This window comes from Nocardia sp. NPDC059764 (assembly GCF_042732555.1).
In the GTDB taxonomy this organism is placed as follows: domain Bacteria; phylum Actinomycetota; class Actinomycetes; order Mycobacteriales; family Mycobacteriaceae; genus Nocardia.
In genome coordinates, this window is the sequence record NZ_JBHWHH010000040.1 from 1 (window position 1) to 49482 (window position 49482).

The 49482-nt window shown below is 68.0% G+C and carries 34 protein-coding genes, 1 tRNA gene and 1 pseudogene; 23 read left to right on the forward strand and 13 right to left on the reverse strand.

The features are described 5' to 3' along the window. The first annotated feature begins 169 nt into the window (after nucleotides 1-169). The 5 genes from ACFV4K_RS11700 to ACFV4K_RS11720 all read left to right on the forward strand — a co-directional run bounded on the left by ACFV4K_RS11700 (nucleotide 170) and on the right by ACFV4K_RS11720 (nucleotide 17909). Entirely contained in the window at nucleotides 170-880 is a 711-nt protein-coding gene (locus tag ACFV4K_RS11700) for a DUF6875 domain-containing protein (protein WP_379274149.1), read from the forward strand. A gap of 10 nt (nucleotides 881-890) precedes the next feature. Next, nucleotides 891-14417: an amino acid adenylation domain-containing protein gene (locus tag ACFV4K_RS11705; RefSeq protein WP_379274151.1), complete on the forward strand. Its 13527-nt coding sequence runs from the start codon at nucleotides 891-893 to the stop codon at nucleotides 14415-14417. Nucleotides 14418-14489: 72 nt separating this feature from the next. Next, a complete protein-coding gene (locus ACFV4K_RS11710) occupies nucleotides 14490-15932 on the forward strand; it encodes a molybdopterin-dependent oxidoreductase (RefSeq protein WP_379274153.1) in 1443 nt (480 codons plus the stop codon). A gap of 244 nt (nucleotides 15933-16176) precedes the next feature. After that, nucleotides 16177-17307, forward strand: coding sequence for a sensor histidine kinase (locus ACFV4K_RS11715; RefSeq protein ID WP_379274155.1), 1131 nt, complete (start codon nucleotides 16177-16179; stop codon nucleotides 17305-17307). Beyond that, on the forward strand, nucleotides 17304-17909 hold the full coding sequence (locus ACFV4K_RS11720) for a response regulator (protein ID WP_379274157.1): 606 nt from the start codon (nucleotides 17304-17306) through the stop codon (nucleotides 17907-17909). The genes ACFV4K_RS11715 and ACFV4K_RS11720 overlap by 4 nt, the downstream gene beginning before the upstream one ends. A 276-nt stretch (nucleotides 17910-18185) precedes the next feature. Here ACFV4K_RS11720 and ACFV4K_RS11725 read toward each other — a convergent pair whose 3' ends face one another. Beyond that, a complete protein-coding gene (locus tag ACFV4K_RS11725; RefSeq protein WP_379274159.1) occupies nucleotides 18186-20186 on the reverse strand; it encodes a TPM domain-containing protein in 2001 nt (666 codons plus the stop codon). A gap of 61 nt (nucleotides 20187-20247) precedes the next feature. Here ACFV4K_RS11725 and ACFV4K_RS11730 point away from each other — a divergent pair, with 61 nt between their 5' ends. The 4 genes from ACFV4K_RS11730 to ACFV4K_RS11745 are packed head-to-tail and all read left to right on the forward strand — an operon-like array spanning nucleotide 20248 to nucleotide 23652. Beyond that, on the forward strand, nucleotides 20248-20943 hold the full coding sequence (locus ACFV4K_RS11730) for an MBL fold metallo-hydrolase (RefSeq protein WP_379274160.1): 696 nt from the start codon (nucleotides 20248-20250) through the stop codon (nucleotides 20941-20943). A gap of 44 nt (nucleotides 20944-20987) precedes the next feature. Continuing rightward, nucleotides 20988-21644 (forward strand): YdcF family protein, encoded by a 657-nt coding sequence (locus tag ACFV4K_RS11735; RefSeq protein ID WP_379274162.1) that lies wholly within the window; start codon nucleotides 20988-20990, stop codon nucleotides 21642-21644. 3 nt (nucleotides 21645-21647) lie between these two features. After that, entirely contained in the window at nucleotides 21648-22916 is a 1269-nt protein-coding gene (locus ACFV4K_RS11740; protein WP_379274164.1) for a deoxyguanosinetriphosphate triphosphohydrolase, read from the forward strand. A 31-nt stretch (nucleotides 22917-22947) separates the two neighbouring features. Then, entirely contained in the window at nucleotides 22948-23652 is a 705-nt protein-coding gene (locus tag ACFV4K_RS11745; protein WP_357086195.1) for a hypothetical protein, read from the forward strand. A gap of 82 nt (nucleotides 23653-23734) precedes the next feature. Here the strand turns inward: ACFV4K_RS11745 and ACFV4K_RS11750 are convergent, their stop codons facing one another. The 3 genes from ACFV4K_RS11750 to ACFV4K_RS11760 are packed head-to-tail and all read right to left on the reverse strand — an operon-like array spanning nucleotide 23735 to nucleotide 25582. Next, on the reverse strand, nucleotides 23735-24412 hold the full coding sequence (locus tag ACFV4K_RS11750; RefSeq protein WP_379274166.1) for an energy-coupling factor ABC transporter ATP-binding protein: 678 nt from the start codon (nucleotides 24410-24412) through the stop codon (nucleotides 23735-23737). After that, entirely contained in the window at nucleotides 24409-24957 is a 549-nt protein-coding gene (locus tag ACFV4K_RS11755; RefSeq protein ID WP_379274168.1) for a biotin transporter BioY, read from the reverse strand. Before ACFV4K_RS11755 ends, ACFV4K_RS11750 begins: the two co-directional genes overlap by 4 nt. Before the next feature lie 34 nt (nucleotides 24958-24991). Beyond that, a complete protein-coding gene (locus ACFV4K_RS11760; protein ID WP_379274170.1) occupies nucleotides 24992-25582 on the reverse strand; it encodes an energy-coupling factor transporter transmembrane component T family protein in 591 nt (196 codons plus the stop codon). A 98-nt stretch (nucleotides 25583-25680) separates the two neighbouring features. Between ACFV4K_RS11760 and dnaG the strand changes: the two genes are divergently transcribed. Then, complete coding sequence (gene dnaG, locus ACFV4K_RS11765; protein WP_379274172.1) at nucleotides 25681-27594, forward strand: DNA primase; 1914 nt, start codon at nucleotides 25681-25683, stop codon at nucleotides 27592-27594. 110 nt (nucleotides 27595-27704) lie between these two features. Here dnaG and ACFV4K_RS11770 read toward each other — a convergent pair whose 3' ends face one another. After that, the gene (locus ACFV4K_RS11770) at nucleotides 27705-27950 is read right to left on the reverse strand and encodes a hypothetical protein (RefSeq protein ID WP_379274174.1); all 246 of its coding nucleotides are present in this window, start codon (nucleotides 27948-27950) and stop codon (nucleotides 27705-27707) included. Between the two features lie 187 nt (nucleotides 27951-28137). On the opposite strand from ACFV4K_RS11770, the gene ACFV4K_RS11775 reads away from it, so the two are divergent. The 5 genes from ACFV4K_RS11775 (at nucleotide 28138) to ACFV4K_RS11795 (ending at nucleotide 31332) form a co-directional block, all read left to right on the forward strand. After that, nucleotides 28138-28210: transfer RNA gene (locus ACFV4K_RS11775), tRNA-Asn, on the forward strand. Between the two features lie 257 nt (nucleotides 28211-28467). Next, a complete protein-coding gene (locus ACFV4K_RS11780; RefSeq protein ID WP_379274175.1) occupies nucleotides 28468-28842 on the forward strand; it encodes a hypothetical protein in 375 nt (124 codons plus the stop codon). Next, nucleotides 28839-29528 carry a helix-turn-helix domain-containing protein gene (locus tag ACFV4K_RS11785; RefSeq protein ID WP_379274177.1) on the forward strand — a complete coding sequence of 230 codons (690 nt, stop codon included), beginning with the start codon at nucleotides 28839-28841 and terminating at the stop codon, nucleotides 29526-29528. The genes ACFV4K_RS11780 and ACFV4K_RS11785 overlap by 4 nt, the downstream gene beginning before the upstream one ends. A 106-nt stretch (nucleotides 29529-29634) precedes the next feature. Then, nucleotides 29635-29997, forward strand: coding sequence for a trypco2 family protein (locus ACFV4K_RS11790; protein WP_379274179.1), 363 nt, complete (start codon nucleotides 29635-29637; stop codon nucleotides 29995-29997). A gap of 18 nt (nucleotides 29998-30015) precedes the next feature. After that, entirely contained in the window at nucleotides 30016-31332 is a 1317-nt protein-coding gene (locus ACFV4K_RS11795) for a bifunctional trypsin-like peptidase domain-containing/SEL1-like repeat protein (RefSeq protein ID WP_379274181.1), read from the forward strand. 52 nt (nucleotides 31333-31384) lie between these two features. Here the strand turns inward: ACFV4K_RS11795 and ACFV4K_RS11800 are convergent, their stop codons facing one another. The 3 genes from ACFV4K_RS11800 to ACFV4K_RS11810 form a co-directional block, all read right to left on the reverse strand. After that, a complete protein-coding gene (locus ACFV4K_RS11800; RefSeq protein ID WP_379274183.1) occupies nucleotides 31385-32782 on the reverse strand; it encodes a DUF4041 domain-containing protein in 1398 nt (465 codons plus the stop codon). A 489-nt stretch (nucleotides 32783-33271) separates the two neighbouring features. Then, nucleotides 33272-34129 (reverse strand): DNA-processing protein DprA, encoded by an 858-nt coding sequence (locus ACFV4K_RS11805; RefSeq protein WP_379274185.1) that lies wholly within the window; start codon nucleotides 34127-34129, stop codon nucleotides 33272-33274. A 6-nt stretch (nucleotides 34130-34135) separates the two neighbouring features. Beyond that, entirely contained in the window at nucleotides 34136-34945 is an 810-nt protein-coding gene (locus ACFV4K_RS11810) for a ComF family protein (protein WP_379274187.1), read from the reverse strand. 252 nt (nucleotides 34946-35197) lie between these two features. Here ACFV4K_RS11810 and ACFV4K_RS11815 point away from each other — a divergent pair, with 252 nt between their 5' ends. Then, nucleotides 35198-37165: a UvrD-helicase domain-containing protein gene (locus ACFV4K_RS11815; RefSeq protein WP_379274189.1), complete on the forward strand. Its 1968-nt coding sequence runs from the start codon at nucleotides 35198-35200 to the stop codon at nucleotides 37163-37165. A 201-nt stretch (nucleotides 37166-37366) separates the two neighbouring features. On the opposite strand, the pseudogene ACFV4K_RS11820 reads toward ACFV4K_RS11815, so the two are convergent. Next, nucleotides 37367-37560: pseudogene (locus ACFV4K_RS11820) on the reverse strand (transposase family protein); the annotation flags it as partial. 467 nt (nucleotides 37561-38027) lie between these two features. On the opposite strand from ACFV4K_RS11820, the gene ACFV4K_RS11825 reads away from it, so the two are divergent. Next, the gene (locus tag ACFV4K_RS11825) at nucleotides 38028-38573 is read left to right on the forward strand and encodes a hypothetical protein (RefSeq protein WP_379274190.1); all 546 of its coding nucleotides are present in this window, start codon (nucleotides 38028-38030) and stop codon (nucleotides 38571-38573) included. Nucleotides 38574-38641: 68 nt separating this feature from the next. Beyond that, nucleotides 38642-38815, forward strand: coding sequence for a hypothetical protein (locus ACFV4K_RS11830; protein ID WP_379274192.1), 174 nt, complete (start codon nucleotides 38642-38644; stop codon nucleotides 38813-38815). Nucleotides 38816-38833: 18 nt separating this feature from the next. Here the strand turns inward: ACFV4K_RS11830 and ACFV4K_RS11835 are convergent, their stop codons facing one another. Further along, complete coding sequence (locus ACFV4K_RS11835) at nucleotides 38834-39808, reverse strand: XRE family transcriptional regulator (protein ID WP_379274194.1); 975 nt, start codon at nucleotides 39806-39808, stop codon at nucleotides 38834-38836. 240 nt (nucleotides 39809-40048) lie between these two features. Next, nucleotides 40049-40663, reverse strand: a complete 615-nt coding sequence (locus ACFV4K_RS11840; protein WP_379274196.1) for a hypothetical protein — start codon at nucleotides 40661-40663, stop codon at nucleotides 40049-40051. Nucleotides 40664-40890: 227 nt separating this feature from the next. On the opposite strand from ACFV4K_RS11840, the gene ACFV4K_RS11845 reads away from it, so the two are divergent. After that, nucleotides 40891-43176, forward strand: coding sequence for an AAA family ATPase (locus ACFV4K_RS11845; protein WP_379274198.1), 2286 nt, complete (start codon nucleotides 40891-40893; stop codon nucleotides 43174-43176). Between the two features lie 22 nt (nucleotides 43177-43198). On the opposite strand, the gene ACFV4K_RS11850 is transcribed toward ACFV4K_RS11845, so the two are convergent. Further along, nucleotides 43199-43735 (reverse strand): YdcF family protein, encoded by a 537-nt coding sequence (locus tag ACFV4K_RS11850; protein WP_379274200.1) that lies wholly within the window; start codon nucleotides 43733-43735, stop codon nucleotides 43199-43201. Nucleotides 43736-43923: 188 nt separating this feature from the next. Here ACFV4K_RS11850 and ACFV4K_RS11855 point away from each other — a divergent pair, with 188 nt between their 5' ends. Then, nucleotides 43924-45135, forward strand: coding sequence for an FAD-dependent monooxygenase (locus ACFV4K_RS11855; protein ID WP_379274201.1), 1212 nt, complete (start codon nucleotides 43924-43926; stop codon nucleotides 45133-45135). Nucleotides 45136-45205: 70 nt separating this feature from the next. Here ACFV4K_RS11855 and ACFV4K_RS11860 read toward each other — a convergent pair whose 3' ends face one another. Beyond that, entirely contained in the window at nucleotides 45206-45715 is a 510-nt protein-coding gene (locus ACFV4K_RS11860; protein ID WP_379274203.1) for a hypothetical protein, read from the reverse strand. Between the two features lie 216 nt (nucleotides 45716-45931). Here ACFV4K_RS11860 and ACFV4K_RS11865 point away from each other — a divergent pair, with 216 nt between their 5' ends. The 3 genes from ACFV4K_RS11865 (at nucleotide 45932) to ACFV4K_RS11875 (ending at nucleotide 49258) form a co-directional block, all read left to right on the forward strand. Then, a complete protein-coding gene (locus ACFV4K_RS11865; RefSeq protein ID WP_379274205.1) occupies nucleotides 45932-46942 on the forward strand; it encodes a GAF domain-containing protein in 1011 nt (336 codons plus the stop codon). Between the two features lie 380 nt (nucleotides 46943-47322). Then, nucleotides 47323-48180, forward strand: coding sequence for a ParB N-terminal domain-containing protein (locus ACFV4K_RS11870; protein WP_379274207.1), 858 nt, complete (start codon nucleotides 47323-47325; stop codon nucleotides 48178-48180). Between the two features lie 118 nt (nucleotides 48181-48298). Further along, nucleotides 48299-49258: a helix-turn-helix domain-containing protein gene (locus ACFV4K_RS11875; protein ID WP_379274209.1), complete on the forward strand. Its 960-nt coding sequence runs from the start codon at nucleotides 48299-48301 to the stop codon at nucleotides 49256-49258. Nucleotides 49259-49482 lie beyond the last annotated feature (224 nt).

Consider the following 49482-nt stretch of genomic DNA (forward strand, 5'->3'; position numbering starts at 1 on the left):
GTCAATACCTGACCGGTCTTTTCTCTATTTCCCCACGGTTGAAATTCGGAGTGTCATAGAGAAATTGGGTAACCCACTGCTCGTGTTAACGGCCTATGACCGGGCCGCTATTTGAGTATGTGGGCAACGGCGCCTTCTCCTGCCGAAGCTCGATCAGCCGAGGTGAGTCATGAGCGAGCGTGTTATAGGCCCCCGCTCGGGGCTGCAGTGGGTCCCTTTGGGGGACATCGGATCAACCTGCCCGGCCGCGCGGCCGACGGTGGCGGCGTTCCGGTCCTGGGCGGATTCCATTCTGACCCAACCCAGTGACGAACTGGGCCGTGACGGGCCGGTTTGCCCGTACGTCCGGCCGTCGATGCGGCGGGATCTGCTGTGGCTGGCGCAGGTGCCGGCGGCGGAACCGCGGCCGATGTGGTTGCGTGCGATCATCCGCGACGCCCTGGAGCTGTATCCGGAACTGCCTACGGGGAACGGTAGTTCCGCATCGGTGCTGCGCGGATTGATCACGGTATTCCCGAATTTGACCGACTATTCCTTGATCGACGAGATCCACGAGGAATTCAAGACCAAATTCGTGGAGCGCGGATCGATGCTCGGGCAATTCTATCCGGGCTGTGATCAACCGGGCCTGTGGAACAAGGAGTATCGGCCCCTGGACGCGCCGATGCCGATGCTGGTGGTGCGCACCATGATGACCACCGACTTCCCGTTCCTGCTCGACGACCCCGAATGGGCGGACGCCTACGTGCGCAAGTTCGCGCCGACGCTGCCCGCGCACGTGCGCTCGGTCATGGTGCGGCGCTTGACCTCCCGGCCCGCGTCCCGCGTGCCCGCCTACCAGGTGGCGCCGGCCGACGAATCCTGTTCCACCAGCAGTTAGGTAGTAATCGATGACGCGCGTTTCCGGCCACACCTTCCCGCTGTCCCCCGCGCAGCTGGGGATGTTCTACGCCCAGCAGCTGGATCCGGCCGTGCCGTTGTCGGAGGCCCAGTACATCGAGATGCGCGGGCCGCTGGAGATCGAGACGCTGCGGCGGGTGGGGGTGCGGGCGGCGCGTGAGTTCGGTTCGGGCGTCCTGCGGTTCGTCGAGGCCGGGGATCAGCCGGGTCAGGTGGTCGACGCCGGGATGGAGCGCGAGATCGGGTTCCTGGATCTCACCGATCGCACCGATCCGGTCGCCGAGGCGCTGGAATGGATGCGCGCCGACGTGGCGCGGCCGATCGACCTGTTCGGCGCGAACGCCGGGGTATCAATGGTGATCCGGGTCGGGGAGTCCCATCACCTGTGGTACACCAGAGCTCACCACCTTCTCATCGATGGATTCGGTTCGGTGACCATGCTGTATCGGGTCGCCGAGCTGTACAACGCCGCGGTGCGCGGGCAATCGGCGCCTCCCGGCACCGCGGCCTCGCTGTTGGAAGTGCACGAGGCGGAGATGGCGTACCGGGAGTCCTCCCGGTACGTCACCGACGAGCACTATTGGCGTGAGGCCACCGCGGGCATGCCCGACCGTTGCAGCCTGGTCGCGGCCACCGCCCCGGCGTGCGCGCTGGGGCGCGAGGCCCGCGCCCACCTGGGCGACGGCACGGCGGCACGGCTGGAAGCCGCCGCTCGCCGCTTCGACACCAGTTCGGCGACCGTGGTCATGGCGGCGGTCGCGCTCTACTACGCCCGCCTGACCGCGACGGAGGACGTGGTCCTGAGCCTGCCGGTCTCCGGCCGCACCACCGCGGTGCTGCGGCGCTCGGGCGGCATGATCGCCAATGTGGTGCCGCTGCGCGTGCCGGTGCCGCGCACCGGGCGGGTCGGCGAGGTCCTGGACGCGGTCCGGGTCGCGGCGTCGGGAGCCCTACGCCACCAACGCTTCCGCTACGAGGACATGCGCCAGGACGGCTCGCGAGGCGATGACGTCGGCCGGGCCGGGGATGACGGGGGACGGCGGGCCGAGTTCGGGCGGGGGATGATCGGGCCGGTCATCAACATCATGTTGTTCCCGGCCGGGATCGATTTCGAGGGCGTCGAATCGAGCCTGCACGTGGTGACGTCGGGGCCGATCGAGGATTTGTTCGTCAACTTCTATCAGCACGGGGCGGGCGCACCGATCCATGTCGACTTCGCGGCGAATCCGCGGTTGTACGACGAGGATTCGTTGGCTCGGCATCATCGCCGTTTCCTCGCGCTGCTGGATTCGCTGCTGTCGGCGGAGGCCGGGACCCCTGTGGAGGAACTGGATTACACGGTGGCGGACGAGAAGCCGCTGCTGGCGGGCGCGCACGGGATGACCGCACCCGAACCGCGGCTGCTGCCGGAGATCTTGGCCGCCGGTCTGCACCGGGCGGGTCCCGACGCGATCGCGGTCATGGCCGCCGACCGGCGACTGACCTACGGCGAGTTGGACGCGCTGTCGAATCGGTTGGCGCGCCGGATATTGCGCGCCGCCGAGTCCGGCTCGGATGTGCCCGTCCTGGGTCCGGAGTCGACGGTCCTGCTGGCCCTGCCGCGCTCGATCGAAGCGGTGGTCGCATTGTGGGCGGTGGCCAAGACCGGTGCGGCGTTCGTGCCCGTGGGCACGGCCCTGCCCGCGGCCCGGCTGGCCGGCATCGCTGTGGAAGCGGGCGCGACGGTCGGTCTCGCCTTCTCGGAATCGTCTGCGAGACTGCCGTATTCGATGCCGTGGATCGCCCTGGATGATCTCCTGCGAGGCGGCGCGGCCTCCGACGACGCCGTGTTGTCGGATCTGCCGTTGACCGCCGATGAGCTCCGAGGCCGCCCCCGGGTCGAGAATCCTGCCTACGTGGTCTTCACCTCCGGGTCGACGGGGGTGCCGAAGGGCGTGGTGGTGACCCACTCCGGTCTGGCCGGTCTGGCCGCGGCCATCGTGTCCGCGTACCGGGTGGATCCGGGTTCCCGTGTCCTGCAATGCCTCAACCCGAGTTTCGACGCGGCGGTGCTGGAGTGGCTGATGGCGTTCGCCGCGGGCGCGACGCTGGTGGTGGCCGAACCGGATCCGGTGCTCGGCGCCGAATTGGCCGGGCTGGTCCGCGATTACGGCATCACGCAGGTGTGTTCCACCCCCGCTGTGCTGTCCACGCTGGAGTCGCACGCGCTCGACGGCGTGCGCGCGGTGTCCTCGGGTGGTGAGCCGACGCCGCCGGATATCGTGGCGCGCTTCGGGACCGGGCGGGACCTGCTGAATTCGTATGGGCCCAGCGAGACCACGGTGGCGGTCACCTACACGGGCGGTCTGGTCGCGGGCGTCGAGTCCGGTCTCGGGGATCCGATTCCGGGCGCGGGGATGCTGGTGCTGGACCGTTGGCTGCGCCCGGTGCCGATCGGTGTGGCGGGGGAGCTGTATGTGAGCGGCCCGGGGGTGGCGCGCGGGTACGCGGGCCGTCCCGGTCTGACCGCCGAACGGTTCCTGCCCGCGCCGGACGGTGTGGCCGGGGCGCGCATGTATCGCACCGGGGATCTGGTGCGCTGGACCGAGCGCGGCGTGCTCGAGTATGTGGGGCGCGGTGATTTCCAGGTCAAGTTGCGCGGTATGCGGGTGGAGCTGGGCGAGATCGACGCCGCGCTGAACGCGCACACCGGGGTGGAGATCGCGGTGACCGTGGCGCGTCCGGGCCCCGGCGGCGGCACGGTGCTGGCCGCGTACGTGGTGCCGCACGCCGGGCACGCGATCACCGAGGCCGAGCTGCTGGATCACGCCACGCACCGGCTGCCGCCGTACATGGTGCCCGCGACCGTCACCGTGCTGGGCGCGCTGCCGCTCACCGCGAACGGCAAGGTGGATCGGCGCGCGCTGCCGGAACCCGTTGTGGCGCAACCGGTCGATGCCGCAGCGGCGGCCACCGAGACAGAACGGGCGCTGTGCACGCTGTTCGCCGAGGTCCTCGGCATTCCCGAGGTCGGCCCGGGCACCTCGTTCTTCGCCCTGGGCGGCGACTCGATCATGGCCATCACCCTGGTCTCGCGCGCCCGCGCGGCGGGCCTGGTCTTCTCGGCCCGCGAGGTGTTCGAGCATCGCACCCCGGCGGGTCTGGCGGCCGTGGTCACGCATCTGGAGGATCGCCACGAGCGGCTTGCCGAACTCCCCGGCGGTGGCGTCGGCCGGCTGCCGCTGACGCCGGTCGCATCCTGGCTGCTGAGCCGTCCCGGCTGGCGGCACTTCGCCCAGTCGATGGTGGTCCAGGTCCCGGTCGGGGCCCAACCCGCGATGGTGCTCGCCGCCGTGCAAGCGGTGCTCGACCGCCACGACATGCTGCGGGCCCGCGTCGTCCACACCGATGACGGGCTGCGATTGGACGTCACCCCACCGGAGACCGTCGACGCGGCGACCCTGCTGACCCGAATCGACTGTGCCGCGGTGCGACGCATCCCGGGCGACGGGCACGGCGAGCCGGAAGCCGAGGTCGTGATCACCGCCGCCGCGATCGATCGCGCCTTGGCGGCGGCCGTCAACCGGCTGGATCCGCGCTCGGGGTCGATGCTGGCCCTGACCTGGCTGGACGCGGGTGCCGGTCGCTCGGGACGGTTGGCGATCGCCGTCCACCACCTGGCCTGTGACGCGGTGTCGTGGCGAATCCTGCTGCCCGACTTGATGTCCGCCTGGGCGCAGGCCGCCTCCGGTACCCGGCCGGAACTGCGCGAGACGGGGACGTCGATGCGCACGTGGTCGCACGCGCTGGCCGCCGTGGCGAACGTCGGTGCTCACGGCACGGACCACTCGGACGAGGCGGTGGTGGACTTGCCGTGGCCGAGGCGAGAACTCGGATACTGGCGTGACGTACTGGCCGCGGGCGCTCCGATCGGGCTGCGTGCGCTGGACTCGGCGGTGGACACGCACCGCACCGCCGCCCGCATCGATCTCGAAGTGCCGGAGGACGTCTCGTCGATTCTTGTCACACGGCTCGCCGGAACCTATCGCTGTGGCGTCGAGGACGCCCTGCTGGCCGCCTTGACCGTGGCGCTCGCCCGCTGGCGCGCCGGGCGCGGTGAAACCGAGGCCGCGAGCACCGTGGTCACGGTGGAGCGGCACGGTCGTGACGAGACCGCGGTCGCGGGAGCGGACCTGTCGCGGACGGTCGGCTGGTTCACCGCCCAGGTGCCGGTCCGGCTGGAACCGGTTGCCGTGAATGGTGATTCGGGCCTCCGCGCGGTGGAATCGGTGCTGAAGAACGTCAAGGAGCAGCTGCGTGCCGTGCCACGCAGTGGCCTCGGCTACGGACTGCTGCGCTATCTGAACCCCCAGACCGCGTCCGAGCTGGCCGCCTTCCCGGAGCCGCAGCTCGGCTTCAACTACCTCGGCCAGATCCCCGATATCGAGATCGAGGGCGACTGGCTGCCGATCGCGGTCGGCGACCGCCTGGGCGGCCACGCCGACCCGGCCATGCCGCTGGCGGCGGTGCTGTCGGTGGATGCCGTCACCCTGGAGTCGGCGGCCGGGCCACGGATCCGCGCGATGTGGCAGTACGCCTCCGGCGCGATCCCCGCCGAGGACGTGGAAACACTGTCCCGCGAATGGCTTTCGGCTCTCGGTGAGATCGCCGAGCTGCTCCGCCGACCCGATGCCGGTGGCCTGACCCCCGCCGACCTACCCCTGCTGAAGGTCTCGCAGCCCGAAATCGACACCTGGGAACGGACTCTCGGCCGTCTCGCCGACGCCTGGCCGCTGACGCCATTGCAGCGTGGCCTCCTGTTCCAGGCCCAATTGGCCGAGGGCCGCTCGGACGGCTATTCGGTGCAGGCGATCATCGACGTGGAAGCCGACCTCGATCCGGACCGGCTGCGGGCCGCCGCCGAAGCCCTGGTCCGCCGCCACGACGTGCTCCGCGCGGGGTTCATCGCCTCGGATGCCGGTGCCGTACAGGTGATTCCGGCCGAGGTGGCGGTGCCGTGCGAGTATCGCGAGGCGATCGGCGCGACCCCCGAGGAGCTCGACGCCCTCGCCGCGGCCGAACTGCGCGTCCCGTTCGCGGTGGACCGCCCGCCCCTCATCCGCTTCCTGTGCCTGGCGGCGGGCGAGCGCCGTTTCCGCCTGGTGATCACCAACCACCACCTGATCCTCGACGGCTGGTCCATGCCGCTGCTGTTCGCGGAACTCATCGGCCTCTACGAAACCTCCGGTGACGACACCGGTTTCGCGACCCCTGTCCCGTTCCGCACCCACCTCGAATGGCTGGCCGCCCGCCCCGCCGAACAGGCGCGCACCGCGTGGACCCAAGCCTTGGCGGGTCTCGACGGTCCCACCCTGATCGCACCCACCGCCCCGCGCGCCGCCGCCGCGACCGCGCCGGTCGCCCACGAGGTTCCGCTTCCCGAGGGCCTGCCCGACGCTCTGCGCCGCACCGCCGCCGCCTGCCAGGTCACCGTCAACACGCTGGTCCAGGCCGCTTGGGCGCTGCTGCTGGCCGAGCGGACCGGGGCCACGGACATCGTCTTCGGCGCCACGGTGTCGGGCCGTCCCCCCGAGCTCCCCCGCTCCGATCGCATGGTCGGCATGCTGGTGAACACCGTCCCGGTCCGGATCACCCTGAACCCGGCCGAATCCATCGCCGACCTGTTCACCCGCGTCCAGCACGAGCAGGCCGCCCTGGCCGAACACCAGCACCTCGGCCTGGACGAGATCCATGCCGCCACCGGCGGCGGCCAGCTCTTCGACACGGCAACGGTCTTCGAGTCCTATCCGGTGGACGCGGCCACCCTGGCCGCCGCCACCCGCCACGCCGACCTCGCCGTCACCAACCTGCGCGCCCAGGACGGCACCCACTACCCGCTCTCGCTGGCCGCCTACGCCAAGGACGGCCTGCGTCTCGAACTCACCCGCTCACCCCGCTATTTCGATGCTGCCCAGGCCGATTCGCTCGCCGAGTCCCTGTCCCGCCTCCTCGTCGCGCTGACCGGACCGTCGACCCATCGCGTCGCGACGCTCACCGGCGCGTCCCCGGACGCCGATGCCGCGATCCGCCACGGCCTGCCCGCGGGCGCGCCTCGCCTGCTACCGGACCTCTTGGGTTCCAGCGCCTCCCCGGACGCGGTCGCGATCCGCGATGCCTCCTCGCCGGCCGCCGTGGTGGACGACACCGCATCCGCCGATGCCGGAACGGATAACACCGCATCGGATTCCGCCGCAGTGGGTGCGGACCGGTCCGCGGGTGCTCGGCTCGGCCGGAATGTTCGCGAACTCACCTACGGACAACTGGATGCCGCGGCGAATCGGTTGGCGCGCGGGCTGATCGCCGGGGGAGCGGGACCGGAGCGGACCGTGCTGGTCGCCCTGCCGCGGTCGATCGAGTCGATGGTCGCCGTGTGGGCCATCGCGAAGACCGGTGCGGCCTTCGTCCCGGTCGACATCACCCAGCCCGCCGCCCGGACGCGTGTCGTCGCCGCGGAATGCGGTGCGGTGCTGGGTGTTACCAGCGTCGATCAGACCGATCTGCCCGCCAAGGTCTCGTGGCTGCGGCTCGATGACGAACAGTTCGCCGCCGAGTGTGCCGCGCTGTCCGCCGAGGCCGTCACCGACGCGGATCGCACCGCGCAATTGCTCCCGGAGCACGCGGCCTATGTCGTGTTCACCTCCGGTTCCACCGGCACGCCGAAGGGCGTCGTGGTGTCGCACGCCGGTCTCGTGGACATGGTGGCCGAGACCCGGCGACGCGGCGGGATCGATCGTGACGCGCGCGTCCTGCACTGCCTGAATCCGGCTTTCGACGCCGCGATGCTGGTGTGGATGTCCACGTTCACCGCCGGGGCGACGCTGCTCGTCGCCCCGCAGGAAGCGAGCGCCGGGGCCGAACTGGCCGCGGCGATCAGGGCGGGAGTCGCCACCCATCTGGTCAGCACGCCGAGCATGCTCGGCACCCTCGACCACGCTGACCTGATGGGTGTCGGCACCGTCATCATGGGCGGCGAGGTCTGCCCGCCCGCCCTGGTGACCCGCTTCGGCGCCGACTGCGCACTGGTGAACTCCTACGGCCCGGCCGAAACCACCATCGCCGCGAGCTTCGGCGACCCGATGACACCCGACACCACGACGCTCATCGGCGCACCGGTCCCCGGCACGACCATGCAGGTCCTCGACAGCTGGCTGCGACCGGTGCCGCTCGGCGCGATCGGTGAGCTGTACGTGAGCGGACCGGGGCTGGCCCGTGGCTACGCGAGCCGCGCGGCGCTGTCCGCGAGCCGGTTCGTCGCCGATCCCTTCAACGCCGGTCGACGCATGTACCGCACCGGCGACCTGATGCGCTGCACCGCAGCGGGTTTCGAGTACCTGGGCCGCACCGACCACCAGGTCAAGATCCGCGGCATCCGCGTGGAGCCGGAAGAGGTCGACGCCGTCCTGCTCACCCATCCGCGCGTCGACGCCGCGGTGACGGTGGCCCGCCGGAACCCGGCCGGGGCGATGTCGCTGTGCTCGTACGTCACCGTCGACGCTCCGATCCCGGTGCCGGACCTGCTGGCCTGGGCCTCGGATCGGCTGCCGCGCTACCTGATCCCCTCGAGCCTGCAGATCCTTCCGGAGCTACCCCGCACCCGGACGGGCAAGCTGGACCTGCGCGCCCTCCCGGAACCCGCTCTGGCACAGGCGGACTACATCGAGCCCACCGGCCTGGCGCTCACCGTCGCCGAAACTTACGCCGAGGTGCTGGGCCTGGATCGCGTCGGCGCTCGCGACGACTTCTTCGCCCTCGGCGGGGATTCCCTCATCGCGACCCGCGTCGCCGCCCGCCTGGCCGCGCACCTCGACCGCACGGTCCCCGTCCGCCTGCTGTTCGAGGCCCCGATCGTCGCCGAACTGGCTGACCGCCTGACCGCCACCGAATCAGATACCGCCGCACCGGCTCCGACCCGGACCGAGCGCCCCGCCCTGGTTCCGCTCTCCCCGGCGCAGCAGCGCATGTGGTTCGTGAACCGCTTCGACCCGGCATCCCCGGCCTACAACGTGCCGGTGGCCCTGCGGCTGACGGGCCACCTCGACCATGCCGCCCTGCGCGCCGCCCTCCACGACGTGCTGGACCGCCACGAAACCTTGCGGACCGTCTACCCCGACATCGACGGCATCGGCATGCAGCGCGTCGTCGACACCGACGAGGTCCCCCTCGACCTCGAGCCGATTCCGGTGACCCCGGACGCACTGCCCACGGTGGTCGCGGAAACCATCGGCGACGGCTTCGACGTCACGGCCGCTGTCCCCCTGCGCGTTCGCGTCTTCCGGATCGACACCTCCGCCGGTGAAGTGAACGACCACGTCGTCGTCCTCGTCGCGCATCACATCGCGACCGACGGATTCTCGATGGCCCCGCTGACCCGGGATGTGGCCGCCGCCTACGCGACTCGGGCGGCCGGTGAGGTCCCCACCCGGGAGCCGCTGCCGGTGCAGTACGCGGATTACACCCTGTGGCAGCGGGATCGGCTGGGCGACGAGGAGGATGCCCGTTCGCTGGCCGCCCGGCAGGTCGCCTACTGGTCGGACACGCTGGCCGGGGTGCCGGATCATCTGGAGCTGCCGACCGACCGTCCGCGCCCGGCCCGCGCCTCGCATCAGGCGGCCGAATGCACTGCCCGCGTGGACCGCACCGTGAGCGACGCGATCGACCGCTACGCCCGCGAGCATCGGGCGACGCCGTTCATGGTGGTGCACGCGGCCCTGGCCGTGCTGCTGGCCCGGCTCGGCGGGACCGGCAATGTCGTGGTCGGCACCCCGGTCGCGGGCCGCGGCGTGCGTGAACTCGACGACCTGGTCGGCATGTTCGTGAACACGCTGGTCCTGCGCACCGAGGTGCGGTCCGCCGAGGATTTCGGGGCGCTGCTGGATCGCGTGCGCGAAACCGATCTGGCGGCTTTCGAGCACGCCGACGTGCCGTTCGAGCGGCTCGTCGAGGTGCTGTCCCCGGCCCGCTCGGAGGCCCGCCATCCGTTGGTCCAGGTCATGCTGGTGTTCCAGAACCTGCCCATGCCGGAACTGCGCCTGCCCGAACTGACCGTGGCCCCGCTCGAATTGCCGCAGACCAACAGCCGATTCGACCTGAGCCTCACCGTAATCGGCGATGCCGACGGCCTGGATCTGCGCTGCTGCTACGCCACGGACCTGTTCGACGCCGCCACCATGACCGACTTCACCGACCGGTTGGTTCACCTGCTGGGTGAGATCACGACCGAATCCCCGTGCCCGGTCGGCGATCTGGACCTGCTCACCCCCGCGGAGCAGGACCGGCTCGGCTGCGGCCGCGCCCCGGTGACACCCCCGCGCACCCTGGCCGACATCATGGCCGACGCCGTCGCAGCCAACCCGGACGGCATCGCCGTGGTCTGCGGCGACCGGAGCCTGACCTACCGTGAACTCGATGCTCGCGCCGACCAGGTGGCCCGACGGCTCGCGGCCGCAGGCGCCCGCCCGGAAACCCTGGTGGCCGTGGGCATTCCGCGCTCCATCGAATCGGTGGTGGCGGTCTGGGCCGTCGCGCGCACCGGCGCGGCCTTCGTCCCCGTGGACCCGGCCTACCCGCCCGACCGCATCGCCCGCATCATCGACGTGTCCGGCGTGCAGCTCGGTCTCACCGTCACCGACCAGCGTCACCGCCTGCCCGACACCGTGCACTGGTGGTGCCTGGACGAGCCTGACGCCGACGAGAACCCGCCCGAACTCACCGAAATCCTCGGGAACACGGCCGATCCCGCGTACGTGATCTTCACTTCGGGATCGACCGGCGCACCCAAGGGCGTGGTGGTGTCCCACGCGGGTCTCGCGAATCTGGCTGCCGCCCAGCGGGAGCGGGACGAGATCACCCCCGACTCCCGCGTCCTGCACGTCGCATCACCCAGTTTCGACGCCTCGGTGGTGGAACTGCTCATGGCCGTCGGTGCGGCCGCCACCCTGGTCGTGGCACCGCCCACCGTCTTCGCCGGACTCGAACTCGGGGAACTGCTGTCCCGGGAACGCGTCTCGCACATCGCCCTCACCCCGTCGGCCCTGGCCACCGTGGACCCCACCGGCCTGGACGACCTGCGCCTGATCGTCACCGGCGGCGAGCCCTGCCCGCCCGAGCTGGTGACGGCGTGGGCCGCCGAGGGCCGCAACCACTTCAACGACTACGGCCCGACCGAGGCGACCGTGTGGGCCGTCGGCGGGGCGGTGCGCTCCGGTGAACCGATCACCATCGGTATCCCCGCGCCCGGTGTGCGGGCCCTCGTCCTGGACGAGCGGCTGCGCCCGGTCCCCGACGGCGTGGTCGGCGAACTGTATCTGGCCGGAATCCCGCTGGCCCGAGGCTATTTCGGCCGCTATGACCTGACCGCCGCCCGCTTCGTCGCCGACCCGCACGGCGTGCCGGGGGAGCGTATGTACCGCACCGGCGACCTCGTGCGCCGCCGCGCCGGGAACCTGGAGTACCTGGGCCGCACCGACACCCAGGTCAAACTGCGTGGCCTGCGCATCGAACTCGGCGACGTCGAGGCGGCCATGACCGCCGACCCGTCGGTCGCGCGGGCGGTCGCGGTGGTGCGCGACGACGGCCACGGTGGCCTGCTGGCCGCCTACGTGGTCGCCGCGCCCGGTGCCGAGCCGGTGCCGGCCGTGTTGAAGAAGGCCGCCGCGCAACGACTCCCGTCCTACATGGTGCCCACCGCGGTCATGGTGCTTCCGGAGCTGCCGCGCACCGCCAACGGCAAACTGGACCTGGACGCCCTGCCCGCCCCGCAGCAGGAGGCCCGCGCTCACCTGGCGCCCGAAGGGCCGGTGGAGACCGCGGTGGCGGCGGCGTTCGCCGAGGTGCTCGGCATCGATCGGGTGTGGCGCGACGACGATTTCTTCGCGCTCGGCGGCAATTCGCTGATCGCGACCCGGGTCGTGGCCCGGATCGGCGCCGCCCTGGACGCCGCCGTGCCGGTGCGGGCGCTCTTCGACGCCCCGACCGTGGCCGAGCTGGCCGCCCTCGTGGCGGCGGGCGCCGCGTCCGACCGCCCGCGCCCCGGACCGCGCCCGCGCCCGGCGCGGATCCCGCTCTCGGCGGCACAACAGCGCATGTGGTTCCTCAATCGATACGACCCGGGCTCACCGCTCTACAACATCCCCGGCGCCTTCGACATCGACGGTGCGCTCGATGTCCCGGCCCTCCGCGCCGCGATCGATGATGTCGTGGCCCGGCACGAGACGCTGCGCACGATCTACCCCGCCGGCCCCGACGGCCTGCCGGACCAGCGGATTCTGCCGCCGACACCGGGTTCCACGCCGATCACCGAACTCGACGTCACCGCGGACGGCATCCATGCCGCGCTGATCACCCAGCTGTCGCGGGGCTTCGACATCACCCGCGAAACCCCGCTGCGTGTGTGCGTCCTCCACGTCGGGCCGGAACGCACCGTGCTGGCGCTGGCGGTCCACCACATCGCGGCCGACGGCTGGTCGATGGCTCCCTTGGCCCGAGATGTCGTGTACGCGTTCGCCGCTCGCACCGCGGGCGTCGCGCCCGCCTGGACGCCGCTGCCGCTGCAGTACGCCGACTACGCCCTGTGGCAGCACGAACTGCTGGGCGCGGAGAGCGATCCCGACAGTCTCGCGAGTCGGCAGCTGGAGTTCTGGCGCACCACCCTGGTTGGTCTGCCCGAGGTCCACGCCCTGCCCACCGACCGCCCCCGCCCGACCCTGCCGTCCGGTAACGGCGATCGCATCGAATTCACCGTTCCCGCAACCGTTCAAGACCGCGTGCAGCGGTTGTCCCGCGCCCACGGCGCGACCCCGTTCATGGTGGTGCACGCCGCCCTCGCGGTGCTGCTGGCGCGGATGTCCGGTCACCCGGACATCGCCCTCGGCTCGGTGGTCGCCGGTCGCGGCGACGGCGAATTCGACGACCTCGTGGGCATGTTCGTGAATACGGTGGTGCTGCGATCGCAGGTCGATCCCGCCGCCGGATTCGCTGCCACCCTCGACGCGGTCCGCCGCGCCGACCTGGCCGTCTACGGCAATCTGGACCTGCCGTTCGAACGACTGGTGGAGGCGCTGGCCCCGGTCCGCTCCACCGACCGCCACCCCCTGTTCCAGGTGCTGCTGGCCTTCCAGAACGTGCAGACCGAGCGCACCGAACTGCCGGGCCTGGCGGTCCGCCCGCTCGACGCGCCCGCGCCCGGTTCCAAGTTCGATCTGGAATGGATGCTGGCCGAACAGTTCGGGACCGAGGGGGAGCCCGCGGGCATGACCGCCTCCCTCACCTTCGCCACCGACCTGTTCGACCGCTCCACCGCCGCGGCCATGGCGGACGGCTTCCTCGCGATCCTCGACGCCATGACGGCCGATCCGCTGGCGGCGGTCGGCACCATCGAGGTCGCCGGGGCTGGACTGCCGGCGCTGACGGCGACCGCCCACGAGGAGCCGAGCCACCCGGCGCCGACTCCGGTCCACCGCGGGTATCGCGCCGCGAGAACCGAGGAGGAACGCATCCTCGTCGCCGCCTTCGAAACCGTGCTGGAGTCTCCGCGAGTCGGCGTGGACGACAACTTCTTCGATATCGGCGGCACCTCGATGGGCGCGGTCCGCGTCGTCACCCAGGTGCGGGAGGCGACCGGCATTCCGATGGCACTGCAATGGATGTTCCTCGATCCCACCCCCGCCGCGCTGGCGCGACGCCTCGGCGAAGCCGCGGCGCAACCGGGCGTGGAGCAGTCGATGCGGGTCCTGCTGCCCATGCGCCCACAGGGTGAGGGTCCCGCCCTGTTCTGTGTGCATCCGGCCATCGGATTGGCCTGGTGCTACGGCGGATTGGTTCGCCACATCGACGGCGCGCACCCCATTTACGGCATCCAGTCCCCGGGCGTGACCGACGGCGGGACGGCCGACCGCACCGTGCGCGACCTGGCCGTGCGCTATGCCGAGGAGATCCTTCGCGTGCAGCCCGACGGCCCCTACCAGCTGCTCGGCTACTCGGCGGGCGGTCCGCTGGCCCACGCCACGGCCGTCGAACTGCGCCGCCGGGGCGCGGAGGTGCCCGCGCTGATCATGCTCGACTCCCGCGCCGACGTCGCCGTGCCGGACGACACCGCCATTCCGCCGTTGTCGCTGCTGCTGGCCGAATTCGGTGGCATCGACGTCCCGGCCGGACTCGACGACCTCACCGCCGACCGCGCGGCCGAACTGCTGGAGTCGACCGGAATCAGTTTCTCCGCAACCGAACTGGAGAACGTCTACGGGGACATGTGTCATCTGCTGCGTCAGATCGCCGCCCACGAGCACGAGGTCTTCGACGGCGACCTGCTGTTCATCGCCGCCACCGGCAACCCGGAGCCCATCCCGAATGTCAGCACCTGGCGGCCCTACATCGCGGGCCGGATCGACGACCGCCCCGTCGAATTCGGGCACAACCGGCTCACCACCCCGGAGGCGTGGGAGGTGATCGGCCCCCTGGTCGCGGCGTATCTGGCCCGCTGATCCTGGCCGCGAGCGGGTCGGCTGGGGAACAATGGGCCCGGAAACCCGGTCGGCTACGGAAGGTTCGGACAAGTGTCGGAGAAGGGGACGGCGGGCAAGAAGGGGCTGCTGCACGCGGTCGCGGTGGGGGTGGGCGCGCTCGGCGCGGGCGAGCTGCTCGCCGCGGCGCGCGGCGGCTCCATGCTCGACGGAATCGGGCGGCTGGCCGCGGATTACGCGCCCGTGCAGGTGGTCGAGACCATGGTGGCGCAGGCCGGGGACCATGACAAGGAGATGACCCGGCTCGGTGTCGCGCTCTGGGGTGTGGGCGCTGCCGTCGGCACGGCACTGCTCCCCCCGCGACTGCGGACCCCCGCGGCCGCCGTGTTCGGGGCCGCCACCGCGGCCGCGGCCCTGCGCAGCACCGACCGCTCGGTGCCGGGAGCGCTCGGCGCGGTGGCCGCCGCGGCCGTGCTGCGCGCCGGGCTGCGCAAGCCGTCCGGGCACGGATTGCTGTGGGCCGCAGCGGGAACCGGCATGATCGCCGCCGCCGAGACGCTGGTGCGACGCGAGGATCAGCGGCACCGGGAACGGGCCCGCCGGGTCGGCCCGATGGGCGCGCACGTCCCCGTCCCCGAGGACGGCATCGGCAGCGAACCGGGCCTGACCCCGCTCATCACGCCCGCGAGCAGATTCTATGTGGCGGACGTGAATTCGCGGGCCCCGCGCATCGATCCCGCCGACTGGCGGCTGTCCATCGGCGGCCGGGTCGCCCACCAGCTGCGGCTGTCGCTGGCCGATCTGGCCGAGCAGGCCGTCGAATTCGACGCCGTCATGGTGTGTGTGCACAACACCGTCGGCTCCGGCCGGTGCGCCAATGCCCGCTGGCTCGGCGTCCCGCTGAGCGCCCTGCTCGACCACGCCGTCCCCGAATCCGGTGCGACCCGCCTGGTCACCCGCGCCGTCGACGGCTACACCATCTCGCTGCCGCTGGAACCGCTGCGCACCGGCGAATGGCCCGGCTACTTGGTCATCGGCATGAACGGGGAACCGCTGCCGCCCGAACACGGTTTCCCCGCACGGGTTTTCGTGCCCGGCATCTACGGCCAGTACTCGGGCGCGAAATGGGTCGGCGAACTCGAGCTCACCGACGACAGCGACGTCGACTACTGGTGGAAACGCGGCTGGCCCGCCGAACCGTTGTGGGTGCGGCCGCAGGCCCGCATCGACGTCGCCTCCGGCGGCGGCGCGGGCGGCGGCAAGTTCACCATCGCGGGGGTCGCCTGGGCCCCGCCGCAGGGGGTCGCCGGGGTGGAGATCCGGATCGGCGAAACCGATTGGCTGCCGGTGGAACTCGGCTCCGAACTGGCCCCCGCGGCCTGGCGGCGCTGGCGCACCATCGTCGACGTGCCGCCGGGCACCCACACCATTCAGGCCCGCGCCATCAGCCGTTCCGGCGAGGTCCAGGACGCCGAGGAGCGCCCGCCGTTCCCGATCGGCCCGGGCGGTCTGCACAGCGTCACCGTCACCGCCTGATCGTGGCCTCGCCCATGACATCCGTCATGGGCGGACAGTGACGAACCGAGGATGCGTGGCAGGTCGCGGCGGGTGACGGTATTCGTATGAACCTCACCGCGTATGGCTTGTGCCGCGTTGCCACGGGCCGGTGCTGCCGGCTGCCCCGATGCCGCCCCTGAGCGCTGCGATGCCGTCCGGATCCGCCGTACGGCCGCGCGCTGACCGGCGACGATCGGCATGGGCTCGGGTAGCGTCCCGCGGTGTGGACGCGGAAGAGGCGGGTATTCGGCGGCGGCGACGGTTCGGGACGCTGCTCGCGGCCGTGTGGGCGGTGTACCTGTTCGACCCGTTGCGGCAGGGCTGGCAGCTCGAGGACCCGGTGGCCCGCGCGTACACGATCGCGGTGATCGTCGCCTTCGGCATCGCCTATGTCGCGTCCTATTGGCTGCTGGTGCGCGGCCGGTCCGACCAGGGCTGGCCGCCGCGACCGCCCTGGCCGATGGTGGCCGGATCGCTGGCCGTGCAGGCCGCGCTGATCGCGGCCGGGGCGGCTACCCTGCACTCGCAGATACTCGGTTCGAGCGTCTACGTGGCCTCCTACATCGCGTTCTCGCTGCCGGTGCGGCGGGCGGTCCCACTCGAACTGGCGTTGATCGTCGTGTTCGCGGTCGTGCCGCAACTGCTTACCGGGCAGCCGCCCGCGTACTCGCTGATGCAGTCGATCGTGTTGGCGGCCTTCGCGGTCGGCGGGATCCGGGTGATCCTGCAACGCAATCACGAACTGCACATCGCGCGGCGGCAGATCACCGAACTGGCCGTGGCGGAGGAGCGGCTGCGGGTCGGGCGCGACGTGCACGATATCCTCGGCCACTCGCTGACCGTCATCACCGTGAAAACCGAACTGGCGCAACGGCTCATCGACGTCGCCCCCGAGCGCGCGAAGACGGAGATGGCCGATGTGGAGCAGCTGGCGCGGGAAGCGCTGGCCGGGGTGCGCTCCACCGTCGGTGGGCTGCGGGCGGTTTCGCTGGCCGGCGAGCTGACCAATGCCCGCACCGCGCTGAACGCCGCCGAGATCGAGGCCGTGCTCCCGGATCCCGGCGAACTGCCGTCGAGGCACAGCGTCGTGTTCGGCTGGGTGCTGCGCGAGGCCGTCACCAATGTGGTGCGGCACAGCGGCGCGGCGCACTGCTGGGTGCGGGTGACCCCGGACAGCATCGAGATCGCCGATGACGGTGTGGGCCCGCGCGACTCGGCCCGCACCGGGTCCGGCCTGTCCGGACTGCGCGAGCGGGTGCGGGCCACCGGCGGTGAACTCACCCTGGGCGCGCGCCCGGACGGCGGCTTCCGGGTGCTGGCAAGCTTCCCGGAGACGATCAAGGAGCCGGAATGATCAAACTGCTGCTCGCCGACGACCAGGCTCTGGTCCGCGGCGCCCTCGCGGCCCTGCTGAGCCTGGAACCCGACCTCGACGTCGTCGCCGAGGTCGGGCGCGGTGACGAGGTGCTCGCCGCCGTCGAGCGCACCACCCCCGATGTGGCCCTGCTGGACGTGGAAATGCCCGGCCTGGACGGCATCTCGGCCGCCGCCCAGCTGCATGCCGCCCACCCGGCCGTGCGCATCCTGATGGTCACCACCTTCGGCCGCCCCGGCTACCTGCGCCGCGCCATCGACGCCGGCGCCTCCGGGTTCGTCGTCAAGGACACCCCCGCCCGGGAACTGGCCGACGCCGTCCGCCGCGTCCATATGGGCCTGCGCGTCATCGACCCGGCTCTGGCCACCGAAACCCTCACGGCCGGAACCTCACCCCTCACCGCCCGGGAACGCGAGGTTCTCGCCGCCGCCGCCGACGGCGCGACCGCGGGCGCCATCGCCAAACTCCTGCACCTGTCCGAGGGCACGGTCCGCAACCATTTGTCCTCCGCCATCGGCAAAACGGGCACCCGCACGCGCGCCGAAGCCGTCCGGGCGGCCGAGCGTCTCGGCTGGCTCTAGCGCCCCGGGCAGTAGCTGAATCATGACCACGGGTGGCACACAGTGGGAAATGTTCTGAAATGAGCCACTTTCTCAAGTTTGCCGGATTAGGTTCACTGCTACACCGGACAGTCGGTGAGGAAAGCGGAAGTCGGAGGACACCATGGGAATTCTCAGCCTGATCGCGGGGCTCGCGCAGATGGTCATCGGCACCATCGTGGCCAACACGGGTTCGGGTGGGACCGGCTCCGGCTGGTGAGTGCGCCGGGTTCGGCTCGCCTCCGGTGAGCCGAACCCTCAGAACCGGCCGCCCCGGCTGATCCGCCGGGAGCCGTCGGAACCGCCGAAGGATCCGGGGCCGTAGCTGCGGCCCCCACCTCCGAAACTGCCCCCGCCGCGGCGGTATTCGTTACCCATGCCGCGCAGCATGCTGTCGATGAGGATTCCACCCAGGATGGCCCCGGTCTGGGAGCCGCGGGGCGTCACGCGTTGCTGCTGCTGGGCGTGCCATTCCTGAACCGCGGCCTGCGCGGTGTGCAGCGCGCGAGCGCCGAGTTCGACGGCGCGCTGGGCGGCTTGGAGAGCCTGTTCGGGATTCGAGGCGGCGAGCTGATCGGCCTGCTCCAGACTGCGCTGAGCCTCCGCGAGCCGGGTGCGCGGTTCGGCGTCGACCCCGCCGCGCCGGGTGCTGATGTAGTCGGCGGCGGCATTGACCTGGCTGCGGGCCGCGGTCAGCGTCCGATCGAGACGGCGACGCAAGTCATCGGCCGCCCGCTTGCGATCACCGGCCGCGGCGATCGCCTGATCCAGCGCGGCGTCGGCGGCGACGGCCTGCCGGAAGACCCCGAGCGGATTGGTGGCCCCATCGGCCGTGGCCTGATCGAGAGCCGTGCGCGCGGCGGCCGTCGCGGCGGGCAGATCGGTGCCGCCGTGCTCCGACAGTCCGTCGGCGGTGGCCAGATCGCCGCGCAGTTCCTCGATCACGGCCGACAGCCCGGCCCGCGCCTGCTCGATATCGGTGGCGGCCGAATCGACCGCGTCCAACAGCGTGCGCGCCGCGTCCACGGCCGATTCGGCGGCGCGAATATCGGAGACCGCCGCGCCCTGCTGCCCGACCGGTTTGGCGGCCGCGGCCCGCCCGTCGGCGATCGTCTTCTCCGCGAATCCGATTCGCTCGCTCGCCATGCTCACGTTGTCGTGGATGGGTGCGAGCACCGACGCGGGATGCGCGGCCACCAGCGCCGCGAGCTTGGTCCGCGAACCGGGCACCCGGGCGGTCAGCTCGATCAGGTCGCGGGTCAGCGCGTCCAGCCGCTCCCCGGCATTGATGAGCAGATTGCGCATGGCGTCGAATTCGCCGACCTTGGCATCGAGGTCCCGATTCGCGCTGCCGCAGCTGCTGACCAGGTCGATCAGCATGCGCTGCTGCTGATCCGGGGTCTCGGGGATGTCGTCGTCGAGTTGCTGGCGGATCGAGAACGCCTTGGCCAGCGCCCGTTTCGCGCCCTCCAGGGCGGCGGTGAAGGGTGCGGTGGCGGTGGCTCCGAATTCGTCGGTGGCCAGCCGCAATTCCTCGGTACTGGTGCGAATGGCGTTGTCGGTGTCGACCAGCGTCTCCTTGGACAGGGCGTCCAGGACGACCAGCGGCAGGGACTCCAGTGCCCGGGTGTCGGTCGGATCGGTCTTGCGCGCCGACTCCATGACCGAGCGTTCCCGCCGCGTCTTGCGTCGCTTCGACCACCACCAGATGCCCAGCACCGCCAGCGCCACCAGGAGCGCGATGATCAGTATCGGGAACAGCCCGATGCCGCCGGATCCGCTCATGGCGTCCGAGAGCCCGGTCGCCGTGGCCAGCCCGGCCCCGGCCCAGTTCCCGTCGCGCAGCTTCGGCTCGACCCGGTCGGTGAGCAGCCGGTCGAGTTCCTTGTCGCTGACCGACTGCGGCACGGTCCCGGTGAACGCGTACGCCCGATCGTCGACGGCCACCGACAGCAGCACGTCGCGATCCCCGAACCCGGACAGTTTCGCGGTCTGCTCACCCCAGGCGTGCGAGTCCATCCCGCTGAAGTCGCGCACGTAGACGACCCACAGCCGCTCGTGGCCGCGCGAGTACAGCGCGTCGATGGCCTGCTGCAGCTCCGCGGTCTGCCCGCGGTCCAGCGCCCCGGCCTTGTCGGTGACATAGCCGGGCAGTCGCAGGGGCGTCTCGGCCGCGGCCGGCGCGGCGTGCCCGCCGAGCAGGGCCAGGGCCGCGAGCAGACCGGTCACGAGGAGGGACAGCTGCTTCGATGGCCGCATGCGTCGAATCTAACTGTGGAACGCGGAGGGTCGGTTTCTTCTGCACACTGTGTCGGAAGCCATGACTACGATCGGTGACGTGATCACCATCGATTCGCCCTACACGGGCCACGTCTCGCCCGGCTCCAATCCGCAGCAGCGTGAGGTTCCGGGCGCGCGCATCGTGAAGATGTCGGTCGGTGGCATGGACAACAACACCTATCTGGTGCAGTGCACCGCCACCGGCGCGACCCTGCTGATCGACGCCGCCAACGAGGCCGAGCGGATCCTCGAGCTCATCGGCCAGGAGGCGCCCGGCCGGGTGGAGCTCATCGTCACCACCCATCAGCACCGGGACCACTGGTTCGCGCTCCCGGATGTGGTGTCGGCCACCGACATTCCGACCGCCGCGCACGAGCTGGACGCCGCGCCGCTGCCGGTGCCCCCGGCCCGGCTGCTGGCCGACGGCGACAAGGTCCACGTCGGCGACCTCGTCCTGGAGGCCATCCACCTGCGCGGGCACACCCCCGGCTCGGTCGCGCTGGCGTTGACCGACGGCGCGGGCGGCGTCCACCTGTTCACCGGTGACTCGCTGTTCCCGGGCGGCGTGGGCCGGACCCAGTCGCCGGAGCAGTTCACCTCGCTGCTCGGCGACGTCGAGACCAAACTGTTCGACCGCTATCCGGACGATGCCGCGGTGTATCCGGGACACGGCGACGACACCACCCTCGGCGCCGAGCGCCCGCAGCTGCCCGAATGGCGGCAACGCGGTTGGTGAGACTCCGCAACCACCGAGCCGAACCGGACTGGCCGGCACCGGACATGGCCGCATCCACCGCCTCCGAACGCGGTGGCGGCACGCTGCGCTGGGTGCGCCGGCTGCTGGTCGGCGGGGTGCTGATGGGCCTGGTCGTGGTGGGCGGCACCGCCCTGCACGTGTGGCAGGTAGCCCGCATCGACGACTACACCCACGCCGACGCCATCGTGGTGCTGGGCGCGGCCCAGTACGACGGCACCCCGTCGTCGGTGTTCGAAGCGCGACTGGACCAGGCGCACAAGCTGTTCCGCAAGCAGGTCGCCCCCATGATCGTGACGGTGGGTGGCAAGCGGGTCGGCGACAACTACACCGAGGCGGCCTCGGGCAAGAACTACCTGAAGGACCAGGGCGTGCCGGAGGACCGGATCCTGGCCGTCGAAACCGGTTCCGACACCCTGCAGAGCGTGGAAGCGGTGTCGAGAGCGCTGCTGGCGCGCGGCAAATCGTCGGTGGTGCTGGTCAGCGACCCCTGGCATTCGCTGCGCACCCGCACCATGGCGCGCGACGCCGGGTTGTCGGCCTGGACCGCGCCCACCAGAACCGGGCCCGCGGTGTACACGCGGGAATCGCAGGCGCACGGGATCTTCCGGGAGACCTTCGCATTGCTCTGGTATCAGCTGACCCATTTCTCGGCGGACTTCAAATACACGGCGGATCAGTGAGCAATGAACGCACGCATCGACTATGACCGGGTCTACACCGAGGCCGACCGGGAACGCATGGTTCCCGAGACCGAGCACACGGCCGGACTGAGCTGGTCGCCGTGCCCGGCCCGGCGCAGCGAATTCTCGCGCGACCGGGCCCGGGTGCTGCATTCGGCCGCGCTGCGGCGGCTCGCCGACAAGACCCAGGTCATGGGCCCGCGCGACGGCGACACCCCGCGCACCCGGCTCACCCATTCGCTGGAGGTCGCCCAGATCGGCCGCAGCATCGCCGACAGCCTGGGCTGCGATCCCGACCTGGTGGACCTGGCCGGACTCGCCCACGACATCGGGCACCCGCCCTACGGGCACAATGGCGAGAAGGCCCTCGACCAATTCGCCGACACGCACGGCGGTTTCGAGGGCAACGCGCAGAACCTGCGCATCCTCACCCGGCTCGAACCCAAGGTGTTCGATGATGAGGGCCTCAGTTTCGGGCTCAACCCGACCCGGGCCGCCCTGGACGCCGTCATCAAATATCCGTGGGGCAGAACGGGTCCCGGCTCCAAGTTCGGGGCCTACGGGGTGGACATGGACCGGCTGGACTGGGTCCGCAAGGACGCGCCCGAACGCCGCCAATGCCTGGAATCGCAGATCATGGACTGGTCCGACGACGTCGCCTACTCGGTGCACGACGTCGAGGACGGTGTCATCGCCGGGCGCATCGACCTGCGCGCCCTGGCCGATCCGGCCGAACAGGTGGCGCTCGCCGAACTCGGCGCGCAACGGCACAGCTCGCACAGCGTGGACGACATGGTGGCCGCGGCGCAGCGGCTCTCCGAACTGCCCGTGGTCACCGCCGCCGCCGAATACGACGGCTCCCTGGCCGCCTCGGTCGCGCTCAAACGGCTGACCAGCGATCTGGTGGGCCGGTTCGCCACCGCCGCCGTCGAGGCCACCCGCGCCGCCTGGGGCGGCCGCCAATTGTCGCGCTACGCCGCCGATCTGGAGGTGCCGCGCATCGTGGCCGCCGAGGTCGCGGTCCTCAAGACCATGGCGCTGCGGTACGTGCTCTCCGACCCCATCCACCGGGTGCGGCAGGCCGGGCAGCGCGAACGCATCCTGCTCGTCGCCGACCGGCTGCTCGTCGCCGCCCCGCACGGGCTGGACCGGCTGCTGCTGCCGTGGTGGGAGGAAGCCGCCGACGACACCGCGCGAGTGCGGGTCATCGTCGATCAGATCGCCTCCTACACCGAGAGCCGCCTGGAACGCATCGCCGCCGCGATACCCTGAGTCCGGTGAATCCGGCGGCAGGGGGCGCGCGATGACACGCGAGGTGGACGACCTGGTCGACCTCGAGCGATATCCGCTCGACCGGCGGTCCGTGACGCGGCTGCGCGAGGTGATCGAGCGGTCGCAGGCGGACTTCCTGGTCAGCGGAGTCACCGTGCTGCCCGAATTCCTGCGGCCCGCCGCGGTCACCGAGATGGCCGCCGACGTGCTCTCCGACGGACTCGGCGACGCCATGCGCTTCGAATACACCGTGGCCTGCGACCGGATCCCGGACTCCTCGCCGTTGAAGGCGCTCTACCACTGGGAACCCTTGCGGGAGTTCGTCTCCCACCTGGTGGGGGAGCAGGCCTACCGGTCCGCCGACGAACTGGGCGCGATGACGGTGCAGATCCACGAGAACGGGGACGCGCAGGACTGGCACTACGACATGTCCGATTACACGGTGATGCTGCACATCGTCGCGCCGGAGCGGGGCGGGGCGCTCGAATACATCCCGCTGCCCGGGGCTTTCATCGAGCGCGGGGGCGGGCTGCCGATGCGGCACCGGCACATGGTGAAGATGCTGCCGACCGTGCCGGGCACGCTGGTGCTGCACGCCGGGCGGCGGTCCCGGCACCGGGTGACGCCGGTGCAGGGCGAGATTCCGCGGGTGAGCGTGCACATGGCGTTCAACGCGCGGCCCGGGCAGCGGTTGAACGCGCACGTGCGGCGGCATCTGTTCGGGCGCGAGGACTGAGGACTTCGAGCGGCGACGGCCTCGGTCCGCTGGTGTGGGGGGCGAGCCATGGTGCCCGGTGCCCGCGGCATTCGGCGCGGGCTCAGTCCACGTGCATGGCCACGTAGCGCGGGATGGTCTCCGCCGGCGGGCCGTCGGCCACGACGCGGCCCTCGTCGAACACCAGCACCCGGTCGAAATCGGCGAGCAGGTCCAGGTCGTGGGAGACCACGACCAGTCGCTGCGGGAGGTCGCGCAGCATCCGGGTGATGCGGCGGGTGTTGCGCAGGTCGAGCAGGGTGGTCGGTTCGTCGAACACCACGTACTCGGGTCGCACCGACAGCACCGCGGCGATGGCGAGCAGCTGCTTCTGGCCGCCGCTGAGCAGATGCGCGGGGTGGTCGCGGAACTCGGCCAGGCCGTAGGTCGCGAGGGTCTCGGTGACTCGTTGCGGGATGTCGGATTTGGCGACGCCGTGGTGTTTGAGGCCGAAGGCGAGGTCCTCGGCGACCGTCGGCATCACGATCTGGACGTCCGGATCCTGGAAGACGAATCCGACCCGTTTGCGCACGGCCCGGCCCTGTTTGCGGGTGTCGAGGCCGTCCACCCGGACCGTGCCCGTGGTCGGCACCTGCAGGCCGTTGAGCAGCCGCGCGAAGGTGGACTTGCCCGAACCGTTCGCGCCGACCACGGCGATCCGGCGTTCGCTCAAGCGCAGATCCAGGTCGCGCAGGACCTCGCGCTCGCCGAATCGGTGTGAGACGCCGTCGAGTTCGATCATGCCCGGGCCGGAATCATCGGATACGCCTTGCGCACCGCCACCGCGGCCAGCGACCCGATCACCGTCTTGACCACGTCGCCCGGCAGGAACGCCACCGAGGTCGTGATGGCCTTGCCCAGCGAGATGTGCGCGGCCGCGGCCATCCACGGAATCCCGATGGCGTACAGCACGATCGCGCCGCCGAGGAAGTTGATCAGCAAGGCCAGCGGCAGGTCGTAGTGCTTCCACACCCGTTCGGTGAGCAGGCCGATCACCAGCGCGCCGATCGGATAGGCGATCACGAAGCCACCCGTCGGGCCCATGATCACCGACAGGCCGCCGCGCCCGCCCGCCAGCACCGGCAGCCCCGCGAAGACCATGACGTCGAAGAGCAGCATGGCCAGCGCGCCGCGCTTGGCGCCCAGAATCGAGCCCGCCAGGATGACGCCCAGAGTTTGCGAGGTGAACGGCGCGAAGGCTCCCGGCAACTGGATCAGCGGGAAGAATCCCAGGACCACCATGATTGCCGCGAACAGCGCGATCTGCGCCAAATCCCTACTACGCACCCGAGGCATCCTAAATGGCCGCCGGACCGACCGGTCAGTCCAGGCCGCGAGCGTCCAGGGCCTCGCCGACCCCGTCGGCCATCCGCAGTGTGCGAATCAGTAGCGGGACCAGGAAGACCGTGCTGCGCTCGATGCCACGAGCCCGCTGCGCGGCGCGCACGAGTTCGGCCTGTTCACGGATGACCGGGATGAATCGGATGGTCATGGCGACCAGCAGGCCGACCCGTTCGGGGCGGACGCCGAGCGGGCGCAGCGGAGTGAGCGCGCGCTCGATGGTGTCGACCATGGCCGAGGTGCGGGTGGTCAAGGTCACGAGGTTGGCCAGCAGGACCAGTGTGAGCAGGCGTTCCCCGACCAGGGCCGCCGTGCGCGCGTCGGTGAAGATCACCTGCGCGATCACGATCAAGGCCAGGAACGGCAGCAGCGCGAGGACCTGCCGCGCGGTCGTCCGCCACGGAATCCGCGCGAGCGCGTACAGGCCCAGCGCCACGATGAGCGCGCCGGTCAGCACGGTGATCGACGACACGAAGAACAGCGCCGTCCCCGCGACCGCGAGCCCGGCCAGCTTCACCCCCGCGGGCACGACGTGCACCGGCGTCCGGGCGTCGTGATAGAGGCTGAGCACGGATCGATCCTGGCACGTGCCGGAAAGGCCATTCGGTCCGGCGTCCAGCCGTGCGTCCCGGTCGAGCGTGTTGCGGTCCCGGGGCTAGACTCGCTGGCGTGGCTGGCCGACTTCCGGACCGCGATATCGCGGCGATTCGTGAACGTGTCCGGATCGAGGATGTCGTGGGGGAGTACGTCGCCCTCCGCCGGGCCGGCGCCGACTCCATGAAGGGCCTGTGCCCGTTCCACGACGAGAAGTCGCCGTCGTTCCACGTGCGGCCCAATCACGGCGTGTTCCACTGCTTCGGCTGCGGTGAGGGCGGCGACGTCTTCGCGTTCCTGCAGAAGATCGAGCACATCGGTTTCGTCGAGGCCGTCGAGCAGATGGCCGACCGGCTCAATTACAAGATCAACTATGAGGGCGGCGGCACCTCGGTCCGCGTCGACCGCGGCACCCGCGCCCGCCTGGTCGCCGCCAACGCGGCCGCCCACGAGTTCTACATCTCACAGCTCGGCGAGCCCGGGGCCGAGGCGGCCCGCAAGTACCTCACCGACCGTAATTTCGACCACAACGCCGCCCACCAGTTCGGCTGCGGCTACGCCCCCGGCGGCTGGGACACCCTCACGAAACACCTGCTGCGCAAGGGTTTCGAGTTCAAGGAGCTGGAGGCCGCGGGCCTGTCCAAGCAGGGCCAGCGCGGCCCCATGGACCGCTTCAACCGCCGGCTGCTGTGGCCGATCCGCAATCTCGGTGGTGAGGTGATCGGCTTCGGCGCGCGCCGCCTCTACGACGACGACACCATGACCGCCAAGTACATCAACACCTCGGAGACGTTGCTGTACAAGAAGTCCCAGGTGCTGTTCGGGCTCGACCACGCCAAGCGGGAGATCGCCAAGGGCCATCAGGCCGTGGTCGTAGAGGGCTACACCGACGTCATGGCCATGCACCTGGCCGGCGTCAAGACCGCGGTCGCCTCCTGCGGCACCGCCTTCGGCGACGACCACCTCGCGATCCTGCGCCGCCTGCTCATGGACGACAACTTCTGGCGCGGCGAGATCATCTACACCTTCGACGGCGACGCCGCCGGCCAGGCCGCCGCCCTCAAGGCGTTCTCCGGCGACCAGAAGCTCGCGGGCCAGACCTACATCGCCGTGGCCCCCGACGGCCTCGACCCGTGCGAACTGCGCCAGCGCAGCGGTGACGGCGCGGTCCGCGACCTGGTCGCCCGCCGAGTCCCGTTGTACGAGTTCGTCATCCGCGGCCTGCTCGCCGAACACAACCTCGACGCCCCCGAAGGTCAGGTCGAGGCCCTGCGCCGCGCCGTCCCCGTGGTCTCCCAGATCAAGGACTTCGCCCTCCGCAAGGCCTACGCCACCAAACTGGCCGGTTGGGTCGGCTGGGACGACATCCAGCAGGTGGTCCGCCGCGTCGGCGAGGAGGCCCGCAAGGGCGCCCGCACCGGCGCCAAGCCCGGCATCCCCGAACGCCAACCCCACCATGAGGTTTCACCCGGCCCCGCCGCCCGGCCCAACCCCACGGACCCGGCCCTGCTGCCCCAACGTCAAACCCTCGCCGCGGCTCTGCAATACCCCGCCTTCGCGGGCGCGGTCTTCGACTCGCTCGAGCCCGAAGCCTTCACCCACCCCGCCTTCCTCGCCGTCCGCGCCGCCATCGCCGAAGCCGGCGGCACCGCCGCGGGCCTCACCGGCGCCGAATGGGTCACCGCCGTCGCCGACCACACCGACGACCTCACCCTGCGCGCCATGGTCTCCGAACTGGCCGCCGAACCGCTCCCGGTGAAATCCGCCGACGACATCCCCCGCTTCGTCGCCGGCGTCCTGGCCCGCACCCAGGAATCCTGGGTCGGCCGCCAGATCGCCGAACTGAAGTCGAAACTCCAGCGCATCTCCTCCACCGAACAGCCCGACGCCTACATGGCCCTGTTCGGCGACCTGGTGGCCCTGGAGCAATACCGCAAAAGCCTCCTCACCCAGGCCATGGGCAACTCAGGCGACTTCGCAGGCGTCTGACACGCGCAGCCCCCACCCACCCACCCGGCAGGCGGCGAAGCTCGCCGCCCCAGGGCAGTGGTGTGGGGGAGCAGCCCCCACCAGGGGGCAAGGGGCAAAGCCCCAATCCCTCAGTGCCGCAGCTGGTCCTGCGGCACCAGGATCGTGGTCCGCTCGTCCAGCGGCACCATCGGCTCCAGCTTCGGCTGGGTGTTCAGCTTGTCCGCGAGCTTCTGTCGCCCCATCAACACGACCTTCCGCGTGACAGGGCTCTCGCTGATCGCGCGGGTCGTCTTACTGATCTGCTCATACCGAACCCGCCCGGCCTTGGCGCCCAGCACATACCCAGCCGCCACACCGATGATCAACCGCAGCATCCCGAGAAGCTCCTCCCATAGACCAGTCCGCCCCCATATCCTGCCCGACCCCACCCCACCCTGTCGATCCGGCACCCCGTCCCCTCCCTGTCAACATTCCCGCAGGTAGAGCCGCGATTTGGGAACTGTACAACCGATACGCTAAAGTTTTCTCCGGCCGGTCCGGAAGGGCCAGCCAGGGAAACAATCCCCTATAGCTCAATTGGCAGAGCAGCCGACTGTTAATCGGCAGGTTTCTGGTTCGAGTCCAGATGGGGGAGCCTAAAAAGCCCCTGACCAGCGGTTTACCCCGCAAGGTCAGGGGCCTTTTTCGTGTTCGAGCGGCGTTGGTGCACACCGGTTCGAGCAACTCCACCGCACCCATCGGGACGGCGCGCGCGAGTTGTGTGGCTGCGGATCGGACGAGATGTTCTGGTGTCGAACGGATTCCGGTGATGGCCAGGATTGCTGTGAACAGGCCTTGTCGAGAAGTAGGCAAACGCCGTCAGGATGCCTACACTGGACCTAGAGTGAAGTTATGACTTCACTCTGGTTGGAGGTGTTGTATGAAGGCGCGGCGCTGACGCTGTATGGCCTGGTGAAGGACGAAGTTTGCGAGGCCTCACGGTGGCTGGCGGGGTGTGACAAGCGGACCAAAGCACAGTTCGCCGCACGATTCGAACGTCTGACCACAGTCGGATACCTACGTAGTCCGGAAGAGATGCGACAGCTGCAGTGCACTGTCGAGCCCCCGGTGTCGGAGATCAAAACCCAATCCGGCCATCGCTTGTATGTCATACGGCACAACAAGGATTGGGTCGCAACACACGGCGAGAAGAAGCCCTCTGACCGCAAGGTCTGTGATCAGGCGAAGAAGGCAATCAAGATTTGGGAGGAGGCGCACACGCGATGACCACCTGGTTCCAGCCCACCTCGGAAACGGAGGCGCTCGTAGCCGAGGAGCGCCTTGTTTTGGCGGCCACCGAGATGGTTCACGAAGCGCTGGAGAGTACCGGCACCACCAAGAAGCAGTTGGCGGACAGGCTGGGTGTCCGGCCAACCGAGATCAGCCAGCGGTTGAGCGGCCGGCGAAACCTCACTTTGCGAAGCCTGGCTCAGATGATGCACGCGCTGGGATATGGCATTGGCATCGAGGCGACCCCACTGGTCGACATGGCGGCTGCAACGGCGCGGATCGGCAAGCGGGTTCGCAAACCGGCCGAATATCGGCCGGCGGCGGTCACTCGAAGTTGGATGCTGGGCATCGAGGTTCTTATCCCCCGCGCGGATGACCACAAACGAGAGCTGGTGAGTCAGCGCATCAGTCGGATACTCGAGGAGCTGAGTCGGCTCGACCATGTGCTCGAGGTGAGCTCCGGCTATCCCAGCGACGCGGCCGTTCTGGTCTCACTGGTGGTCGAGGCCGAAGATGCGTTGTCGGCCAGTCAGATCGGGATAGGCGCACTGCGGACAGCAATCCACACCGTCGGCGATAGCACGCCTGGTTGGGAACGGCTGCTCGAGCATTTGGTGCGAGACCTTCGCATCAACATCGACCCCTCTGACAAGGACGCCACCGCGAACCCTTCGCTTCGCTAGGAGTCCCATGCGGGTTGTCTTCCATCTGGTAGGTCGTTAAGCGTTGTATCCCTTATGATTTCGGGGGAAAGTGCAAATCTGATCTGTTGCAGTGGGAGGTGCACCAGTGTCCGACGAGTCAGGTGATCCACTGAAGGGGCGCGTGCCGTTGTCGGCTGCGATCGATGCGCTGCGCAGCGAGTTGGTCCGGTCCTTGGAAGGCGCGCAGTCGGAGACGTTGCGGTTCAAGCCGACGGCGGTGGAGCTGACGTTGCAGGTCGCGGTGACCTCCAGCGGCAAGGCGCAGGGCCGGATCAAGTGGTGGCTGGTCGAGGCGGGTGCGGAAGCGTCGCGGCAGTCGGCGGCTACTCAGACCGTGAAGATGACGCTCGAGCCGGTCACCTTCAGCGCAAATGGTCAGCGGGCCGCGGAGGTGTTTATCGACGCGGTACGTGAGGATTCTCCGCTGCATTCGACCGATCCCAGATAGCGGGGCGCATGAGCCGTGATGGCCGTCGAGCGAGCCGTTCCGATCTACTACTACACCCGAGACGGTCGGCTGCACTCGGCATCCGGCTTCCGGATCGACGGCGAATACATCCTCACCGCCGACCATTGCGTCGGCGGTGAGGACTATCGCGTTCTGATCGACGAACGAAGCGTGTCGGCACAGGCGTACCTGGACACCGGCGGCCGGAAGGACGTCGATCTGGCGATTCTGAAGGTCGGTGAGAAGCAGGACATCGAACGGATACCGTGCGCGCGGATTCGCACCTCGCACGCGGAAAGACTCGACAACTGCTCAATATTGGCCTTCCCGGTGTGGAAAAGGAACGGTCGAGCACAACTCGACGGGTATATCCCGACCGGTGAGGTCTCGGCTCTCACCGGTTTGACCAAGGTCGACTCGGGCGCGAAATCACTGCTGACCTTCAAGTGCGTCACTCCACCGCCGGCGTCTCCCACTCCCGATGGCCCTTTGAGTCAGTATGCGAGTCAATGGCAAGGGGCGTCCGGCGCGGCCATCGTGCACGACGGCTACGTAATCGGAGTGCTCAGCAACCACGTTCCCCTGGAAGGGGATTCGTCGCTCACCTTCACGCCGATCACGGCCATCGACCGCTTGAAACCAGATCAGCGGGACAGGTTCCGGTCGGTGCTCGGTATTGCGGACGAAGCGACTCTGCCGACCTTCCCGAAGGTCCGCCACATGTCGGATGCGCTCCCTAACAAGGGTAGTGATCCCTCGGTCGAACCGAGCATCGACCCTCACACACAGCCTGACGCTGACACGGAAACCCTCTGCCAGGGCGGCCAGCTATTCGCCGACCAAGGCGACTTCGCGCACGCGGAGAGTTTGTGGCGCCGCGCTGCCTCGCAAGGACATACCGGCGCGATGAACAACCTCGCCAACCTGCTCTACGTCCGAAGAAGAGCGCGCGAAGCGCACACTTGGTATCTCGCGTCTGCAGAGCGGGGCAATATCGAGTCAATGGGCAATTTGGCGAGCCTGCTCCTCGAGGCGCGGCAAGCCCGTGACGCCGAACGCTGGTTTCGCCAGGCCGCGGAAGCTGGCAATACCGACGCGATGTATAACTTGGCCGTGATGCTCGACAAAGCCCGGCACTTCGACGAAGCCATCACCTGGTACCGGCGAGCTGCGGACGCCGGCCACCCTGACGCCATGCACAACCTCGCGATTCGGCTCCGTTCTCGCGGGGAGCTTGCCGAGGCCACCGCCTGGTGGGAGTGCGCCGGACACCAGCGCTCACAACGGACCAGCGAGAAGCCGCGTGGCCCGGTCTCACCGAGAACGTCACGGTGAGACGAATTCAGGTCACCGTCTTGATCTCAGTTGATTCTGTTGTAGCGCAGCATCATTCCTGGTTGATGTCGCGAATGGCGGCGAGACTCTGGCGGTATTCCACGGCCTCGGCGAGCTCGTTGAACTCGAGGAGTCGCCCCGTCAATGCCCGCAAGTTCTCACGGACCTCCGCGGGTGCCACCTTGAAGAACTCACGGCGGTAGTTGATCTGATTAACGCGCTTGTCCGCCAGACGGCGATGCAGCTCGGCTTCGATTCCGGCCGCATTGTCGTCGTAGAACAGCGCGTGGACGTCGTACCGAAAGGGCACCGCCGCGTTGCTCAGATCACGAATGCGGTCCCACGGATCGTACCGGCGCGTCAAACCGATCTGGACCACATCCTCGCCGAACGCGCCGATATTGGAGATGACATACACATAGCCAGCGCTGATGTTGTCCTCCCGCTTCACGATGTCCTCGATGGCGTTCTCCAGGGCCTCCAACCGTGCGCGCAGGTCGTCTGCGTCGGCAGTGTCCCTCTTGTTCGCGGCCTCGAGTGCAGCAAGGGCATCGCGCGCTTGCTGTTGCTGTTGTTCGAGTTTCGTGCGTTCCCGGGTTAGTTCTTCGTAAGCCTTGCGCTCCTCACGCAGACGGTCGCGCTCGTCGCGTTCGTACTGCTTTTGGCGGGCGATCATCTCGAGATGATCAGCGGTCATCGACAGCTCGCGACGGCGGAGTTCGTGATAGTACGGCGCGACGCGCAACTGCATCGTTTTGCCCAGTCGCTCGATGGTGATCGCGATCTTGTCGAGGCGGTCCAGAGCCGAAGGGAGTTTGTAGGGCTTGAGGCTGCGAACGAGGTTGTCGGCTTCGGCATTGTAGGCACGCAGCATTAGCATCGAGTATTCGCGGATCATCTTGCGGCCTTCGGTGACCGACCCGTTGACTGTCCAAGTGGTCGATGCCTCGATCGCGCCGCCGTCCCGGCGTGCCTCGTATCTGATTTCGCCTTGGAGTTGTTTGAGCGCGTCTCGGTAGGCGACCGCGTCCGATAAGGGGTGACGGTATTCGTAGATGCCGATCTCCTGAAGTACCTGCTCGTCTCGCGTATTGATCACCTGTGTGCGCAGGTTGTCCAGCAGTACCTGCTGCTCGGTCACCTGCGTCGCGAGCTGGTCACGTAGGTGCTGCAGGCCGGCGGCCTCGAGTCCACCGATGCTCGCCAAATGCGCTCGTAGCCTTTGATTCTCCGTAACCGCTTCGGCCAGCTCCTGTGACTGCTTCTTCGCGTAGGCACGAGCACCCAGCAGCGGGACTTTCGCGGCCTGCGCGCCGCCCGGCTGGGTTCCCGCGGCGGTGTCGATGGTGGGAAGGGGCCGCTGGTCGCCAGTCCACTCGGTGCCGTTCCAGTACCGGAGAAATCCCCGGTTTCGAGGATCGGGATACCAGTTCGGTGGTGCAGTACTCATAATTGCCCCTTGCCAAGTCGCTTCCGATGGACCGCCGGCCTGGTTGCCCCGCATCTTGTATCGGGACTTGGCGCACATCACGTGGGCCCATCACCGGCACGGATCTGCCCATATAGGTGGTTCTCCAAGGCCCGAATGCGGGTGGCGAGTGGGGAATGGCTGGCAAACAGGTTCGCGCGCAGCCCTTCTCGTCTTGACCCCTTTCCGACGAATCCCCGAGTCACCCGAATAACGTTGAAAAACACCGGGTTTCGATTGACTGAATCTTCCCCGTTGCCCGTCGTACATCGTGCCCCCACGCTGATCTTGCCTAGGGTAGCTCGGTTGCGCCGCATCGCGCAGACGAACCGCATAGACGGGGACTCGCGCTTCCGTCGGGAACCTCTATGCGAGATCCGTTCCAGCGACGGGTTGGCTCGGTCGTGGGTGCGCGACTATCGCCTCCGTCCACCGCATCGGCGGCAGCGCTATCGGCGAGTCGTCTGCGGCTTACAGCAGCCTGCCTTGTTCCGATGCATTGGCTGCCCGAGACCTGATGGAGGCGAGCGCATCACCGAGTTCTTGCCGGGACGTCACAGCTTGGGCTCCGGCATCTACCAGAAGTCGGTTTCCAGGTATGTCGTCACCGAAATTCAGAACCAGGACTGGGCGGCCTCGCTTCAGCGCCTCCCGCCCTGCTGCAAGCGTGCCGCCGCGCTCGCCGGCCTCGATGGCGATCAGCGCCATGCCGAGCCCGAAGATCACGCGATTGCGTGTCATGGCGGTATGTGTCGCCCAGGGCTGGCCCGGATGGAATTGTGAGAGGACGAGGACGCGATCGGGATCGAAGCGCGGGGTGAGCTCACGCTTGACCCGGAAGTGGTCGATGCCTTCGGCGAGCACCAAGACCGTCGTACCTCCGTTTTCGAGTGCCGCGAGATGGGATTCGGTATCGACCCCTTTTGCGTAGCCCGATATGACCGTGAGTCCGCGGTCGCTGGCGACTTGGCCGCTGGTGCGTGCGGCTTCCAGGCCCAGCGGTGAGGCGCTGCGCGATCCGCAGATACCCGCTCCCGGCGCCGTCAGCAGTCCGAGCGCGCCGCGGCAGAACAGGGCAGGAGCGATCGGGCGTTCCTTGACTACAAGCGATCGCGGGAAGCGCGGGTCGTCGGCACTGACAGCAATCACGCCGTGGGCCGTCAACTCCTCCGACTGGCGACCCAACTCGGTACGAGTCGGGATGTCCATGTCGCGCCAAATTTGCCGGAGCATCTCGGGATCTGGGTTCAGCAGCGCACGAGTCACTTTGGCGGGCGTGCGGAAATGTTCGAACGCCACCAGGACCCGCAACATCGTATCCGTTGTCACTTGAAGCTAGCTCCTCAACGTCTTGGCGGCGACAAGTCCGTATACCCGGGGCGCGCCAGCCCGACGGGCCACTCGTGCAACCTCTCGTATGGTGGCACCGCTGCGATACACGTCGTCGACGATCACGCACGGCGCGTCCAATGATCTGGGCATCGTGAACATACCGGTAAGGTCGACGCTTTGATCGTCCTTGCGCTGCGGTCGTGCTCGACCGACGGTGCGGATCAAGGTCTGGCCGGTCCGCTGCGCGAGATCGGCCGCGATTTGCTCGCCGGTGCTCGTGCCGTCCCCGGCATGACCGGGTACCGACACCATATAGATGGCGGAATTGAGCGCAGGGTGTTTTTCGAGGGCATCGGCGAGCCTTCTGACCAGCTCTTTCCGGGCTTTCCTTCGCTCGGCGAAGCCGAAATACTTTGCGTGACGGACTAACTCGCCGGTCGGCGTGTTTTCCCACTGCACCGGCGGCCGCGTGTCGTCGGGGGTCTTGTACCAGTCCAGGGTGAATACCGCATCGAATGCGCCGCCGGTCGGCAGCACAAGAGCTTCGTTCAGCAGCGCGACGAGCTCCCTGAGCTGGGTCGGCAGCAGTGAAGGCCAGTGCAAGCAATGGGTGAACCTGGCCTTCCGGTCTCCGGTCACGGGCAGGGAGGTGTAGCTTCCGTCGAAGCATAGTTCGATGTGGCGAATCGGCAGCTCACTGCAGGCAAGATAGACGCGACGCCACGTCAGGGAGGCGTTCTTGGGTCTCGTGTATTCGTATCGCTCGATCCGACAGGGCCTCTCGCGCGGATTGAACCGATTCTGTTCAAGCATCTGCACCTCCACCGACTGTCGGCCCAAGCTCACGATCCTCCGTGATTACCGACTGCGCCAGCAGATTACACAGTCATTCTGGCCAAAGTGATTCTTCTGCAACATAATTAAAGCTCAACGTGCTGTGCAGGACCGCGCAGCTCATGAAATGTATTGTTGGAAAACATGATTCGCTGCCTCACAACGAGATTCTCCTGTAACTTGTTTCACAGTGTGCCTGGTCAGGGGTAGACGGGCAGAAGGGTGGGAGAGATGAGCCGCAGCTCGGACCGCGTCCAAGACGTTCTTCGTCAACAGGTGTACGTTGCGCTCAACGCGGTGCCAGGGCTCCCGCCGGGCTACCGGAGCATATTCGCGGGCATGCTCATGGAACGAGGCGCGCATCTGCTGGTACGCGATCCCATCGTCAACGTGCCGACCGGTCGGGCGCACGCGCTGCTTGTCAGTCGCGGTGGGGTGTTCGCGCTGGTATTCACGTCCACCGCGCCGACTCGACAGGTGATCGACGACATCCGCGGTCATGCGCAACGGCTCTTCGACAAGCTGACGATCGGGTCGAATATGTTCGTGGCCAACACAGTTCGAGTGGCGCTGATCGTGCCGGTGGGCACCGACCTTGGTCACATCGACAATCGTGTGGCCGTCGCCGACGAACGCACACTGCGTCGCACGTTCTTCACCGGACGTGTGCTCGAAAAGCGGGACGCCGAGCAGGTCGCCAAAGCCGTCGCCGACGGATCCAAGTATCGCCCAGTGCACATCGCCGAGGTGGGCGTGGCTTCCGAACCCGAAGCCGAGGGGCTGTTCGAGGAAACCGACACCATCACCGATCAGCGCCAGCGCGCATTGTCCGAACCACTGCTGACCTGGCTGTCGTTTCTGGATCCGGCCCAGGTGAGCCTCGTGCGCCGCAACTACAACGGTCCCGCACGTATCATCGGGCCAGCCGGGACGGGAAAGACCGTGGTTGCGCTGCACCGGCTGGCGCGCATCGCGCGGGAGAGCGCCGGCAAACTGTTACTGACCAGCTTTGTTAAGTCACTGCCCGCCTGCCACCGGACTCCGTTCACGCGGCTCGCCCCCGAAATCGTCGATCGTGTCGAGTTCATCGGACTGCATGCGTGGGCGAGCCAGTTCCTGCGGCAACGCGGCAAACCGGTACGCATGGAACCCGCACGGGCGCGCACGGCGCTATCGCTGGCATGGTCGCATCTGGGCGGCGAAAACGGGCCGCTCGCCGACATCGAACCCAACCTCGAATACTGGGCCGATGAGATCGACCGCTTGATCAAGGGCCGCGGAATCACCGAGTACAAGGAGTATGAGGCACTGGTCCGCACTGGCCGCGAAGGTTTGGCCCTGCGCCGTGAAGATCAGCGCCCCTTGGTGTGGCAGCTCTTCGAGGAGTACGAGCGAATCCGTTGCGAACGAGAGATTTTCGACGCCAATGACCTGATCGCCTCAGCATTGGCCGAGCTTCGCCAGCGACCGTTCGGCCCGAAGTACTCGATGGTGGTCGTCGATGAGGTACAGGATGTAACCCTGATGGGCTTGCGGCTGGTCGCCGCGATTGCCGCCGATACGCCCAATTCACTGCTGCTCGTCGGAGACGGACAACAGCAGGTCTACCCCGGCGGCTGGCGGCTTTCACACGCCGGGATCGACGTGCGCAACCGTAGTGAACCGCTATCGGTCAACTACCGCAATCGAGCCGCGATTCTTGCCTACGCTAAGGGAATCGACGCCCGCAACACGGTCGACGACCTCGACGGCGGCACCGGCGTGGCGCTGCGCGATGCACGCGGCGTCCTCGAAGGCGGACAGGTCGAGCAATGGGAAGGACGAGAAGACCAACTCGACGCCGAACTCATCATGGCGATTCGCCGGCTCGCCACACCAAACGGCCACGTCGCCGTGATCACCCGAACCAATACCGAAGCCAATCGCTTCTTGCGAGTGCTCAAAGCCGCAGGCATCCCCATTCAGCTACTCGAAGACTACGACGGCACCTATGTCGACGCTGTGAAGGTCGGCACCGTCCAACGCGCCAAAGGACTCGAATTCCCAGCGGTATTCCGCCCGGTACTGCCAGGCGAGCGCCCACGCCGGAGAACCGCCTCACAGCACGACTCCGACGAACTCGCCGCACGCCGCCAACTGGTCGCCGTGACTCGCGCCCGCGACTACCTCTGGCTCGGTATCGTTGACGGCGCACTGTAATTGGAAAAGCCGATTCAGCCACCGATGCAGACCCTCCCGCACAGCCAAGCTCGGCCTGGCGTTCGGTGGCGGACATGCGTGCCGCGGATGTCTTTCCCTACGGCAGAGGTTGGATCGGCTACCTGCGTTCGTCCAGCACGATTCCGTCGCGGACTCGGACGAGACCGACCGCGCAGGAGGATCCGGGAGGGCAACACAGTGAGCGTTGTTCGCCAGCAGTTCCACGGTCTCGGTGACGTAGCGCCACGCGGTTGGTGGTCGAGACCTCGAATCCCGCCCCGAGGTCGGCGAAGGTATCGGCTTTGCGCAGGTGGGGCCAAGGTGAGCAGGGCTTGGCGACTCGGATCGAGCTTGCGCCACACCGAGCCGATCGCGCGGCGATGTCGACGGATGACAACGGCAGCGCGGAACGGTAGAAAGGCAACGGAAGCCCTTGGGGTACAGCTTGTTTTGGTCGACAGCCGTCCTACCAGGGCTTCCGCATACCCTGCGGAGGCACGCCGTATCCATTTCCGTTGCCTACCAACATCATCCAGATAGGCTGAAAGGGACTCAAGGTAGGCGCACGCGAGTGGTTGGTAGACGGCGATCTATCATTCGCCGTCGCGGATGGTATCCCCGTGGTCTACAAGGAATCAGGTCAACTGGGCTCGCTCCCGTCGGTAGCCCAAGCCACCGACCCCAGTGTTCGGATGCGCCCTAATCCGAATCCGGTTTTTGCGGCCGACTCTGTATAACCGAGCTGGAACCAGCGGGATCAGTGTCAGTTCCTCGGCGCCAGGGCCTGATTGTCGGCCTCGGCGATCACCAGGCTCACCGGCCAACGGCAGGATGAGGCGAAAGGGGCAAGTCGGTGTACCGGGTGGCCGAGCCGCTGATCGTGTTCTATGAGGCGATCGTGCGGCGGGAGTGGACCCGGCTGGAGCGGGGGAATACCGAAGCGGCATGGCGCAATTCGCGGGCGACGTTCCTGTCGCAGGTGGTGGGCCCGCACTTCGAGGGGATCTGCCGGGATTGGGCGATGTCGGTGGAACCGGAGGTGTTCGGCGAGCTGCCCGGGCAGGTGGCTGCCGCGACGGTCAACGATCCGCGGGATAAGAAACAGATCCAGGTCGATGTCGCGGTGTTGGCACCCGAGGAGACCGACCGGCCGCGACGCATCTTGTCGCTGGGCGAGATGAAGTGGGACCGCACGATGACTCTCGGACATGTCGACCGCTTGCGCCGCGCGCGAGAACTATTGGCGGCCAAAGGCTACGACACCAGCCAAACCATTCTGGCCTGCTACAGCGGGGCGGGATTCGACGAGAACCTCCTGGCTGTCGGCACCGGCCCGGGACAGCCGCGGAAACAGGCCGACAGCCCGATGCTGGTCGACCTCGACACGATTTACGCCAGCATCCGATGACAACCTGAGCCTGCCGCGCACCCGCGACGAATTGTCGGCAGGTCGACGAGAACCGGAGGATCTGTCTGATGTGTGAAGCGGACTTGAACTCGTGGCGCGAGACCAACTATTTGTACCGCTCTCCAGCGAACGCGAAGCGGCTCGAGGAAGGAATGGCACAGGCGGAGGCCGGAGAGACGGTGACGTTCTCCCTAGGTGAGCTGGAAGAGATGGCCGCCCGAATCGAAGCGCAGGAGGAATGAACTTTCCGGCCGTTACTTCTACACGCTGGTGCCCAGCCAGGCAGCGAAGCCTGTCAGTGTCTCAGTTCGTCGCTTCTCCGCTATCGCGATGCCGTGCAAGGTCTCCCGGACCGCAGGGTGCAATCGCGTTTGTTGCGGGGCGGCGACCCGGGCCTTGTTCAGTGCCGTGAGTGCCTTGTCGGTTTTGCCTGCCATGAGCCAAGCTCGCGCGTTGTCCTGCCAATGGTGGGCAATCCTGGTCGGCGGAGCGTCGCGGTCGTGTGCCAGTTTCGCGCCATCAATCGCGGCCTTGTTCGGGTCGCCCGATTCGAGTTCGACTGCGTGAGCGTGAATCTCGACATTCAGCGGACCGAACGCTGTCATGTACAGGTCTGTTTCGCCTGTGTACGTGGACAATTCCCGTGCCGCGCCCACATGTGCGACAGCACCTGGGTAGTTCAACTGCCGGGCTTCGTTGATGGCCCCCGCAAGATGGGAGTACCCGGCCAGCACCATGCCCGCCGTGGATGAGTCGGCAGTGGCGATGGCGGAATCTATAAGTTGCCCGGCTACCTCGGACTCTCCGAAGTGGGTCAGCACCCGTGCCCGTGCCAGAGCGGAGAAGGCACCGTAGGTCGGGTCATCGGAGGAGGGCGCGTACCCGTCGGCAAGGTCCAACGCCGGGAGAGCCAACATCAGGTGACCCGTACGGCGGACGGACCATTCGGCGAGTACGTATGCGGAGGTCAACAGAGTGTAGGCGTGTGCCTTATCGTCTCCTGAAAGTTCGCGCACTGCACCGTGGATGCGCCGAATGAGGTTTGGCAGTACTTCAATTGTCTGCCGCGTTCGGTCGGTTCGGTACAGCCGCTGAGCGGCATCCAGGTCATTTTCGAGTTGGACAAGGGCACCAGGTTCTTCGGCGCGGGCGTAGCGGCCCTCGGTGAGAAGAATGGAGAGGCTGTTGACCGCATCGGACAGTGGCTTGCCATCGTCGTACGGTGCCCCGGTCAAGCGGTGAGGTTCGTATGAGGACGGGGGTCGCAGCGGACTTCGCTGTGCTGGGTGCTTTGTCTTGCAGGGGAGGGCTGACTGTCGATCAGCTGGCCCGGGAGGCTTCTCTCACGTCTTGGTCTACTCGTGCGGCTATGGCTCGTCTGCGGTCGCGGGGGTTGATCGTGGATACCGGCCGCCGGGGGCGTTGGCAGATCACTGTGCGCGGCCGCGGAGAGTGGGCCGTGAAGGGTCGGAGGTTCACCTTGTGACGGCCCGGGCCCCTCCAGTGATCCAGGCGAGCGGTTCCGGCTGGACTTGATCCACGAACTCATGGGGGAGGGCAGCGATGGTCGGGCTGTTGAGTTCCTCCGGCATGATCCACGGGGTGTCACCGGTCTTGGGCGCGACCGTGCGGCGGTGCCGTTGTTCGTCGGTGAACAGCCACGCCGCCCAGGCTTGGGCGACGTAGTTGGCTACTGACAGGGCGCGGTACTGCGGTTCATTCTCTTTCGGCGGGGCGAGCACCGGCGGCGGCTGAAAGGACGGGATTACCAGGTCCTTCCGATGGTGTGAGTTGTAGTCGTTGATCGCATCGCAGATGCGGTCCCGGTGGATTGCGGTTCGTTCGATCAGGTCGTCGAACGCGCCGATGTGAACGGCGTTCGTGAAGTTGATCGGGGGTACGGTACCTGCGGTGAGCACGACCGACCGGTCTGCCGTCAGCGCGCGCACCTTCGTGTCGTAATCAGGATCGTCGTGGGAGAGCACTACCGCGTTGGTGTTGTTCACCCTCGTGGTTCCAGTGCGGCTGGTAAGCCAGACGGCGGTGGTGTCGGTGTCCGGTTGGCGATCGACGATTGCGAAGCCGAGCATTGGTCTCCCGTGACGGTGGATCGAGTGTGAGTCAGGGGCGGGTGCGAGCCCGGATCGCTCTCCGCGGTACGGAAGCGTGCCGGCGCCATTACTTCCGACAGGACAGTACGTGTTGCATTGGGCTTCGGGGGCTTTCGAGGCCATTCGACCGATTGGATGGCGGATTCGGGCCAGGCCTCGACCTGCGATGCTCGATGGCTCCGCGATCGTGCATTGGGGGAGAGGGATTGGTCACTGAGCGAACAGGCGCTCTCACGCTTACCGACGAGTTCAAGGATGCGCTACTGCGTCTCGAGCGCGGCGAGAACCTCTTTCTCACAGGTAGGGCGGGAACCGGTAAGTCCACGCTGATCCGCCGCTTCCTCGCGACAACGCGCAGGAATGTGGTCGTGGCCGCGCCAACGGGGATAGCTGCGCTCAATGTCGAGGGCTACACGATCCACCGGCTGTTCGGGTTCCGCCCGACGACCACGCCCGAGGAGGTCCAGTCGGACGCCTACTCGCCGGGACGGTTCACCGCCGTTCTGCGCAAGCTCGACACACTGATCATCGACGAGGCGTCGATGGTGCGCGCCGATCTCTTCGACAGCCTGGTACTTGCTCTGGAACGGTTCGGTCCCAAGCCGGGATTCCGCTTCGGCGGGGTCCAGCTCGTGCTGGTGGGGGATCTGCTTCAGCTGCCGCCCGTGGTGAAGGACGGCGAGAAGGACTACTTCCATACAAGGTATGCCTCCCCGTACTTCTTCTCGGCCGACAGCTACAGCCGAGAGAGCTTCCCCACGGTGGAGCTCACGACAGTCTTTCGTCAGATCGGTGACTCGAGACTTGTCGACATCCTCAATGCCGTGCGTGAGGGAGCACTGCTGGACGGAGCGCGGGCGGAACTGAACTCGCGGACCGATGAAGCCTTCCGCCCGCCGGTCAACGAGTTCTGGCTGACATTGACTACGACCAATTCGATCGCGAGTGCCAGGAACCGGGAGATGCTCGACCAGATCCCTGGGCCTGAATCGAGGCATATAGCCACGGCCACTGGCGATTTGGACGGATTCGCGGTGCCGACCGACGACGAGCTCGCGTACAAGGTCGGCGCACAGATCATGCTCCTGACCAATGATCCGGCCAATCGATGGGTGAATGGCACCATCGGGCGGATCACCGGGGGCCGCATCGAGCGCGGCGATCCGGTTGTCACTGTCGAACTCCCTGATGGCGGCGAGGTCGAAGTGGACCCGCACACTTGGGAGGTCACCCGGCCCGTGTTCGAAGGCGGGGCGCTCCGTCATCAGGTCATAGGCACATACAAGCAGTTGCCGTTTCGCCTGGCGTGGGCCATCACGATCCACAAGAGCCAGGGCCAGACGCTGGATCGTCTCGTAGTGGATCTGAGTGGCGGGACATTCGCCGACGGGCAACTGTATGTCGCGCTCAGCCGGTGCACGTCGATGGACGGGCTGGTGTTGCGGCGTGCGGTTCAACCCCGAGATCTGAAGGTGGACCAGCGAATTCGTCGGTTCTTGCTGTCGGGCAGGCGAAACGCGAAAGCGCTGGGGAACGTGTACCTCGGGATATGCACAACGGGGGATGAAGGTCGGGCCTGGAAGCCGAGGCCGATCGAGATCGCGCTGGTGACCGATGACGGCACCGAGGTAGCGACCCTGATCAACCCCACCCGCGACATCGGTGACGCGCAGAGTGCATATGCCATTACGGCGAGCGATGTGCAGTTCGCCCCCATGCTGATCGAGGCATGGGCCGCGCTTTCGCCCTATTTGGCCGGGCGAACCCCGATCGGACTCGATATCGACCGGCACCTCGGATTCCTTGACTATGAGCTGAAACGTAACGGGCACGTCAGCCCCATGCCGATCGGTGTCGAGATCGGCCACTCCAACCTGTCGGATTCGGACTTGCGGAGGCTCAGTGCTTTTCGAGCTATCGACCGTGCTCGTGCCGTGCGCGATATCGCGATGCGCTCAGTTGCCCACCCTCAGGTTGCCGATGCCTTTCCACCCGCAGAACCCAGAACCGGATACCTCCTCTCGCGCTGGTCAGGGCTGGGCGGATTCCGGGCCGGTGGCCTGATCCCCACCGCGTCAACCCCGGAGCTGGTGCTCGCGGAATATCTGCACGCCAAAGCACAGCAGGTCCGCATGGATCATCCGACTCACCGACTGCTCCGTGACCTCGAAGTCAGACTGGGACACCCGATCATCGACCGTGACGTCGATGTCCTCGAGCAGGACATCAACAGTGTCCTGGTTGCCGGCGCCCGGGTGTGTTTCACCGGAACCTGCATCGATCAGCACGGCAGGGAGCGGGCACGCAGCGACATGGAGGACCTCGCCGCAGCCCGCGGTCTCGTACCGGTGAACACCGTCACCAAGAGCAAATGCGATGCCCTGATAGCCGCAGAGGCCGGATCGCAGTCGGGAAAGGCCAGGAAGGCGCTCACGTACGGCAAGCCGGTCTTCACCGCGAAGCAGTTTCTCTCGTGGACTCTCGGGGGATGAAGAATGAGCCCTCGCCGAGCCGCTAGCGGCGTACCCAGTCTGCTCGGCTGTAAAGGGCGAGTAGGGGTTTCAGGGGCATCCATTCGCCGAATCGGTAGTCGGCTGCGCGGACGAGTCGGGCGGCCAGGTCCGGGCGTTGTTGGGCGAGGTAGCGCCTGGCTCGCTCGGCGTGGAGGGGGAGGGAGACGATTTTGATTCGGTCGGCGTCTTCCAGGTGGGGAATGGCGAAAGCGATATTCTCCCAGGTGTTTCGGCTCTTCGCCTCGATCACGAGCTTCCCGTGGTACCCGCGAACGCCGATCGCGTAGTCGGCCATCAGTGCGGCTTCGGCGGTCGGGCCCGCACACGCGCCGCCGCACAGGACGAGCCGACTACTGGATGCGGCGGGGTCGACGGACCGTAGTCCTGCCCGCACCCGCCAGCGGTTCATTGCGTTGGCTCGGGTACCGGCGTTGCGATAGCCCAGCACGACGACCGCCTCCGTGGTGCCGGGAGCGGACCCCACGAATCTGCGTGAGGCGCGCCAGTTCTCCCACTCACCCCAGAGGGTCACCGCCACGACTGCCCCGATCGACAGCCCGATCCGTCCCCTACGGGTCGTCACGTTGTGTCCTCTCACCAGCGTCGATTCCCGTTCGAGCCTACGCTCGCCACCGTGTTAGACATTTGTTCTAGACAAACGTGTCAGACCTCGTGTAGACATATGTCTTAGACAAACGTTCTTCACCACGAACCGGGAGACACCCCATGAGCACCACCGCCAACACCCTCCGCGTCCTGGTCGCCGGCGGCGGCATTGCCGGCAATGCTGTTGCCCTGCAGTTGCTTCGGGCCGGTGTCGCGGTCACCGTCGTCGAGCGGGCGGCCGAGCCCCGACCTGGCGGACAGGCTGTCGACCTGCGTGGGCCCAGTCGGGAGGTGGCCGAGCGGATGGGGCTGATGGAGGGGATCGAGAAGAGCCTGCTGCACGAGAAGGGGATGGCTCTGGTCAAGGCGGACGGGTCGTCGGTGTACCGGATGTCGATGGAGATGTTCGACGGCAAGGGTCCGGTGGCCGACATCGAGATCAGCCGGGGTGACCTCAACAATGTGCTGCTCACCGAACTCGCCGGTGCCGCAGGCGAACTCGACTACCGCTACGGCGACTGGATCGAGACCATCGACCAGGATGCCGACGGCGCCACGGTCGGATTCGCTTCGGGCCGCGAGGAGCGCTACGACCTGGTGATCGGCGCGGACGGCGTGCACTCCCGGACCCGCAAGCTGGTGTTCGGCCCGGAGGAGGAGTTCACCACCTATCTGGGCGGCTACATGTCCTTCTACACGATCCCCACCCCGGCGGGCGTGGAAAAGGACTGGATGTCCATGCACGTGGTGCCGCGCGCCTCCCTCGGCCTGCGCCCCGATTTCGACCCGGCCACCTCGAAGGCCATCATCACCCTGCGCACCGACGCCGATCCGGCCGTGCGCCGCGATGTCGCCGCCCAGCGCACGTTGATCCGCGACATGCTGGCCGAGGCGGGCTGGCTGGTCCCCGAGGCCCTCGAGCACCTGGAGACCACCGAGGACTTCTACTTCGACGAGCTGGTCCGCGTCGACATGCCCATCCTCTCCAAGGGCCGCGTCACCCTGCTCGGCGATTCCGGCTTCTGCGGCTCCCCGATGACCGGCATGGGAACCGCCATGGCCATCGTCGGCGCCTACCTGCTGGCGGGCGAAATCGCCGCCACCCCAACCGATATCGACGGCGCCCTGGCCCGCTACGAGGAGCGGGTCACCCCGTTCCTGGAGAAGGCCAAGGAGCTCCCCGGCGGCGGCATCCAGATGATGCTCCCCACCTCGAAGCTGGGTCTGACGATGATGCAGCAGGTCGGAAAGCTCATGACCACCAAGCTGTTCCGCCCCATCATGATGAGAATGCTGGACCAGACCCAGGACTACGTCCTCCCGACCTACTGATCCACCACGGCGAAAGGCCTTCATCGACCGATCAACCGGTTGATGAAGGCCTTTTCGCGTGCCTGGCCCGCTAACTCGAGCCGCTGGTGGCCGCGCCGAGCAGTCCCGACAGGATGCTGGATATCACCGCACCCGGCAGGTCGCTGGTCGCCGAGCCGGACGCGGACCCGCTGGCCGAGCCTGTCAGATATCCCCGGCCCGGCCCGGTCGTCGAGCCGAGGAAGGCGTCGCCGCCCCCATTGGCCAACTCGTCGAGAGCGCACGTGGCGAGCCCGCCGCCGGACCCGCTGGTCAACGCGGTGATGATCCCGTTGGCCAGGCCTGCGGCGGAACCGCTTTCGGGCCCGGCGGCGGATCCGCCGAGGAACCCGAGCGCGAACCCGGTGACCGAGCCGGTGGCAGCCGAACTGGCCCATCCTTTGAGGAATCCCTCGAGACAGGTCATGCCGGGCTGTTGTGCGGCGGGATCGGCCTGGGCAACCCCCGGGCCTTCGATTGTCAGTGGTTCTGCGGCCGCCGGCCCGGCCGCGATGGCGAGTGAGAAACCGATAGAAGCGGTGATCAGAATGATGTTTCGCATCGAAGTGCTGCTTTCCCCGAGAAACTTGGACGCTCGACCAAGTTAACCCCGCGGCCGGTAGCTCGCAGGCCGAGCACCAAACTTGGCGGGAAAGGCTCAACCGAACTCTCGGCGAAAAGCATTGGGGGAAAACCTGACTCGAGCAAAGGATCCGGATTGTCTCGTACTGGGGAAGACTCGTGTACTCATGGTCAGGGGACGAGAGGGGAGTATGCGGTGAGCGGTGCACGGTGGCTGTTGATCGAGACGTTCGGCGGCGGCGAGCCGACGGTGATCGGACTCGGCAGTGCCCCAAGGAGATTCGTCCCGCTCGCTCAGATCTTCCGGCAACGGGAGACCCTCGCGGCCATTCGCGGCGCGGTGGCGGCGACCTTGGATCGACTCGGGCCGGTGGATACCGTCAGCGAGGACGGGCGGCGGCGGACGGTGACGGTGCCGTTGCATATCACGCCCGAGCGGGTGCACGCCGTGTTGCTGTGGTCGGGGCCGGTCGAGGAGGAGGTGCCGCCGCGGGATCGCGTGGGGGCGTGGTACTTCAATCTGTCGACGTCGAAGTCGACGCGGTCGGATGATCTGCTGGATCTGTATGGGGTCGCGCCGGAGAATCGGGCTCGCGAGCATGCCATCGCGGGGGTGTTCGCACGGGTGATCACCAATAGTGATGAGTCGGATGCGCTGGCGAAGATCGTGCGGTCGGCGCCGGGGACCGAGCATCAGGCGGTGTGGACCGTGCGGCGGGACGATGGGGCGTTGCGGGCGGCCCACTTCTCCTGCCGGATTCTGGAGGAGCGCACCTCCGCGGAGGGGTGCGAGATCTTCATGCGGGGGGTCACGCATGACATCGGGGATGCGACGGAGGTGAGTTCGGCGCCGCCGCCGGTGATTCTGGAGCATCGGGTGCTGGATGCGGCTGCGGCGGAGGGGGATTATCGGGCGATCGTGGATCTGCGGAATCTGCGGTTGTTGCGGTGGATGGGGCCGGCGATGCCGGGGATCGCGTGGCAGTCGTTGGCGGGGGAGCCGGAGCCGGGGATTCACCCGGAGGATCTGGGGATCGCGAAGGCCATGAGCCGGGATCTGGCGCAGTCGCGGACATCGGGGGTGTTGCGGTTGCGGACGTTGGATGGTGGGTGGAAAGTGGTGCGGGCACGGGCGGTGTTGATGGCGCTGGATCAGTACACGACGGCCGCGTTGGTGACGGTGCGGGACCCGGACCTGGTGGATTAGCCGGCCAGCAAACAAACCACCAGTAATGTTTGTTGGGTATATAACAGCGGTTGACCGCGCGTCGCGGGTTTGCGGCAGGTCAGCGTGATCAAGGGGGAAGTACGCAGGTGGGCGGGGGATTTGCTCAATTGATCACGGAATGTCCGGATCGCTACACTGCCGCCAGTACGCACCCGCGCGAGCGGGAATCTTGCCGGTTCTCCCCGTGAGACCGCCTGGCGCGTCGTTGACAGGCCCTGCCCGGAAACGCTTCTGCGGCTCCGGCGGTCGTGGCTGCTCGGCGTAGGGAGGCGGCAACAGTGCTCGGACCTAACAATGTGTGGTGGCTGCGTCTTCTCACCGGCATCCGGCAGTGGTTGGCGGCTCGAATGGTGCGATCGATGGGGTTGCGCACCTCTCGGGACGTGAATGTCCGCGGGCTCGAGCCGAATCCCGCCGAGATCGTCCGAATCCCCCTGGACCGCGTGCACATCGGCGCGACGCTGCGGCAATCCGGGGAGAACGCGCGGCATATCGCCGCGCTGTCGGAGGTCGCCGCGGCGCTACCGCCGATCGTGGTGCACCGGCCGAGCATGACTGTCATCGACGGCGCCCATCGCGTGCGGGCCGCGCAGTGCAGCGGGTCGCAGTGGATCGACGCGGTCTACTTCGACGGCGACGACGGGCAAGCCCTGCTGCTGGCCATCCGGCTGAACACCGCACACGGCCTGCCGCTGTCCGCCGCCGATCGCAAGGCCGCTGCCGAACAGGCGCTGATGTACTACCCGGACTGGTCGGATCGCCGGCTGGCCATGACACTCGGTCTGTCCGAGCGCACGATCGCGGCCATCCGGCGCAGAACAGCGTCGCTCCCGGCCCGCGAACCGCGCCCGTGCCCGACCCCGGCGCCCGCGCCGGACGAGGTCCATCGCCGCCCGGAGCGCGTCCACCTCACCGATCCCCGTCCGATGCAACGCCGTTCGGACTCGGCAACCGGTGACCGCGCCCAGCAGACCCCCGCCTTGCGCACCCTGTGCCGGGATCCGGCGTTGCAACGGACCGAATCCGGCAGACAGCTGCTGGCCCTGCTGGCCGCCCTCCCCGCCGATCCCGCCGCCTGGTCCGATCTCGCCTGCGAGCTCTCGCCCTGTCACGCCGCGCTGATCGCCGAACTGGCCGCCGAACAGGCCGAGAACTGGGCGACCCTGGCCCGCGCCGCGACCCGGCGCGTGGTGACGGAGGAGAACACCGCGGCGTGATCGGCGCCGCCCGCGGCGAACTGGACGGCGTCGAAGGGCCTGGCGCGCTTCGGGGCTCGAATCGGGGCTCATGAGAAAATGGCGGGAACCGCGGTGGTGGATCGATCGGAGTGGGTGTTTGCAGGGGGTTCGGAGGTTCGACGTCCGCGGCGGCGAGGGGGTCAAGGCGGGGCAGTTGTTCGAGCAGTGGGAGGCGGGGCTCAGCGAAGCGTATGTGCCGCTGGCGGTGTCGCCCGGCGAGCAGGAGCGCTTCGAGGGCTGGATCGTGCACGGCCGCTACAACGAGGTCGAGTTGTCGACGCTGGGCGCGAGTAAACAGCGGGTGCATCGCACCCGCACCCTGATCGCCCGCACCGATGACGAGTTCCTGCACACCAGCATTCAGATCGCGGGCCGCGGTTGGCTGCATCAGGACGGCCGGGTCGCGGAGGTGGGTCCGGGCGAGATGGTGTTCTACGACAGCACCCGCCCGTTCCACTGGGAGTTCGAGGGCGCGTGGGAGATGTCCGTGGTGCAGGTGCCGCTGAGTCGGCTGCGGCAGCGCTCCTGCATCGCCCCCTCCGAGATCCCGACCGCGACCACGGTGGTGGAGAACAGTCCCGCCGGTGTGGTCACGACCTTCCTGCGCGAGCTGACCGAACTGCAGAACACCGACCCCGCGCAGGCCGCGGTGCTGGCCGGTTCGACGGTGGATCTGCTGTCCTCCGCGATCGCCCTGACCTCCGGCCGCTCGATGCCGGGCGAGGCGTCGGAGACCCTCACCCGCCGTCAGGTGCTGGACTTCCTCCGGAAGCATTGCCTCGACGCGAATCTCACCGTGGAGGCGATCGCTGCGGGCTGCGGGGTGTCGCGTCGGACCCTGTATCGCGTGCTCGAGGAGTTCGAGGAGGGTCCGGCGACGCTGCTGCGCCGGATGCGGGTCGAGTACGCGTGCGGATTGCTCACCGCGCGAAGGGATCTCCCGGTGGCCGCGGTCGCGCACAGTTCCGGCTTCGCCAATGAGCGGCAGTTCTATCGCGCGTTCCGGGTCGAGATGGGCACCACCCCGGCCGCCTTTCGCGAGACCGGCTGCGGCTGATCGCAGCCCGCCGGTGGACGAAATCCGCCCGTTGATCCAGCCGCAACCTTCTGCTAACTTCTACGTATCTACTAAGTAGATGCGTAGAAAGCTTGGGGCGTAGACCACCTGCGACCCGGGGGCGCCGTGGGGACGGCGTCGTGGCGGCGGCGGCCTTGTGCGGACCCCTCATCGCGTGCAATGCCGCCGAAACCACAAGGGGCGGGACCGCGTTCCAGCGGTCC

What these genes read in the sequence shown, in the direction of transcription:
- ACFV4K_RS11700 (WP_379274149.1), top strand. Translation starts at nt 170, where the DNA reads ATGAGCGAGCGTGTTATAGGCCCCCGCTCGGGGCTGCAGTGGGTCCCT.
- ACFV4K_RS11705 (WP_379274151.1), top strand. Translation starts at nt 891, where the DNA reads ATGACGCGCGTTTCCGGCCACACCTTCCCGCTGTCCCCCGCGCAGCTG.
- ACFV4K_RS11720 (WP_379274157.1), top strand. Translation starts at nt 17,304, where the DNA reads ATGATCAAACTGCTGCTCGCCGACGACCAGGCTCTGGTCCGCGGCGCC.
- ACFV4K_RS11725 (WP_379274159.1), bottom strand. Translation starts at nt 20,186, where the DNA reads ATGCGGCCATCGAAGCAGCTGTCCCTCCTCGTGACCGGTCTGCTCGCG.
- ACFV4K_RS11730 (WP_379274160.1), top strand. Translation starts at nt 20,248, where the DNA reads ATGACTACGATCGGTGACGTGATCACCATCGATTCGCCCTACACGGGC.
- ACFV4K_RS11735 (WP_379274162.1), top strand. Translation starts at nt 20,988, where the DNA reads ATGGCCGCATCCACCGCCTCCGAACGCGGTGGCGGCACGCTGCGCTGG.
- ACFV4K_RS11740 (WP_379274164.1), top strand. Translation starts at nt 21,648, where the DNA reads ATGAACGCACGCATCGACTATGACCGGGTCTACACCGAGGCCGACCGG.
- ACFV4K_RS11745 (WP_357086195.1), top strand. Translation starts at nt 22,948, where the DNA reads ATGACACGCGAGGTGGACGACCTGGTCGACCTCGAGCGATATCCGCTC.
- ACFV4K_RS11750 (WP_379274166.1), bottom strand. Translation starts at nt 24,412, where the DNA reads ATGATCGAACTCGACGGCGTCTCACACCGATTCGGCGAGCGCGAGGTC.
- ACFV4K_RS11770 (WP_379274174.1), bottom strand. Translation starts at nt 27,950, where the DNA reads ATGCTGCGGTTGATCATCGGTGTGGCGGCTGGGTATGTGCTGGGCGCC.
- ACFV4K_RS11780 (WP_379274175.1), top strand. Translation starts at nt 28,468, where the DNA reads ATGACTTCACTCTGGTTGGAGGTGTTGTATGAAGGCGCGGCGCTGACG.
- ACFV4K_RS11785 (WP_379274177.1), top strand. Translation starts at nt 28,839, where the DNA reads ATGACCACCTGGTTCCAGCCCACCTCGGAAACGGAGGCGCTCGTAGCC.
- ACFV4K_RS11795 (WP_379274181.1), top strand. Translation starts at nt 30,016, where the DNA reads ATGGCCGTCGAGCGAGCCGTTCCGATCTACTACTACACCCGAGACGGT.
- ACFV4K_RS11800 (WP_379274183.1), bottom strand. Translation starts at nt 32,782, where the DNA reads ATGAGTACTGCACCACCGAACTGGTATCCCGATCCTCGAAACCGGGGA.
- ACFV4K_RS11810 (WP_379274187.1), bottom strand. Translation starts at nt 34,945, where the DNA reads ATGCTTGAACAGAATCGGTTCAATCCGCGCGAGAGGCCCTGTCGGATC.
- ACFV4K_RS11815 (WP_379274189.1), top strand. Translation starts at nt 35,198, where the DNA reads ATGAGCCGCAGCTCGGACCGCGTCCAAGACGTTCTTCGTCAACAGGTG.
- ACFV4K_RS11830 (WP_379274192.1), top strand. Translation starts at nt 38,642, where the DNA reads ATGTGTGAAGCGGACTTGAACTCGTGGCGCGAGACCAACTATTTGTAC.
- ACFV4K_RS11840 (WP_379274196.1), bottom strand. Translation starts at nt 40,663, where the DNA reads ATGCTCGGCTTCGCAATCGTCGATCGCCAACCGGACACCGACACCACC.
- ACFV4K_RS11855 (WP_379274201.1), top strand. Translation starts at nt 43,924, where the DNA reads ATGAGCACCACCGCCAACACCCTCCGCGTCCTGGTCGCCGGCGGCGGC.
- ACFV4K_RS11860 (WP_379274203.1), bottom strand. Translation starts at nt 45,715, where the DNA reads ATGCGAAACATCATTCTGATCACCGCTTCTATCGGTTTCTCACTCGCC.
- ACFV4K_RS11870 (WP_379274207.1), top strand. Translation starts at nt 47,323, where the DNA reads ATGGGGTTGCGCACCTCTCGGGACGTGAATGTCCGCGGGCTCGAGCCG.